We start from the raw sequence: 57,100 nt of genomic DNA, 5'->3' as shown, positions 1-57,100 counted from the left end.
ATCGCGCCGGCGTCGATGTCCAACTCCACGCCGGGAGTCCCCACATGAGAACCGTCCGGCGGCTGCTGTACCGCGACATCCTGAGCTCCTTCACCCTGGTCATGGCCGGGTTCCTGGCGCTGTTCTTCTTCCTGGACTTCATCGACGACCTGGACCGCTTCCAGCGCCTGGGCCTGGGCATCGGCCTCGCGGTCTGGTCCAGCGTGCTGAAGCTGCCGGGCCGCTTCTACGAGCTGATGCCCATCGCGGTGCTGATCGGCACGATCTTCAGCATGGCGCGGCTGGCGCAGTCCAGCGAGTTCACCATCCTGCGCACCGGCGGCCTCGGTCCGCAGCGCGCGCTGGGCCTGCTGAGCGTGATGGCGCTGGCCTTCGCCGTGCTGGCCTTCGTCGTGGGCGACTTCGTCAACCCCTGGGCGGACCGCCAGGCGCAGCTGCTCAAGTCCAGCGCCAGCGGCGGCGTCACCAATGCCCAGGGCGCGTGGATGAAGGACCGCATCGGCGACTACAGCTACGCCGTGCACGTCGGGCGGGCCCGCGCCAACGGCCAGATGGAGGACGTGCTGGTCTTCGAGTTCGACAGCAAGGGCGCGATGGCCACCCGGCTGACCGCGAAGGACGCGACCGTCGACCCGACCGGCCGCTGGCTGATGAACGACGTGCGGCTGATGCAGTGGACGCGCACGCCGACGCCGCTGAACCAGCCCGCCCTGTCCACGCCCGAGCACGCGGACCCGGCGGCGCCGCAGGACAAGCTCGCCGAGAACCCGGCGGTGCGCGAGATCCTGCTGCCGAAGTACGAATGGCAGAGCCAGCTGCCTTCGGGCGTGGTGGCCGCGGCCGTCCAGCCGACCTGGAACATGTCCACGCTGGAGCTCTACCGCTACACGCGCCACCTGTCCTCGCAGGAGCAGTCGTCGGCGCAGCCGGAGATCCAGTTCTGGCGCAAGGCCTTCTATCCGTTCGCCTGCATGGTGATGGTGGCGCTGGCGCTGCCGTTCGCCTACCTGCACTTCCGCTCGGGCGGGATCAGCGTGAAGGTCTTCGGCGGCATCATGCTGGGCATCAGCTTCGTGGTGCTGAACGCGATCACCGGCCACCTCGGCCTGCTGCGCGACTGGACCCCGTGGCTCGTGGCGTCGGCGCCTAGCCTGCTGTACCTGGGCATCTCGATGGGCGCCTTCTACTGGCTGGTGCGCTATCGATGAGGGGTGGGATCGCCGCCTGCCCGCGCTCCAGGAAGTTCAGGGAGGTCTGCTGATGGACGGTCTGCTGCTCTTCGCCCACGGGGCCCGCGATCCGGCCTGGGCCGGCCCGTTCCAGGCCATCGCCGCGGAACTGCAGACGCGGCGTCCGGACCTGCCGATCGCCCTCGCCTACCTGGAGCTGATGGCGCCGGACCTGGCCACCGCCGCCGGCGCGCTGGCCGCGGTCGGCTGCACGCGCATCCAGATCGTGCCGATGTTCCTCGGCGCCAGCGGCCATGTGCGCCGCGACGTGCCGCCGCTGGTGGAGTCGCTGCGCGCGGCGCATCCAGGCCGGCAGTTCGTGCTGCATGACGCCATCGGTGAGCAGCCCTCGGTGATCCGCGCGATGGCGGGCGCGACGCTGGACCTGATCTCCTCCGTCACGCTCCCCGCCGATCCCCTCGACCCCGCCAGGCCGACCGTGCTTCCCGAGACCTGACTCCACGACGATCCTGCGATGAACCCGCCATGAACCTGCACCAGTTCCGCTTCGTCCAAGAGGCCGCGCGCCGCAACCTCAACCTGACCGAGACGGCCAAGGCGCTGTACACCTCGCAGCCGGGCGTCTCCAAGGCGATCCTGGAACTCGAGGAAGAGCTCGGCGTCGACATCTTCTCGCGCCACGGCAAGCGGCTGCGCAGCATCACCGAGCCCGGACGCCAGGTGCTGAAGTCCATCGAGATCATCATGCGCGAGGTCGGCAACCTCAAGCGCATCGGCGAGGAGTACTCCAAGCAGGACGTCGGCACGCTCTCGATCGCCACCACGCACACGCAGGCGCGCTACGTCCTGCCGGGCCCGGTCACGCAGTTGCGCAAGCAGTTCCCGCAGGTCAACATCGGCCTGCACCAGGGCAGCCCGGACCAGGTCGCGAAGATGCTGATCGACGAGACCGCCGACGTCGGCCTGGCGACCGAATCGCTGTCGCAGTTCGAGGAGCTCGTCACCCTGCCCGCCTACGAATGGCAGCACGTGCTGGTGATGCGCGCGGAGCATCCGCTCGCGCAGCTCGAGCGCATCGACCTCGAGCACCTGGCCGCCCAGCCGCTGGTCTCCTACCACCCCAGCTTCACCGGCCGCACCCGCATCGACCGCGCCTTCGCGCAGCGCCAGCTCAAGCCCAACATCGTGCTGGAGGCGATCGACTCCGACGTCATCAAGACCTACGTCCGGCTGGGCCTGGGCGTGGGCATCGTCGCCGAGATGGCGGTGCGCGAGGACCCGCCCGGCGGCGAACTCGTCTCGCGCCCGCTCGGTCACCTGCTGGGCCAGAACGTCGCCCGCATCGCCTTCAAGCGCGGCGCCTACCTGCGCAACTACGTCTACAGCTTCGCCGAACTGCTCTCCGACCGCCTCAACCGCACGCTGCTGCAGCGCGCGATGAGCGGCGAGGCCAGCGACTACGATCTGTGACCGCCCCCTGATCACTCACGGCAGCGTCCGGCGCCTCCCCCGCTCACGACCCGCCCCTTCATCGATCTCCATCGATCCTCATCGATCCAGACCATGCGTGTTCACACTCCCGTTCCCGCGAGCCGCCTGCCCCAACTGGGCGTGACGGTCTTCAGCGTCATGTCGGCGCTGGCGCAGCAGCACCAGGCGGTCAACCTGGGCCAGGGCTTCCCGGACTTCGAAGGCGACCCGGCGCTGCTGGACGCCGTCGACGCCGCGATGCGCGCCGGCCACAACCAGTACCCGCCGATGCCCGGCGTGCCCGTGCTGCGCCAGGCGATCGCCGCGAAGATCGAGGCGCTGTACGGCCACGCCTACAACCCCGACACCGAGATCACGGTCACCGCCGGCGCGACGCAGGCCATCCTGACGGCGCTGCTCGCCATCGTGCATCCGGGCGACGAGGTCGTCGTGCTGGAGCCCGCCTACGACAGCTACGCGCCCAATATCGCGCTGGCCGGCGGCGTGATGGTGCCGGTGCCGCTGGATCCGGCCAGCTTCCGTCCCGACTTCGACCGCATCCGCGCCGCGCTGACGCCGCGTACCCGCGCGATCATGATCAACAGCCCGCACAACCCCAGCGGCGCCGTCTGGAGCGCGGACGAGCTGCGTCAGTTCGCCGAACTGCTCGATGGCACCGAGGTGCTGGTGATCAGCGACGAGGTCTACGAGCACATGGTCTACGACGGCCAGACCCACCAGAGCGTCTCGCGCCTGCCGGAACTGGCGGCACGCAGCTTCGTCGTGTCGAGCTTCGGCAAGACGTATCACGTGACCGGCTGGAAGGTCGGCTACGTCACCGCGCCGGCGCCACTGATGGCCGAGTTCCGCAAGGTCCACCAGTACAACGTGTTCACCGTGAACTCGGCGATGCAGCACGGCATCGCGGCCTACATGCGCGACCCGGCGCCCTACCTGGGCCTGAGCGACTTCTACCAGCGCAAGCGCGACCGCTTCCGTGCAGGACTCGAAGGCTCAGCTTTCGTGCTGCGCCCCTGCCCGGGCAGCTACTTCCAGTGCGTCGACTACAGCGCCCTGCCCGCGGCGCAGGCCGCGATGGGCGACATGGAGATCAGCCAATGGCTCACGCGCGAAATCGGCGTCGCGGCCATTCCGCTGTCGGCGTTCTACAGTGCCGGCAGCGATGCGAAGGTCATCCGTTTCTGCTTCGCAAAGAAGGATGAGACGCTCGACCTCGCGCTGGAGCGCTTGAAGAAGATCTGAGTCAACCGCACTCCCCAGGCCCGTTCACAGCGAGTGCCACTGGGGCCGGAATGATGCTGGGGGTTCGCGGACGCGATGCCCCCTGCATCGTGGAGTGCCCGCGCCCGGCCACACGCACAACGTGTTCGGCCACCCGCACGACGCCCCGTCGAAGCGAAAGACGATCAGCGCCCTTTGGGCTCCCGCGGCGTCTCGTCCTCAACGAGCGACAGATCCAGGTCCACCGACTGCGTGAGCGGCGTCCGCGACGGCGCCGCTGTCGGCGTCTGCCAGACCATCGTGGCCATCTGGTCCGCCGGCGCGGTCGCGTCCAGCGGCAGCACGACGTCGATCGAATTGCCATCGATCTCATGCTCGGCGCGGTCGCGCGCCACCGCGTACAGCAGCAGCAGGTCGCGGTAGGCCGGCAGGCCCAGGTCGCCGTTGTATTCCTGGTGGTTGGACAGCAGGTCCTGCAGCAGGCTCATGCTGCCTTCGGGATCGGACCAGGCGGCCTCGAGCCGCTCGATCAGTTCCCCGTGGGCCTCCAGCGCCTCGCCCAGGTTCAGGTCATCGCTCCACGACGGCGCGCGCGCATGGAACTGCTCCGCGAAGCGGACGCCGACGCGATCGAAGGCCTCGCGGTCGCCGCGGCGCTGATAGAGCTCCATCAGCTTCAGGAACGGCAGGCCGCTGGCGGCGTCGCGGTGATTGAGGCGCGAGGACAGCAACTCGATCGCCGCATCGTCCTGGCCCAGCACCATGAAGAAGTCGACCTGCTGCTCGAGGTCGATCAGTTCCTCGACGGTCACGGTGACGCCACCACCGCCCAGGTCGGCCGACAGCGGCGCGGGCCGAGTATCGCCGCGCTCGAACTGCAGGCTCAGCGGCTCCAGCGCATCGAGCGCCGCCAGGGCGTCGAGCGCGTCGTCCGCGGCCGTCGTCGGCGCGCGGGCCGGCTGGCGCGGCGCGGGCGACGGAGAAGTCATCAACGGCGCGGGACGCGTCGGCACCTCGTCGAGGCTCAGCGGCATCGGGATCGTCGACGGCGCCTGCGACGCCACCGGTCCGTCGCTCGACAGGTGCGACATCAGCGGCGCCGGCGAACTGTGCGGATCGGTCGGCGTGAACGGGGACGGCCCCGTCGGCACGGGCGGCAACACCGTCTCGGCCCCCTGCCCATCGTGGCGGGAATCGCCCAGCCAGTGCTGGCCCGCCTCGCGCTTCTGCACACGGTTGCTGCGCCACAGCAGCAGGCTGCTCGCGGCCAGCGCCAGGCTCAGCAGGCTCAGGCCCAGCACCCAGACGGACGATGCGTTGCCGCCGCTCGCGGCGTGCTCGCGCGCGGCCTGCAGTTCCTGGCGCAGCGTGGTCATCGCGGCCAGCGTGCGCTTCTGTTCGGCCTGCAGGTCGGCGAGCTGCTTCTGCATCGTCTGCATCTGCTGGCGCGCCTCTTCGGCGGCGCTCGCGGCACTGGCGGCGGCCTCGGCGGCCAGCAACGCGGACGCGGGCGGCTGCAGCGCCTCCATGGGCTCGAGCGACAGTCGCGGTGTCGGCGCCCGCGTCACGCGGGCCGCGCGGGCCTCGCGCGCTTGTATCTGGGCACGGGTCCCGCCCGTCTCGCTGGCCGTCGAGCGGGCACCGTCGGTGCCAGGACTTGCCTCGGCCGTCCGGCGCTGCGGGCGCCGGGGGCGCTCGGCGGCGCTGGCCGTGGTGCCAGGCGTTGCGGCGGCGGCGATCGCCAGCTCATTGCCGGCGCGCGGCGTCGACGAGCGCGGGGGCGCTTCAGCCGGACGCGCCGGCTGGGTTTCCTGCAGCGCCTGCAGCGCGGGCGACACGGTCGCCGCAGGCGGCGGACCGGGATCGACCATCGGCTCGCCGTTCAGGCCCGGCGGATCGATGAACGCGGTGTACTGGCGCGTCAGCCGCGCCGGACAGCCCACGCTGAGCTGCACCGAGACGATCGGTTCGTCGATGCGCTGCGCGCTGCGCAGCCGCACGCCGGTGACGCGCGTGCCGTCGCCCTCGACCTGCCAGTGCAGGCCCGACGTGGCCAGCGCGTTCTCGCCGGCGGTGACTTCCGCGCGCACGCACTCGGGCGTCACGGTCTCGCCGGGGCTGAGCTGGACGGGGAACAACAGGTTGAGCGGCTGGCCGAGTGACGATGCCGCCTGGGGGCGGCCGACACCAAGGCTCCAGGCCGGCGCCGACATCACGAGGATGGCAAGCACGAGAACGCTGTGCGGCGGCAGTGCGCCGCGCGGGTCGTGAAGATCTCGATCCATTCCCGCTGTTGTTGCTGTTGGTGTGCGTTTCACTCTAGCACGGGGCTTACAGGGACAAACCCGGAAAAGCGCCGTTCCTTCCCCCCGGATGCGCATCGCCCACGCATCATGCGAGCATGGTCGTGGTGGCCGCGGGCTCGCCGCGGGTCCCGCACAATAAGCCGGAAGAAGCCGCGACGCACGCGGTCCATCCGCACATTTCAGGAGACCGCTGGCTTGTCACGCCAGCGACAAAGCATGAACAGCTCGGTTCTTACAATTTCCGAACGCAACAACATCGAGACGGGGCCGTGGTTTTCCAAGCTGTCACTGCCGCTGCGCAGCGACATTCTGGCGCGTGCCACGGTGAGACGTCTGTCCGACGGCGCGCTGATGTCGGTGCGCGGCGAACCGGCCGAGGAATGGATCGGCGTGGCCAAGGGCGCGGTGCGGGTGAGTTCGGTCTCGCTGTCGGGCAAGCAGGTCACGCTGACCTACGTCGAGCCCGGCATCTGGTTCGGCGACATCGCCCTCTTCGACGGCCTGCCGCGCACGCACGATGCCAGCGCGCATGGCGAGACCACGCTGCTGGTGATCCGCAAGCCCGACTTCCGGGACCTGCTCCAACGCCACACCGAACTCTACGAGGCGCTGCTTCGGCTGAACTGCCGTCGCCTGCGGCTGATGTTCGACCAGGTCGAGGACCTCAACACCCGGCCCCTCGCCTCGCGCCTGGCCAAGCAGATCCTGCTGCTGGCGCGCAGCTACGGCGTGGCGCAGGGCGAGGAGGTCCGCATCGGCCTGCAGCTGGCGCAGGAGGACTTGGCGCAGCTGCTGGGCGCGTCGCGGCAGCGCGTGAACCAGGAGCTCAAGGGCTTCGAGCGCGAAGGCGCGGTGCGCGTCGAGCCGACCCGGCTGGTGGTGTTGAGCAAGGAAAAGCTGCTGGCCATCGCCAACCGCTGAGCGTCCCGGGATCGTCGCCACCTGCGCAGGGTGGCGGGCTCCGGGGGCGCGTCGATCACGAATCACGACAACTCCAGGAGACCTTGTGGACGACGCTTTCACCGGCACCCGTGCCCCTTCGCAATCGATGGATGCCGAGGCGCTCGCCGCCTGGCTGGCGCGCGAGATCGACGGCTTCGCCGGCCCGCTGACGATCGAGCAGTTCAAGGGCGGCCAGTCCAACCCCACCTACAAGCTGATCACGCCGGGCGCCACCTACGTGATGCGCGCCAAGCCGGCGCCGGTGGCCAAGCTGCTGCCGTCCGCGCATGCGATCGAGCGCGAGTTCACGGTGATGCGCGCGCTCGCCGGCACCGATGTCCCGGTGCCGCGCATGCTGGCGCTGTGCGAGGACGAATCCATCGTCGGCCGCGCGTTCTACGTCATGGAATTCATCCAGGGCCGGGTCTTGTGGGACCAGACGCTGCCCGGCGCTTCCAACGCGGAACGCACCGCGATCTACGAGGAGATGAACCGCGTCATCGCCGCGCTGCACCGCGTGGACTTCCGCGCGCTGGGGCTGGAGCACTACGGCAAGCCCGGCAACTACTTCGAGCGCCAGATCGGTCGCTGGAGCAAGCAGTACCAGGCGACGATCACCGGCCCCAACGAGGCGATGGACCGCCTGATCGAATGGCTGCCGGCGCACATCCCCGACTCGGCGCGCGACGAGCGCGAGGTCGCCATCGTCCACGGCGACTACCGGCTGGACAACCTCGTCTTCCATCCCACCGAGCCGCGCGTGCTCGCGGTGCTGGACTGGGAGCTGTCGACGCTGGGCCATCCGCTGGCGGACTTCAGCTACCACTGCATGTCGTGGCACATCCGCAAGAGCGGCGCCGCGCGCGGCCTGGGCGGCGTGGACCTGGCGCCGCTGGGCATCCCGAACGAGCTGGACTACGTGCGCCGCTACTGCGAGCGCACCGGCCGCGGCGACGCGGCGACGGTGATGAAGGACTGGAACTTCTACCTCGCCTACAACCTGTTCCGCATCTGCGCGATCCTGCAGGGCATCGCCAAACGCGTCGAGGACGGCACGGCCTCGAGCCAGCAGGCCCGCGAGGCCGGCGCCGGCGCGAAGCCGATGGCGGAGCTGGGCTGGTCGTTCGCGCAGAAGCTGTCGAACTGAGTTCTCGCCCCCTCCAAAGAACGTTCTGCATCGTTCTTCAGAGGGAGGCGATTTTCCAGGCTAGAATGCGAGGCTCAGTCGGGGCGTAGCGCAGCCTGGTAGCGCATCTGCTTTGGGAGCAGAGGGTCGCGAGTTCGAATCCCGCCGCCCCGACCAACTAACACGTGAAGCCGCAAGGAGTTCTGCTCCTTGCGGCTTTTCTATTTGCGGCAGTCTCTTTGCTGCTGCGATGAAGGCCCGGCCTCACTCGGACCGGACATCCACGCGCCCTGCTTCAGCGCCTCGCCACGTCCAGCGGCACCGCCGCGGTCTCGACGAAGATCGACGGGCGGAAGCCCTCGGCATGGCCGCTCGCGGCCTTGCCCGAGTCCGAGGCCAGCACCTCGATCGCGAAGGCCGACATCGGCTTCGCGAACAGGTAGCCCTGCAACTCGTCGCAGCCCATCGCGACGAGCTGGTCGCGTTGCGCCGGTGTCTCCACGCCTTCGGCCACGACCTTCAGGTGGAGGACGCGCGCCATCTCGATGACGGCGCGGGCGATCGCCTGCGCCTCCACGCTGGTCGCCACGTCGGCGACGAAGCTGCTGTCGATCTTGAGCTCCTGCGCCGGCAGCTGGCGCAGCGAGGCCAGGCTCGAGTAGCCTGTGCCGAAGTCGTCGATCGAGATGTGCACGCCCAGCGCGCCCAGCCGCTTGAACGCGCGTCCGGTGACGGTGGCGTGTTCCATCGCGACGGACTCGGTGATCTCGCAGGTGAAGCGCTCGGGCCGCAGGCGATGCTTCTTGAGGCCCTTCTCGAGCCGGACGATGAAGTCGTCCGACCGCATCTGGTAGCCCGACACGTTGATGGCCACGCGCATCCGCAGGCCCATCTCGCGCCAGCGCGCGGCCTGGGCCAGCGCGGTGTCGGCCACCCAGTCGCCGATCGCGTCGATCACGCCGTAGCGCTCGGCGATCGGGATGAAGCGCGACGGGCTGACCATGCCCAGCGTCGGATGCCGCCAGCGCAGCAGCGCCTCCACGGCGGTGACCTGCATGGTCTTCGCGTCCATCTTCGGCTGGTAGACCAGCTCGAGTTCCTTGTTCTTGATCGACTCGCGCAGCTCGCGCGCCAGCGTCAGTTCCTCGCGCAGCTCTTCCTCCTGCACCGCGTCGAAGAACGCATGCCCGTTGCCGCCGAGGCGCTTCACCGAGCGCATCGCCGTCTGCGCGCGCCGGATCAGCCGGATCGAGCTGCCGTGCTCGGGCGACATGGCCACGCCCACCGACAGGCCAACACGCAGCGCAGTCGTTCCGATCACCACCGGTTCGGTCAGGCTGTCCAGCACCTGGCGCACGAGCGCGTCGGTCTGCGACGGCGGCATCTCGCTCCAGAGGGCAAACTCATCCCCCGCGAGCCGGCCGACAAGGGCCTTCTTGCCGCCGATCTGCCGCAGCCGCTCCGCGGTGCGGACCAGCAGGTGATCGCCGGACGCCTTGCCGTGTTCGTCGTTGACGAGGCGGAAGCCGTCCAGGCCGATGTACAGCAGACTGCCCTGCCCCTCGCGGCGCTGGAGGCCCTCCAGCGTGGCGGCGAACTCATCCTCGAAACGCCGCGCCAGCAGCAGCCCCGTGAGCCGGTCGCGCTGGCGCCGTCGACCGACGCGACCGAACCGGCCCTGCGCCGCCATCAGCAGGGCCAGAGTCAGCGCGACGCCCAGCAGGACGCCCAGGAGAACCCACATCAGCGTCAACAACGGCTCCGGAATCGACAGGGGAGAAGTTCGCATGCTAGGCGCTGAACGCGCTTCCGTGCGCTGTCAGCACCGGAATGCGGGGGCAGGTCTGACCCCCTGTTACTCGGAGCCGTGAAGAACTCGGCGCGGCCCGGGCGTTCAGCGCCGGGATGGCCCGCGCGGCGCGGCGTGCGCGCGACACCCCACCCTTAGGGGCGATAGGCAAGCGCAGATAGGTGGAAACCCCATGCGCACGACCATGTCAGCACGATGTCAGGCAGAGACAATGCGCGCTGTTTTTTTGTTTCAAAACAGCGCCTTTTTCTGGTCACGAGCCGGGAGCCGGGCGCGACAACGGACGAACCCGGAAAGATCGAGCACAGCATGGCGCTACAGCATTTGACCGACGAGCAGGTGCAGACCTGGTCGCGCGCGCAGAAGGACGAGTGGTGGTTCAAGAACGTCTTTCGCGGCGACATGGCGCAGCTCTCGCTGCGCTCCGGCTTCACCGGCTTCATGCTGGGCGGCATCCTGGCGGCGACCTCGCTGTACATCGGCGGCAAGACCGGCATCAGCGTCGGCGTGGGCCTGACCTCGGTGATCCTGGCCTTCGCGATGTTCCGCATCTTCGCGACGCTGGGCTGGGCCTCGGACTACACGATCCTGGAGAACAACTGCACCCAGTCGATCGCGACGGCCGCGGGCTACGTGGTGTCGCCGCTGTTCTCGTCGCTGGCGGCCTACATGCTGGTCGTGGACCGCATCGTGCCGTGGTGGCAGATGATCATCTGGATGGTCGTGATCGCCGTCCTGGGCGTGCTGGTGGCCTTCCCGATGAAGCGGCGCTTCATCAACGAGGACCAGCTCCCCTTCCCTGAAGGCCGCGCCTGCGGCGTGGTGCTGGACTCGCTGTACACCGGCGAGGGCGGCGAAGGCATCTACAAGGCCAAGCTGCTGGCCAAGGTGGCCGGCGGCGCCGCGCTGTACCAGGCCATCGTGAGCGACGGCTGGATGAAGCTGCTGCAGTTCAAGATCCTGCGCATGGACCAGTGGGCCGGCATGACCGAGCCCTGGACCTTCCACGAGCGGCTGGACCAGTACTACTACGGCCTGGCCGCCAAGGCCGAGATCTGGATCCCCAAGATCCTGGGCACCGACATCCGCGCGCTGGGCCTGCGCCTGACGCTGGACGCGGCGATGCTGGGCGTGGGCGGCCTGATGGGCATCGCGGTGGCGACGAGCTGCCTGCTGGGTGCCTTCGTCAACTTCGTGGTGCTGGCGCCGATCATGATCCAGGCCGGCGACATCGTGCAGCGCGTGGGCCCGACGGGCGCGCTGATCCCGATCTCGCGCGTGGAGATCGTCAACCAGTGGTCGATGTGGTGGGGCGTGGCGATGATGGTCGCGGGCTCGCTGACGACGCTGCTGGCCAAGCCCGACCTGTTCCTGGCGGTGTTCAAGACCTTCCGCAAGAAGGAGCCGGGCAAGAGCGACGGCAGCGACCTGCTGAACCACATCGAGGTGCCGCTGTGGATCTCCTACGTGGGCGTGCCGGTCTTCGGCGTGCTGGCGGCGTGGACCTCGCACGCGTTCTTCGGCGTGCCCTTCCTGATGGCGCTGATCTCGCTGCCGCTGATCTTCGTGCTGACGGTGATCTGCACGAACTCGATGGCGCTGACCTCGTGGACGCCCACGGGCGCGCTGTCCAAGATCACGCAGTTCACGATGGGCGCGATCGACCGCTCCAACCCGGCCTCGAACCTGGTGCCGGCGGGGATGACGGCCGAGATCGCCTCGAACGCGGCCAACCTGCTGAGCGACATCAAGCCGGGCTACATGCTGGGCGGCAAGCCGCGCCACCAGGCGATCGGCCACATCATCGGCGTGGTGGCGGGCGTGCTGTTCTGCGTGCCGCTGTTCTTCCTGCTGTTCGTGCCGAAGAACGCCGAGGGTGTGCGTTCGACCGCAACGATCATCTCGGACCAGTTCTCGATGCCAGCCGCGGTGCAATGGCGCGGCGTGGCGGAGATCATCGCCAACGGCCTGCACAGCCTGCCGGCATCGGCGCTGATCACGATGGCGATCGCGGCGATCTGCGCGGTGGTGATCGAGGTGATCAAGATGGCGACGAAGGGCAAGTTCCCGCTGTCGTCCGTGGCGATCGGCCTGGGCGTGGTGCTGCCGCCGGAGTCGACCTTCGCGATGTGGGTCGGCGCCATGATGTTCTTCGTCATGGGCAAGATCTACAAGACGCCGGGCACCCAGGGCTGGAAGCGCTGGGTGGACGGCTGCGAGCCGATCTGTGCGGGCCTGATCTCGGGCGCGGCGCTGATGGGCATCGGCAACGCGATCGTCAACGTGCTGATCTGAGCTTGAGCTGAATTTGAGCTAATCGACAGTCGATCGGAGACCGATCAAACCAGGATCGACTTCGAACCTTTCCACGCCCGGCGTTGACGGCGGAACGCGTGGCACAATTCGGGCCCTTCGGCAGGCGTGGGAACGCCTTCCAAGGGTCCGAAGTCATTTCTGCACTCCGGGCGGTCGTTGACTGATTTCAGTCTGCCCGTAGCTCAACTGGATAGAGCAGCTGCCTTCTAAGCAGCAGGTCGGGGGTTCGAGTCCCTCCGGGCAGGCCACGCGTGGATCGCCGCGCCCGCCTCAGGTTGCAGGAAGGCCCCCAGCTTCAGCGCCATCGCGCTGGTCAGCGTGGCGGCGGGACCCCGGTTCTGCACATGGCTGACTGCGAAGCGTCTCACTCCCTCCAGGTCGTGCGACTGCGGGGACTTCTCCATCAGCCGGACGATGAGCACCCGGAGCGCCGTGCCATCGCACAGGGTGAGGACCCCGTGATGACCAGGGTCCACGCTCGCGGAAGGATCGCGGATCTCCAGGACGGAACCCGACAGCGAGATCTCCCGCAGCGTCACCGGCGTCTGGTGCCCGTTGTGCGTCAAGGTCGCCTGCATGCGCTCATCCGGCACGACACAACGCTGCAGGCCGACGCGCCGATCCCGGCCGTACCCGCGCACCACCAAGGGCAGGAAGAAGCCGATCACGAGACCGATCGTGGCCGTCAATGCCAGGACCAGCCGGAGGACGGGGCTCTGCAGATTGGTCAGGAGATCCGGCTCACCGCCGTCTCGCGTCGGTGTATGGACGGCCATGATCAGCAACGAGATCGCCGTGTTTCCTGCCGCCTGCAACATCCCCGACCGCAGACAGGAGCGCGTCGTGACCGGCACGTCGGCGGATCCCTCCAGGTGCAGATAGGTCGAGAAGGCGGTCGCGGATCCCAGGAAGGCCCATGGCCACGAACGCTGCAATGCGAGCAGCGCGACGTCGAGCACGGAAGGCCCCTCCTCGCCGGCCGGCACCGGCAGGGCATGCAGCAGCAGGTTGCTGAAGGTCACCCCGAAAGTGGGAAGGGTCGCCAGGACAAACGCCAGCACCACGCAAGCCAGCAGCAGCTTGCGACTGACCGGTTCGACCAGGATGTTCTCCCGTGTCGGCACCGCGCGCCGATGGCGCGAGAACACCAGCCATCCGACCAGGAGCCCCGCGCCATGCGTGAGGCAGGCGCTGATCGTCCAGTACAGCGGCTGCACCGTGGTGTTGGGAAAGACGACCGTGAAGGCCACGCAGATCACGAGCACCACGATGGTCATCACCATCAACGCATCCAGCATCGGATTGAACGGCGGGCGCGGACATTGGGCCCGCTCCACATGCAGGCCATATTGCAGCTCGAACTGCCTGACCACCTGGTCGTCGGTCCTGGACGTCGCGAACGCCAGGCAGCACATCAGCAGGTAGAGCCGCCCCTGCAACGCATCGATGCGCGACAGCAGCTCGCTGCTTCCGTTGTCGTACTGCGCGCGCAGGAGTTCCGGCGAGTCCTTGGCGAAGGTCATGACCTCGCGCTCGAGCGCCTTGAAGTCGTTGTCGACCTGGAACACGTAGGGCGAATTGAGCTTGGCGGCGAGACGGCCGACTTTCACGGCCGGCTGGAATCGATGGAAGAGGTACATCAGGCGGCACCACTTCTCGGCGACCGTCGTCGGACCGTCCTTGACGAAGTCCGCGCGATGGAAGTACCCGCTCGACAACAGTTTCCGACCAAGATCACCCTTGAAAAGCTGATCGTCGAAATGGATCTGCGCCGTCGGCAGTGCCAGTTCGAGTGCCATCTCCTGTGCCTTGCGTGGAATGAAGGCCCAGTCATGCAGCACTTCGCGCAGCGTGCGCTCGATCCTGGCGATCACGGGCAGCATCGGACTCAGGCCGGTCACCACGAAGAGCGCCACCAGCCAGGCGTTCTCTTTCGTCACCACGCCGTCCAGGGACAGGAAGCTCAGCACGCTGGCGGGCGCGGAACTCAGCAGCGCCATGAGCACGACGTAGAACACCACGAGCGCGAGGCAATAGAAGCTCGCTGCAGCCACGAACTTCCACAGCATCGTCGTGAACGATCGAGGCGGAGCAAAGCTGAAGGTCTCCGTGCCTTCGATCTCCCCACTGACTTCGGCCGGCGTCCATGTATTGAACTGCCGATAACCGAAGAGCACGATGACCGTGATCGAGAAAACGAACTGCAGCCATTGATTGGCATCTGTGGGCATGATCCCTCCCCGCTCGCGCCGATTCAACGGCGCCTTGGGGTCAATCTAGTATTCCCGCGTCGGCGGCGCATCCCTAGCTTGCTGGAATCCGGCAACATCATCATCAGTCGTGCTGACGCGCCGTCGGCGCCTTCCGCGCGATGAAGGAGTTCACTTGATACCGATTCGATGCCTGACGCTCGCAGCCCTGCTGGGCGTTTCCCTTGCCTCCCATGCCGAACCCGAGATCCAGGTCGGCTTCTCGCCGGAAGGCTCGGCGCGGCAGCTCGTGCTGGAGACCCTCGGCGGTGCGAAGGAACGCATCCAGATCCTCGCCTATGCCTTCCAGGCGCCGGACATCATGCAGGCGCTCGTCGACGCGAGACAGCGCGGCGTGCAGGTGCAGGTGGTCGTGGACAAGAAGCGCAACCAGAACAAGCCCAGCAAGAAGGCGATGGACTTCGTGACCGGCCACGGCGTCGAGCTGCGCACCAATGATCATTTCCACATCCACCACGACAAGACCATCATCGTGGACGGCCACACGGTCGAGACGGGCTCGTTCAACTTCGCGCCCTCGGCGGAGACGCTCAACTCCGAGAACGTGGTCGTGATCCGAAACGCCCCCGAGGTCGTCAGGCAATACCTGGCACATTGGCAATCGCGCTGGGATCTCGGCAAGCCGTATGACGCCAAGTCCTTTTCCGGCAAAACGCCCTCGCCCCCCGTACCTTGATCACTGTCGTCCGGAGCCCCGCTGACGCGGGCACGCGTGATCGGCGCGGGACTCCTGTGCGCCCAGACCGACGGGCGGATCCATCGATACTGCGACCCAACCCGTTAGATCCACGACGTCCCCGACGCCTCTCGATGCTGCTGTCCGCGCTCCGCAAGTTCTTCAAGTTCCTGCTCTGCCTGCTGCTCGCCCTCGCCTTGCTGGCGGTCTGGGGCCTGCTGATCGAGCCACGCTGGGTCGCCCGGCGCGACATTCCCGTCGAGGTGCCCGGCTGGCGCGGGCCGCCGGGATTGAAGGTCGTGGTCGCCTCGGACTGGCACATCGCGCACGAGTTCAAGCGCGTCATGACCATCGCCCGCGCCAACGCCATCGTCGACGAGATCAACGCCGCCAAGCCCGATGTCGTGCTGCTGCCCGGCGACTTCATCTCCGGCCGCGGCGAGGACGGCACCACGCCGGCGGATGTAGCGGCCGTGCTGGGCCGACTGCGGGCCACGCGCGGCGTGTACGCGGTGCTGGGCAACCACGACTGGTGGACCGACGGCCCCGGGTTCAATGCGGCGCTGGGCGCGGCCGGCATCAAGGTGTTGCTCAACGAAGCCGTGCCGCTGCCCGGCACCGACGTGTGGGTGCTGGGCATCGGCGACAGGACGTCCATGCGCAGCGACCCGGTCCGTGCCGCGCTCCAGCTGCCCGCCGGCGCCCAGGCGCTCACGCTCATGCATGACCCGGCCAGCGCGCGCAACCTTCCGCCGGTGCCAGGTCTTGCCGTGGCCGCGCACACGCACGGCGGGCAGGTCTGGATCCCCTTCTACGGCTCCGCCGTCGCCCCGCACGGCTGGCCCAAGGACGAGACCCACGGCTGGGTCGACGTCGGCGGCCGGCCGGTCTACATCACCAGCGGCCTGGGCGTCAGCATCTATCCGATCCGCATCAACATGCGGCCGGAGTGGGTGATGTTCAGCGTGGGCGATCGCCGCCAGCAATGAGGCGTGCGATCGGGCCCGCGTTTGAGGGTCGCGCCCGCCGCCGCCCCGGCGCTAGCATCGCCCCATGTGCTACAGCGCCCGCATCCGCCAGGAGTGGAAGACCTTCTGCGTCCGCCTGGGCGTGAAGATCTCGCTGGCCGACTACATCGAGCTCTTCTGGGAACGCGCCGACGGCCGCAGGCTGCCCCTCCCCAAGACGATGGAGGCCATGTTCGCGGACCCGCGCACGGAGGAAGAGCACCGCGCCTGGGAGCCCATCGTCCGCTACCGCGCGACGCGGACCTCGGAGATCGAGCAGGAGCTCTTCGACCTTCGCCGACGTGTCGCCGATGCCGAACGCAAGCTCGCCGCCAGGCCCACCCAGTCCGCCGAGGACGGCCGGCGCATCGCCCTGAACAAGATCGACCAGCGCCTGCGATGGCTCGGCGACCTGCGCCGCGACCTGCCCACCGAGGAACAGGACTCGCGCATCTACCCCGGCTGGTACGTGCCCGTCCTCGTCATGGAGAACGGCCAGCGCGTGCTCAAGCCGATGCGCTACCAATGCCGCCCCGCCACCAAGCCGGCATTCTTCGACACCAAGTACCCGGGCACCTACAACGCACGGCGTGACGCGCTCTCCGGCTTCTGGAAGGGCCAGTTCGGCGTGAGCCACGGCGTGATGGTCGCGGACGCGTTCTTCGAAATCGTCGAGCGCGACGGCGGCAAGGTGGTGCTGGAGTTCCGTCCGCAAAGCCATGGCGACATGCTGGTGGCCTGCCTGTGGTCGCGCTGGGAATCGTCGGAATCGCCCGGGGAGCCGCCCCTGCTCTCCTTCGCCGCGATCACCGACGACCCGCCGCCCGAGATCGCGGCCACGGGACACGACCGCTGCGTCATTCCGATCAAGGAATCCAATCTCGACGCGTGGCTGAATCCGCAAGGCGACGTGGAGGCCATGCAACGCCTGCTCGACGACCGCGAGCGCCCGTTCTACGAGCACCGGCTCGCGGCCTGATCAGGTCATCGCCGCCACAGCCCCAGCAACTTCTGCAGCGCCAGCGCGCCGAGCGCCGCGGCGACCAGGGCCGTCAGCCACAACAGCGTCGCGCCCGAGGCGCCCGACGCCAGGGCCGAATCCGTCGCGGCCGCACCCGCCGCGTCCGATGCCGCCTCGCCGGAATTGCCCAGCACGAAGCCGATGGTGTTGAACGCCGCGTGCAACGCGATGCACGGCATCAGCGAGCGCCCCCGCTCGTACAGCAGACCGAGCAGCAGTCCGAGCAGGAAAGCGAGGCAGAACTGGTAGATGTTCAGATGCGCGACGCCGAAGTACAGCGCGGAATAACCGATCGCCAGGCCGCGCGGATAACGCTGCAGGAAGCCGCGCAGCAGCACGCCCCGGAAGAGCAGCTCTTCCACGACCGGCGCCACCACGCAGACCATGAGCGCCATAGAGAGCGTGGGCTCATGGAGCTCGGTGAACGCCCGGGCCTCGTAGTCCGAGAGCGGCAGCACGGCCTGCAGGCCGGTGAAGAGCACCGAGTTCAGCAGCAGGAGCAGCGGCGTCAGCAGCAGCACCGCCGGCACGACCAGCACCAGCGTCGGCAGCAGGGACGACCGGTCGGGATGGATCACGTCCCGATAACCGACGCCCTGCATCTGCATCGCCACGGCGATGACGATGCCGTCGGCCAGCACCGTGATGAGCACGGTCATCTGCTCGAGGGTCAGCCCCAGGGTCTCGCGGACGTCGTAGAGCGCCGCGCCGACGAGCTGCTGCAGCACCAGCGCGGCCAGCAGGAGCAGGCCGGCCTGCAGGGCGGAAGGAAAAGGCGGCTTGTTGGGCGGCTTGTTGTCTGGCATGGGCTGGCGGCATGGACCTCGCGGCCTGAACGGGGACGCACGATCCCGCCGTCAAGCCAAGGGCGGACTGTAGAGGCCGTTTGTTGCTGATCGGTATCGGGATCGGACCGGATTTCCCCCAGTGGAGGGTGTCGCGCCTGTGGCGCTCCGCCACGCATAGACTGCATCGCGACGGATCGACAACAGGGAGAGAACCGATGGATCGACGCACCCTTCTCCGCCGGGCCGCGGCCCTCACCGTGGCGGCGGCGAACTCGCGACCGCTGCTGGCCGCCACGGAAGCGCCGAACCCCGCCACACTGCCGCCGCCGCTCAACCGGCTGGTGCCTCCCCGTCTGGGCAGCGAGGTCGAGTTGCGCCAGTTGGATCTCCGCGGCGACGGACCGGCCTGGCGGGAACTCCAGATTCCGCCCGTGTCCGCCAGCGGCGCGGTGCGCACCGAGCGCGTCTCGATCCGCGCCGGTGTGCGGGCGATGTATGCCTTGACCAGCGGCCAGGTCTTCGCGAACGTGAAGGTGGAGCTCTCCGATCCGGCCCAGTTCGACCGCGACCGCGCGCTGTGCGCGGAAGCGCTGCGCAACATGCATGAACGCAAGGCCAGCGCGCTGCCGGCCTGGCTGAAGACGCAGCCGGAGGATGTCCGGAAGAAATTCGAGGCCGCCCTGGAACCGGGTCGCCCGATGGTCGAGCTGTCGGACAAGCCGGTGCACGGCGTGGACACGCTGTTGGCAGCCGAGAACCTCTTCGCCGCCAGTGCCGTGCCGGCGCAGTTCCACTTCTTCCTGCCCCGGCAGGCGGCCATCGTCACCGCCTATCTGCTGAACCAGAAGGAGACGGTGTTCACCTCCGCTGCGGACTTCCGGCGCCAGCGCGAGGCCTTCATCGACGCCTATGCGCACGCGCTGGCCGAGGCGGCGCGTCAAGGCTGAAACCGCCCTCGCGCGCGTGATAGCCTCGCGCCCCATGTCCCAAGAGCCCACCGTCGACGACGCCCCCGCGCGCGCCTCGCTGCCCGAGGTGCTGCTGCTCGCCAGCGTCTTCGTCATCGCCGCCTGCGGGCTGGTCTACGAGCTGGCCGCCGGCGCGCTCGCGAGCTACTTGCTCGGCGACTCCGTCCTGCAGTTCTCGACCATCATCGGCGCCTACCTCTTCGCGATGGGCGTGGGCTCCTGGCTGTCGCGCTACATCGACCGGCAACTGGTCGCGCACTTCCTGCGCCTTGAGCTGCTCGTCGGCGTCATCGGCGGCCTGATGCCCGCCGCGCTCTTCACCGCGCACAGCCTGCTGCCGCCGTCGCAGGTCGCCGCCTTCCGCGTGCTGCTGTACGGACTGGTGCTGCTGGTCGGCACGCTGGTGGGCCTGGAGATCCCGCTGGTGATGCGCATCCTCAAGCGCCACTTCCGCCAGCGCTACGCGCTCAAGGAACTGGTGTCGCAGGTGCTGACCTTCGACTACCTCGGCGCGCTGCTGGTCGCCGTCGCCTTCCCGCTGCTGCTGGTGCCCAACCTCGGGCTGGTGCGCACCGGCCTGTTCTTCGGCCTGCTGAACGTCGCCGTCGCGGTGTGGGCGCTGTGGCTGTTCCGCGCGGAGCTGCGCGGCTGGCGGTCGCACGCGCTGACCTGCGCGGTCTCGATCGGGCTGCTGGCCGCGGCGATGGCCGGCGCCGACCGGCTCAGCACCTGGGCCGAGGACCGCTTCTACGGCGAGCAGATCGTCTTCAAGGAAAGCAGCAACTACCAGCGCATCGTCGTCACGCAGGGCGCGGCGGGCACGCGGCTGTTCCTCAACGGCAACCTGCAGTTCCACTCGCGCGACGAGTACCGCTATCACGAGGCCCTGGTGCATCCCGCGATGGCCGCGCAGGGCGCGCCGCGCAAGGTGCTGGTGCTGGGCGGCGGCGACGGCATGGCGGTGCGCGAGATCCTGCGCTATCCGTCAGTCGAGCAGATCACGCTGGTCGAGCTCGACCCGCACATGACGACGCTGTTCTCGACGATGCCGCTGCTCAAGCAGCTGAACCGGGACGCGCTGCTGAGCCCGAAGCTGCACATCGTCAACACCGACGCCTTCGGCTGGCTGGAGACGACGGACGAGATCTTCGACGTCATCGTCATCGACTTCCCCGACCCGAGCAATTTCGCGCTCGGCAAGCTGTACACGGCCAGCCTCTACAAGATGGTCGACCAGCACCTGAGCGCGTCGGGGTATGCGGTGATCCAGTCGACCTCGCCGCTGGTGGCGCCGCGCGCGTTCTGGACCGTGGTGAACACGGTGGAGTCGGTCGGCCTCACCGCGACGCCGTACCACGCGCACGTGCCGAGCTTCGGCGAATGGGGCTTCGTGCTGGCGAGCCGGCGGCCGTGGTCGATGCCGAGGAAGCTGCCCGACGGTCTGCGCTTCCTGAGCCTCGACGGCATTCCGGCGCTGATGAGCTTCCCTCCGGACATGGCGCGGCCGGAGCACCTCGAAGTGAACCGGCTGTCCAACCAGGTGCTGGTCCACGAGTTCGAGCGCGAATGGGGCAAGCTGCATTGAAGCGCCGCGACCTGCTGACGCGCACGCTGGCGGCTTCCCTGCTGCCGATGCTGTCGGCCTGCGGACGCGAAGCGCGGCCGCTCGCCGACCGGCTGGCGGAACGCATCGCGGAACTGCCCGGCGGATGGACCGGCGCGAACTGGGAGCGCGGTCATCGGCTGCGCGGCGCCCTGCCCGTCTGGTCGGCGGCCACCGGCGCGGCCAAGCGCGCGCAGGTGCTGGTGCTCGGCGCGGGGATCGCGGGACTCGCCTGCGCGCGTCGGCTGCGGCTGCAAGGCGTCGATGTCGCGCTGCTGGACCTGGAGGACCGCCCCGGCGGCAACAGCCGCGGCCATCGCATCGGCGCGGGTCCGGCGCTCGGCGAGGGGCTGCGTTGCCCGCTCGGCGCTCATTACCTGCCCACGCCGGGACCGGAGGCCGTCGAGGTGCGCGCGTTGTTGGAGGACCTCGGCCTCGCACGCCAGGAACAGGGCCGCACCGTCTACGAGGAACGCTGGCTCTGCCACAGCCCGCAGGAGCGGCTCTGGTGGCACGACCAGTGGGTCGACGGGTTGCTGCCGCCGGCCGAATCGCCGGAGGTGCAGGCGCAGTACCGCCGCTTCGGCGAGCTGGTCGACCAGGCGCGGCACGAAGTCGGCTTCGCGATGCCGAGCACGCATCACGCGTGGACGCCGGCGCATCAGGCGCTCGACGCGAAGACCTTCGCCGCGTGGCTCGATGAGCACGCGCTGACCGCGGCCCCGCTGCGCTGGTACCTGGACTACTGCTGCCGCGACGACTACGGCGCCGATGCGACGCAGGTCTCCGCCTGGGCGGGGCTGCACTACTTCGGCAGCCGTCACGGCTTCATGAGCGGCGAGGAACGCGAAGCCGTGCTGACCTGGCCGCAAGGCAACGGCTGGTTGTCGGAGCGCCTGGCCGCGCCGCTGGCGGACGCCTTCCACGGCGGTCGCACGGCGCTGCGCGTGCGCGAGGAACGCCATGGGGTGCAGGTGCTCGTCTGGAACGACAAGGACCAGATGGCGGAGCGGTGGGAAGCCGATCAGGTCGTGATGGCGATGCCGCTGTTCATCGCGGCGAGGCTGCCGGAGCAGCCGCCGTCCGCGTTGAAAGAGGCCGCGGGCATCATGCGCTACGCGCCGTGGCTCGTCGCGAACCTGCTGCTGGACGCGCCACCGCTGGAGCGGCTCGGCGTGCCGATGTCCTGGGACAACGTCGCCTACGGCGGCGAGGCGCTGGGCTACGTCAACGCGAACCAGCAGGACCTCGACCCGAGCCGCGGTCCGATGGTGCTGACGGCCTACCGCTCATTGCGCGAGTCGCAGCGCAAGGACCTGCTGCAGGACGACTGGCGCGCCTGGAGCGCCCGCGTGTTCGCGGATATGGCGCCCCTGCATCCGGACCTGCCGGAGCGGCTGCAGCGCATCGAGCTCATGCGCTACGGACACGCGATGAGCATTCCGCATCCGGGGCTGCGCGGGTCGCAGGCGCTGGCCGCGCTGCGCGAGCGCGCGCAAGGTCGGCTCCACTTCGCGCATGCGGACCTGGCGGGATACTCGGTGTTCGAAGAGGCGTTCACGCAAGGTGAAGTCGTCGCAGGGCGCGTTCTGCGCATGTCTTGATCAGGCGAGATTCGCTTGATAGACGCGAACTCGCGCCTCCAGCGTCGGCATCAGGTCGCGAGTCGCAACACGAATGTCGTACTCGGCCTGCAGGTTCAGCCAGAACCGCGGATCCATGCTGAAAAACAGTCCGAGCCGCATCGCCGTGTCGACGGTAATTGGCCGCTGGCCGTTCACCAGATCGCTCACGCGGCTCGGAGGGACGTCGATGTCCGCCGCAAGTTGACGAGCGGTCAGCCTCATCGGCTTCATGAATTCCTCGAGGAGAATTTCCCCGGGATAAATCTCTTCAAGCAACTCGTTCATGGCATCTCCATCCGAAGTCTCATGATGGCAAATGGACGTCTCGTGCCAATCACTCATCCCGGTTGAAATCATCGACACGCCGACTTGAAGACGTTGCGCCGCAGCTCATGCATAGCCATCGGGTCCTTGAGGTGACAGCCCGCTCCTGCACGATTGAGCAGAATCGACTCAACCATGCACATCTCGGAGTGCCAATGCCCCACGACCTCGACCAGGCCATCCTCCTCGCCCCCGCCGGCGGACACCGCTTCGCCGGCGCGACGAATCCGGCGTACGCCAACATGGTCGGACCGTTCGGCGGCACGACCGGGGCTGCGATGCTCAATGCGGCGCTGCTGCATTCCGAGCGCATCGGCGAGCCGATCGCGCTGACGATCAACTTCTGCAGCCCGCTCGCCGACGGCGCCTTCGAGGTCGAGGCGCGACCCGCCCGCACGAACCGGTCGACGCAGCATTGGGTGCTGGAGCTCACGCAGAACGGCGAGGTCGCCGCCACCGGCAGCGCCGTCTTCGCGCAGCGTCGCGAGACGTGGTCCGCGAAGGAAGCCGAGCTCCCGGCGGACATCCCGCCAGCCTCGGAACTGAAGCCGCTACCGAAGGTCGGCTTCCTGCCCGCCTGGGTCTCGCGCTACGACATGCGTTTCCTACCCGGCTTCGGACCAGGGCCGTTCGACGGCCAGGAGCAGCCGCACTCGATCAGCCGCTACTGGGTCCGCGACGAACCCGCGCGACCGATGGACTTCCCGTCCCTGGCCGCGATCTGCGACAGCTTCTTCCCGCGCATCTTCGTGCGCCGCCGCAAGCCCGGCGCGATCGGCACCGTGACGCTGACGACCTACTTCCATGCGGACTCGGCCATGCTCGCGCAGCAGGGCGACCGCCACGTGCTCGCGATGGCGAAGGCGCTCAACTTCCGCAACGGCTACTTCGACCAGACCGCCGAAGTCTGGAGCGACGACGGCCACATGCTGGCCAGCACGCACCAGATGGTCTATTTCAAGGAGTGAGGAGCGACAGCGACGCAGTCGAGCGCGTCGCGTGCTTCAGCATCGGCGTCGGCGGTGGCCCCGCCGCCGGACTCAGCCGCCCGTGACCGGCGGGAAGAACGCCACTTCCGCGCCATCCTCGACCGGCGTGTCCTCCGGCAGGATCTGCTGGTTCAGCGCGCAACGGATCGCGCGGCCGCGCGCCAGCGCTTCCGCGTGTGCCGCGTCGCTGGCGATCAGCGCGTCGCGGATCGAGCCCAGCGTCGCGCCGGCATGGTGCGGGAAGCGCTCGTCGGTCCCCAGGGCCTCGCGCAGCGAGGCGAAGTAGCGCACGGTGATCGTCATCTCGGGTCTATTCGTCAGAACAGGGGTCAGAACAGCTCGTTGAACGGAATGAAGCGCAAGACCTGACCCGGTGCTACCGTGCTGCCCGGCGGCAGGTCGATCAGGCCGTCGGCCCAGGCCGCCGAGCTCATCACGCCGGAACTCTGGTTGCCGAACAGCTGCAGCCCGCCCGCGTCGCTCAGCTTCGCACGCAGGAACTCGCGGCGCTTGTCGGCCTTCGTCCACGTGAACTCGGCCGGCAGCGGCAAGGCTCGCGGCGTCAGTTGCGTCGCGCCCTGCATGCGCAGCAGCACCGGCCGCACGAACAGCAGGAAGGTCACGAAGCTCGACACCGGATTGCCCGGCAGCCCGATGAACCATGTCCGCCCGCCGGTACTCGTGACTTCGCCGAACGCCAGCGGCTTGCCCGGCTTGATCGCGATCTGCCACAGGTCCAGCCGGCCCTCGTGTTCGAGCGCGGGCTTCAGGTGGTCTTCCTCGCCGACGGACACGCCGCCCGAACTGAGGATCAGGTCCGCGTCCTTGGCCGCCTCGCGCAGCGCCGCGCGGGTCGCCTCGAGCGAGTCGGGCACGATGCCGAGGTCGCGCACGTCGCAGCCCATCGCGAGCAGCAGCGCGTGCAGCGTCGTGCGGTTGGAGTTGTAGATCTGGCCGGGACCCAGCGGCTGGCCGGGCAGCACCAGCTCGTCGCCGGTCGAGAACAGCGCGACGCGAGGACGCGCCGCCACCGTCAGCGCCGCCGCGCCGGCCGTCGCGGCCAGGCCCAGCGAGGCCGCGTTCAGACGCATGCCGGTGCTCAGCACCGGCTGCCCGACGCGCAGGTCCTCGCCGCGTCGACGAATGTGGAGACCCACGGTCAGCGGCCCATTGATGCGCACCTGGCCGAGGCTGCCTGCCGCGCCCGCGGCATCGGCGATCGCCTCGCATTGCTCCTGCATCAGCACCGAGTCGGCGCCTTCGGGCACCGTCGCGCCGGTGAAGATCCGCGCGGCCGTGCCGGGCTGCAGCGGTTGCGGCACCGAGCCCGCCGGCACACGCTGCGACACCGGCAGCACCGCACCCTCACCGCCCAGTGCCGCGACATCGGCCGCGCGCATCGCGTAGCCGTCCATCGCGCTGTTGTCGTAGGGCGGCACGTCCAGCGGCGAGACCAGGTCCTGCGCCAGCACACGGCCGCGCGCCAGCGGCGTCGTCACCGATTCGGTCCGGCCGAGCGGCGTGACCTGCGAAAGCAGGCGCTCCAACGCCTCCTCCATCGGCATCATCGGCGCGCGCGGTGCGCCCGCGTTGGCAGCAGCGGAAGCGACAGGCGTGGCCGCCGCAACACCCGTGGCGTTCTTCGGATCAGACATGGTCGACGATGAACTGCTTGACCTGCTCCACCGAGACCGGCATCACGCTGACGCGCTTCGGGCGCGTTTCGAGGTCGGCCAGCGCAGCTGGACGCGGCGGCACGATGCCGAGCGCTTCCTCGATGGTGACGGCGAACTTGGCCGGCAGCGCGGTTTCCAGCACGAGCATCGTCACGCCCGGTTCGCGCTTGGCGAGCGCGACCTTCAGGCCGTCCGCCGTGTGCGTGTCGATGACGACGCCGTACTGCTGGTGGCACAGGCGGATGGTCGCGACGCGGTCTTCATGCGTGCTGCGGCCCGAGACGAAACCGTAACGCTCGCTGATGCGCGCGCGTTCCTCGGCGGTGATCTCGAAGAAGCCCTTCGAGCTCAACTCCTCGCCGAACAGCCGCTTCACGCGGCCGCCGTCGCGGTCCAGCAGGTCGAAGACGAATCGCTCGAAGTTGCTCGCCTTGGAAATGTCCATCGACGGGCTGGAGGTCTCCAGCGTGTGCTCGGCGCCGCGCGGGCGGTAGAGGCCGGTGCGGAAGAACTCGTCGAGCACGTCGTTCTCGTTGGTCGCCACGACGAGGCGCTCGATCGGCAGGCCCATCATGCGCGCCACGTGGCCCGCGCAGACGTTGCCGAAGTTGCCCGACGGCACCGTGAAGCTCACGCGCTCGCCGTCGGTCTTCGTCGCCTGGAAATACGCGGCGAAGTAGTAGACGACCTGCGCCAGCAGCCGCGCCCAGTTGATCGAGTTGACCGTGCCGATGCGGTGACCGCGCTTGAACTCGAGGTCGTTGGACACCGCCTTGACGATGTCCTGGCAGTCGTCGAAGACGCCCTGCACGGCGATGTTGTGGATGTTGGGGTCCTGCAGGCTGAACATCTGCGCCTGCTGGAACGGGCTCATGCGGCCGTGCGGACTGAGCATGAAGACCTGGATGCCGGCCTTGCCGCGCATCGCGTACTCGGCAGCGCTGCCGGTGTCGCCGGAGGTCGCGCCCAGGATGTTCAGCGTCTCGCCGCGGCGCTTCAGTTCGTACTCGAACAGCTGGCCGAGCAGCTGCATCGCCATGTCCTTGAACGCCAGCGTCGGGCCGTTGGACAGGGCCACCAGCGCAAGACCTGGCTCCAGCGGCTTCAGCGGCGTGATCTGCGGCGTGCCGAAGACGGCTTCGGTGTAGGTCCGGTGGGCGATCGCCTTCAGGTCCGCGGCGGGGATGTCGTCGATGTAGAGCGACAGGATCTCGAAGGCCAGGTCGGCGTACGACAGGCCGCGCCAGCGCGCCAGCGTGGCCGTGTCGATCTGCGGATATGAGACCGGCAGGTACAGCCCGCCATCGGGCGCCAGGCCTTCCAGCAGGATGTCGCAGAAGTGGCGCTCGGCGCGGTCGCCGCGGGTGCTGAGGTATTTCACGGGGATGGCAGGATGGTTCGATGGATAAAGTCGTGAAGTTCTAAAGCACGCGAATTCGCCTCTAGATTCACTGTCTGGTTTGGGAATGCTTCAACAAGACGTTGACGCAACAAGAGCGCTTCTGAGATGTGTCGTTTGGCCGTAGTCTGACGAATGGTGAGATCACCCGACGAGCATTCGATCTCCGCAATGGCGAGGCTTTCCAATGTTCCAGCAACCTCGGCAAGCACGCGGGGGCTATCTCCTTCAATCGCGCGCAATGCCCGATAGTGTCCAAGAGCCTCCTCCAAAACAGGTAGCGCCCCCCCGCTCTGCTCCGCATTGAGAAGAGCGTCGCCCAGCCGCTCAAGCGTCATGGCAAGATCGCGACGCGTCTCGATTGGCGAAGCACCAGGAAGACTCACCAGGCGTCGCCCAATCTGCAGACTACGCTCATAGCACTTGATTGCCACGTCGTGGTTCTCAAGTTGCATATGCACCGAGCCAAGCCCTTCCAGAATCACCGTAAGGCCTCGTAGATCCTCTGCGTTATCTGGAAGTCGGCGGAGAAGTTCTTCGCAGAGGCTGAGAGCCTCTTCCAAAGTCAACAAGGCTGCGGCTTTTTCATCCTGAAGAAGTTGTGATTGAGCGAGCCGAGAAAGGGAGTTGTTGAGCAATCGCAAAGAACGTGGGGTATCTCCTTCCCGCTCCCTGAATTCTCGTGCCAAGGAGGCAGACTCCGCGTAGAGGTCCGCGACATCGTTGGTTCGACCCTGCCTATCGGCGATGTCACCAAGGATTGCCATGTCGCACGTCAGATCGTGCAGAGTTTCCAGATCGTCGGGCCGACTTAGGTAGCTCTGCCGCAAAAGTGAGACACCCTCCTCGAGCGATCGTTGTGCCGCATCAATTTGATTGATGTACAGCTGCGCTTGCCCAAGTTTCGTTAGCGCGACGGCCAATATGGTTTTCGAGTAAACAGGATCGCTGGCCCCCTGTTGTAGCACCTGATGGATTTCTACCGCGCGCCGGAAGTAGTCGACTGACAGATCCGCACGACCATCACCAATCAGTTGCTCACCCTCTCTTTGAAGAAGCACAGCATTCAACGATTGAAACGGCGGCAACTCACGGACTTCGGTAGGAAGAAGGTCAAGCATCTTCCGAGCCCCCGTGAAGGCTGCTCGCGCTTCTTCACTACGACCATCACCTTGAGAGGCTTCACCAATCTTCGAAAGCAGCGTTGCCGCTCGAAGAACACGAGCTATCGGCATGTCCCGCATTTTCAAGAACACCTGATACGCGGCCACCGCCCCCTGGTATGCTGTTCTGGCTTCGGAAAACTGACCCAGCGTTAACAGCGTGTCGCCCAATCGCTCATAGGCACCTGCCCGCTCCACGGCAAATGAATGCGCTTCTGTGTTGCCGAGTCCAATCCAGAGCGACACCGACTCCTTCAACACAGCAACGGCATCTTGAGCTCGGTCTTGCAAAGACAGCAATTGACCAAGTCGAGATAGTTGCGAGGCGAGATTGAACCGAGCGGACTCGCTCCCCCCGTCTGCCTGCGCACGCGCCTGCTCAACCGCTACCCGCTGTTCCTCGAGCTTGCGCGCAATCGACTCCCGATCATCGACTGAATGCTCGTCGGATCCCCTTCCCCTGACTCGCAGAGACGAAGTCGACACCTGCGCCGGTGCTCTTCCCTGTTTAATGACCTTTAGTACAGCAGACATTGTCCGCACGTGCCACAAGTCCGGAGCGACTGAGGGAAGCTCAGCTCGCCAAGCCAGAGGCAACGCAATGATCAGCGGTCGTCTAAATTCTTGCTGCAGCCAACTTCGCCACTCATTCAAGCGGTAGAGAACTTGATGCCTTGCCGAGTCCCATCCACCTTCGCGCTCAACGTCTAGTGTGGTGAGCTGCACCCAAACAGGTGCTCGAAGCCCGGGGCGCCTCTGCACTTCATCCTGGAGACTGGTCAGCACGATCTCCGTGACGTCACGGGAGTTCGCCGGTTCGATGAGCCTCAATGGTGCCGTTCGCCAAGCCCACACGTCATCAATCCGGCCACGCACTTCAAGGAGTGGCCGTACATCTGCCGTATACAGAAACACAAGACATAGCCCTTTGGACCGCGTCAAGTGAAGATTCATTTCCGCCCACACCGCATCAGGCGTCGCTGCTCCAGCTTGAGACAACTCGGCGGCAGTCTCGGACATCACTGTTCCGGCGGCTGATACGCATCAACCTCGCCGCGCAGCAGCCAATGGACATCACACCAATCCTCGCTGTTGCGATAGCCGAGGATGAGGCCGCTGTCGAACAGTCTCGCGAGACTGGAGAGGTTCTCGATCTTGTCCAGACCGGTGCCATTGCTGCCCCGCACCTTCTTCAGCCAATGGATGTCCGCCTCGGCGAGCGGCATCTCATTGCGAAGCTCCTGCTCCGCAGCCTGAGCCCAGCGCTCATTGAGCATCGGCACTTTCTCTCCGGACAGGATCGATTTCGTGCAAAGCGTGCGCATGAGGCGAAAGAACTCACGCGGACTGCCGCTCGAGGCCTGAATCAGGCGTTCGGTCAGACCGGGATCGACCGTCTGATCCAGCAGCGGATAACGCTTGCTCAAACACTCTTTCATCAGCCGGACGCCTTCAGCAAATGGCTGAGCCGGCTCTCCAGCCGCCTTCGGTCGCTGGAAGACCTTCACGTGCGGCAACGTGCACACGTTGACGCCGAAGTACGACCCCAGCTTCGGCACCAGATGCGGCAGGTACGGCGGAATGCTGTAGACCACGTTCAGCGACTTGAACTTGAGATGCTCCGCGTAGGTATCGAACGTCCGTTGAATAGCCTCGTAGCGCTTGTCAGCACCGACGCCACCGAAACGCAGCCTCTCCAGCGAATCCAGGATCAGGACGACCTTGCGATTGGGGTTGTCCTTCTTCAGGTAGCCGACCATCTCGTCGGCGAAGGCCTCGACATCGTCCGAGAACGTCCCCAGCGATTCCCGGACCGCACCGACGACCTTCTCGCGGAGCGTCGGGTTGTTCTTCAACACGGCTTTCGCGCTGAGCTTGCCTCCCGCGGCATCGACGCCCGCGGTCAGCTCGGGGATGTCGACCTGGGTTCGGGTGAAATAGTCCCTCAAGCGCGTGAAGTAGCCTCGGACGAGCGGATCGCCACCGCTCAATCGTTCGACTTCCTCCGACAGCGCCGCCATCATCGTGAGCAGCAGCAACTCGATGCTGATCTCTTCGGCGAGGTTCAGGTACTCGCCCATGTCCGCAACCACGGCGACATGCCCCGCCTGCCGGAGTTCATGGGCGACGCGACGCAGCTCCGTCGACTTGCCGACTCCGCGATGACCGGTGAAGTACCAGGCCCCGGGCGTCTTGTTGCGCTTGACCTGGAAGATCAGTTCTTCGACGGGACTGGGGCCTTCCGTCTTGTGAAGGTCCGCCACATAGAGCGCCCGATCCCCCGCGTCGTCGATGTCCAACGGCGCCTCGTTGTCCAAGGCGTCGTACAGGTCTTCCAACGAGGGGGCGGCGTTCGGCATGAGGGGAAATCTCGATCAGGGCGGCGTCAGGCGGCCATTGTCACGCCAACTCTTCCTTGCGCAGCTTCACGATCGGCGCCAACACCGTCGTCAGCGCCTGCATCTTCGCCAGCGCCTCGCTCATGCGGCCTTCCTGCGTGTCGTGCGTCAGGATGATCAGGTCGGTCTGGCTCTCGCCTTCGGCCGACTCGCGCTGCAGCACCGCGTCGATGCTGATCTCGTGCTCGGCCAGGATGGTGGTGATGCTCGACAGCACGCCCGCCTGATCCGCCACCCGCAGGCGCAGGTAGAACGCCGTCTGCACCTGCGCCATCGGCAGGATGGGCGTGTCGTTCATCGCGTCCGGCTGGAAGGCCAGGTGCGGCACGCGGTGGTCCGGATCGGCCGTCGCCAGGCGCGTGATGTCGACCAGGTCGGCGATCACCGCCGAGGCCGTCGGCTCCGCGCCGGCACCCTTGCCGTAGTACAGCGTCGTGCCGACGGCGTCGGCCTGCACCAGCACCGCGTTCATCGCGCCTTCGACGTTGGCGATCAGGCGGCCCGCCGGGATCAGCGTCGGATGCACGCGCAGCTCGATGCCGTTCTCTCTTCTGCGGGCGATGCCCAGCAGCTTGATGCGGTAGCCCAGTTGCTCGGCGTACTTGATGTCGGTCGCCTGCAGCGCGGTGATGCCCTCGACATGCGCCTGCTCGAACTGCACCGGGATCCCGAAGGCGATCGCGCACATGATCGTCGCCTTGTGCGCGGCGTCCACACCCTCGATGTCGAAGGTCGGATCGGCCTCGGCGTAGCCCAGCCGCTGCGCCTCCTTCAGCACCGTCGCGAAGTCCAGCCCCTTGGAGCGCATCTCCGACAGGATGAAGTTGGTCGTGCCGTTGATGATCCCGGCGATCCACTCGATGCGGTTGGCCGTCAGGCCTTCGCGCAGCGCCTTGATGATGGGGATGCCGCCGGCCACCGCGGCCTCGAAGGCGACCATCACGCCCTTCTCGCGTGCGGCGGCGAAGATCTCGCTGCCATGCACCGCCAGCAGCGCCTTGTTGGCCGTCACCACGTGCTTGCCGGCCTTGATCGCGTCCAGCACCAGCGTGCGCGCGATGCCGTAGCCGCCGATCAGCTCGACGACGATGTCGATCTCAGGGTTCGCAATCACGTCGCGCGCGTCGGCCACCACCGGGCAGGCGTCGCCGACGATGCTGCGGGCGCGTTCGACGTCCAGGTCGGCCACCATCGCGATCTCGATGCCGCGGCCGGCACGGCCGCGGATCTCCGCCTGGTTGCGGCGCAACACCTGGAAGGTGCCGCTGCCCACGGTGCCAATGCCCAGCAGGCCAACTTTGATCGGGTTCATCGTCTTGTCTTTCAGAAGGTCGGGAGGTCAGCGTGCGTGGCGTTTGCGGTATTGCGCCAGGAATCGCTCGATGCGGCCGATGGCTTCACGGAGATCGTCCGTGTTGGGCAGGAACACGAGCCGGAAATGATCGGGGGCTTTCCAGTTGAAGCCCGTCCCCTGGACGATCAGCACCTTCTCTTCGGCCAGCAGCTCGTAGGCGAACTGCTGGTCGTCCTCGATCGGATAGATCTTGGGGTCGAGGCGGGGGAACATGTACAGCGCGGCCTTGGGCTTGACGACGCTCACGCCCGGGATCTGCGTCAGCAGCTCGTACGCGAGGTCGCGCTGGTGGCACAGCCGGCCGGTCGGCGCGACCAGGTCCTTGATGCTCTGGTAGCCGCCCAGCGCCGTCTGGATCGCGAGCTGGCCCGGCGTGTTGGCGCACAGGCGCAGCGAGGCCAGCATGTTCAAGCCCTCGATGTAGTCGCGCGCATGGCGCTTCTCGCCCGACACCACCATCCAGCCGGCGCGGTAGCCGCAGCTGCGGTAGTTCTTCGACAGGCCGTTGAAGGTCACGAACAGCACGTCGTCGGCCAGGCTGGCCATGCTGGTGTGGGTGTTGCCGTCGTAGAGCGTCTTGTCGTAGATCTCGTCGGCGAAGACGATCAGCTCGTGGCGCCGCGCGATCTCGATGATGCCCAGCAGCACGTCGTCCGGATACAGCGCGCCGGTCGGGTTGTTGGGGTTGCAGACCATGATGCCGCGGGTGCGCGGCGTAATCTTGGCCTCGATGTCCTGCAGGTCCGGCAGCCAGCCGGTGCCCTCGTCGCACAGGTAGTGCACCGGGCGGCCGCCCGACAGGCCGACCACCGCCGTGTACAGCGGGAAGTCGGGCGACGGGATCAGGATCTCGTCGCCGTCGTTGACCAGCGCGTTGATCGCCATCTGGATCAGCTCGGACGCGCCGTTGCCGAGGTAGACGTCGTCCACCGTCACGCCGCGGATGCCCTTCTCCTGCGTGTAGTGCACGACCGCCTTGCGCGGCGCGAACAGCCCCTTGCTGTCGGTGTAGCCGCCGGCGTCGGCCAGGTTGCGGATCATGTCCTGCACGATCTCGTCCGGCGGCGTCAGCCCGAACACCGCCGTGTTGCCGATGTTGAGCTTGATGATCTTCTGGCCCTCTTCCTCCATCTGCCGCGCCTTGTCCAGCACGGGCCCGCGGATGTCGTAACTGACGCTGGAAAGCTTGCTGGACTTGGCGACGGTTCTCAAGATGACTCCGGGCGAGGTTTCAAGGGTTCCACACGGGGAACGCACAGGGGAAAAGCAGGGCCATCGATTTAAACACAGGGTAATCGCGGGTAATCCCACGCCCGCGGGGAGACACCCTCCGTCGCTGCCAGAATCACCCTCAATGAAATTTCAACCCGACCAGCCGCTCGGCGGCAACATGATTTCGGCCCACGACCTGAACCACGTGTGGGTCAACGGCGTCGAGCAGGCCCACAGCGTGCTGGTGCCCTGGCAAGGGCAGCCGGAGAACTGGGACGTCACCCGCTTCGAGGACCTCACCGAGGCCCACTTCGAACGCATCCTGGCACTCAAGCCGGAGCTCGTGATCTTCGGCAGCGGCTCGAAGCTGCGCTTCGTCCGGCCCGCGCTGTACCGGGGACTGATCCAGGCCCGCATCGGCATGGAGACGATGGACATCGGCGCCGCCTGCCGCACGTACAACGTGCTCGCGAGCGAAGGCCGCGCGGTGCTGGCGGCACTGCTCATCGAGGCGTGACCAGGCGGGATGGGACGGTGATCCTGGCCTGAACCAGGCTTGAACCAGGCCTGAAGGCGCAGCTTCAGGTCACCGCAACCCCTGCTGCTCCGGCGGCTTCCCTCCCTCTCTCTGGGAGGCTGCTGACTCGTCCATGTCAGAGGGGGCGAGGAACAACCCATTCAACGTATAATCGATGGCTATGCCCACCCGGGCACATCTCTCTGAAGAACGCCACATGACGCCAGCGCTCAACAAACCCCTCCCGGACATTGAAGCTCTTGCCACGGGAGGCGTGAAGTTCACTCCCAAGGAATTCCTGGGTCGGGTCGTGGTGCTGTACTTCTATCCGAAGGACAACACCCCGGGCTGCACGACCGAAGCGATGCAGTTCCGTGATCACCACAAGGAATTCGTCAAGGCCGGCGCCGTCGTGCTGGGAGTCTCCCGCGACAACATGGCCTCGCACGACAAATTCAAGCAGAACCTGGAACTGCCGTTCGAACTGATCGCCGACACGGAAGAGAAACTCTGCCACATGTTCGGCGTGGTGAAGAACAAGATCATGTACGGCAAGAAGGTCAAGGGCATCGAGCGCTCGACCTTCCTGATCGACGCCCAGGGCATCCTGCGCGAAGAGTGGCGCGGCCTGAAGGTCGCCGGCCACGTCGAGGAAGTGCTGAAGGCCGTCAAGGCCCTCAAGAAGGAAGCGGCCTGATCCGGGCCTGAACTTCTTGCGCCCGTCACGGGCGCGGGCCGGGAGTTGTGCATAATCAGTCGCATGCCCCTGTGCCTGATCGCAGCGAATGACTTCCCGAAGACGAGCCGCACCGGCCCCGGTGCGGCTTTTTGCCTTCTGGGGTCCGCGTGCGAGTTCGAGGCCCCCGATGCCGCCGATACCTCCGGCATCGCCACCGCCCGTCAGGCCCGGGGCATGACCCCTGGTCCGCATCGACCCAGGCTCATCACGCAAGCCCGTCACCCCCGCACATGCCACTGCCCAAGCCTCCGACCAAGCGCGCCAGCCGCCTAGATACCGACGCCTTCGCGACCGATCTGTCGCCCAGCAAACGCCTCCCCCAGAACGAGGCCAGAGCGTCCGCCCCCATCGCCGCCCCGATCCCCGCGAGCAGGGCCGCCCACAGAGCCGAACCCGAGGCCAGCCGTCCCGTCGCCGCCCCCGCGTTGCCGCCAGCGGTCAACGCCCGCTCGCGCGCCGAGCCGGTGGAAGCGCGCGGCGGCAATTCGCCGTCGCTGGCGCTGGTGTCGCCCGCCCCGGACAAGACCCCCGCGAAGAAGGCCGCCCCGACCCGCGCCAAGGCGCGCAAGCCGGCCGGCGATCCCAAGCTGTTCGTGCTCGACACCAATGTGCTGATGCATGACCCGATGTCGCTGTTCCGCTTCGAGGAGCATGACATCTATCTGCCGATGATCACGCTCGAGGAACTGGACGGCCACAAGAAGGGCATGACCGAGGTCGCCCGCAACGTGCGCCAGGTCAGCCGCGACCTGGACGCGCTGGCCACCAGCCTCAAGTCGAGCACGATCGAGGAGATGTCCAAGGGCCTGCCGCTGGACCAGACCGGCCACCGCGAAGCCGGCGGCAAGCTGTTCTTCCAGACCACGCTGTTCGAGACACCGCTGCCGCAGGGCCTGCCGCAGGGCAAGGCCGACAACCAGATCCTGGGTGTCGTCCAGGCGCTGAAGCAGCAGCAGCCCGGCCGCGAGGTGGTGCTGGTGTCCAAGGACATCAACATGCGCATCAAGGCCCGCGCGCTGGGCCTGCCGGCGGAGGACTACCGCAACGACAAGACGCTGGAAGACTCCGACCTGCTCTACACCGGCGTCCAGGCGCTGCCGGCGGACTTCTGGGAGCGCCACGGCAAGACGATGGAGAGCTGGCAGCAAGGCGGCACCACGTTCTACCGGATCAGCGGTCCGCTGGTGCCGACGCTGCTGGTGAACCAGCTCATCTACCTGGAAGCGCCGGGCGCCGCGCCGCTCTATGCCAAGGTGCAGGAGATCACCGGCAAGACCGCCGTGCTGCGCACGCTGAAAGACTTCGGCCACCAGAAGCACTCGGTCTGGGGCGTGACCGCGCGCAATCGCGAACAGAACTTCGCGCTGAACCTGCTGATGGATCCGGACTGCGACTTCGTCACCCTGACCGGCTCGGCCGGCACCGGCAAGACCCTGATGACGCTGGCCGCGGGCCTGTCGCAGGTGCTGGACGAGCGCCGCTACACCGAGATCATCGTCACCCGCGTGACGGTCCCGGTGGGCGAGGACATCGGTTTCCTGCCCGGCACGGAAGAAGAAAAGATGGGCCCGTGGATGGGCGCCCTCGACGACAACCTGGAAGTGCTGGGACGCGGCGACAGCGGCGCCGGGGAATGGGGCCGCGCGGCCACCAACGACCTGGTGCGCAGCAAGATCAAGATCAAGAGCCTGAACTTCATGCGCGGGCGCACCTTCCTGAACAAGTACGTGATCATCGACGAGGCGCAGAACCTGACGCCCAAGCAGATGAAGACGCTGATCACGCGCGCGGGTCCGGGCACGAAGATCGTCTGCCTGGGCAACCTGGCGCAGATCGACACGCCCTACCTGACCGAGGGCAGCTCCGGCCTGACCTTCGCGGTCGACAAGTTCAAGGGCTGGGCCCACAGCGGGCACGTCACGCTGGCACGCGGCGAGCGCTCGCGACTCGCGGACTTCGCTTCCGAAGTGCTGTGACCGTGCGCTGAGCGCCGGGCCTCAAGACCCTCCCGGCCCTCTCGCTCCCTCAAAGCCACCCTTCGGGGTGGCTTTTTCATTGCTGCTCCTACTCTTCGGGGGTCAGCTTCGACTGGACGGTTTCCTCCGCCGCGCCCTCGTCGCGGCGCAGCTGGTAGAAGATGAACGCCGCGAGCGCGGCCATGGCGCCGAGGGCGAGGTAGGTGCCGTGGAAGGCGGGCACGATCGCGGCACCCTCGGTGCGCGGCAGCCCGTGCGAGAACAGCAGCAGGAAGGCGCTCGACGTCGCCACGCCCAGGCTCATCGACAGCTGCATCACCACGGCCAGCAGGCTGTTGCCGGGACTGGCGGTGCGCTCGTCGAGGTCGCCGAGCGTCAGCGTGTTCATCGCGGTGAACTGCATGCTGTTGACCATCCCGAACAGGCCCAGGTGGATGGCGAGCCAGACGTGCCCGACGCCGCGCGGGATCAGCGCGAAGCTCGCGATCAGCACGCCCAGCAGCAGCGTGTTGACGATCAGCACCCGGCGGTAGCCGGCGCGCTTGATCAGGCGGATCGCCAGCGTCTTGGTGAACATCGCGCCCAGCACCGACGGGATCATGGACAGGCCCGCCTCGCTCGGCGAGAACCCCAGCCCCACCTGCAGGAACAGCGGCGTCAGGAACGGCGTCGCGCCGCTGCCCAGCCGCGCGAAGACGTTGCCCAGCAGCCCGATGCGGAAGGTCGGCACGGCGAAGAGCGCGGGCGTGAAGAGCGGCTCCTCCGTGCGCGTCGCATGCAGCCAGTAGGCCATCATGCAGGCGACGCCCGCGACCAGCATCACGAAGCACACGGCGACGCTGACCATGTGCTCGCCGAAACCCTGCAGCGCCAGCGACATCAGCATCAGCCCGATGCTGAACAGCCCGTAGCCGCCCCAGTCGAAGCGCTTGCCGATGGGCCCCTTGATCTCCGGCATGAAGCGCCGGCAGGCGAAGGCGCCAGCCAGGCCGACTGGAAGGTTGATCAGGAAGATCCAATGCCAGCTGACGAACTCCACCAGCACGCCGCCCAGCGTCGGACCGAGCAAGGGGCCGACCAGTCCCGGCAGGCTGATGAAGGTCATCACCGCGAGGAACTCCGCCTTCGGAAAGGCCCGCAGCACGACCAGGCGCCCCACCGGCACCAGCAACGCGCCACCGACGCCCTGCACCACCCGCGACGCGACCAGCACATGCAGGCTGGGCGACACCGCGCAGGCCAGCGAGCCCAGGCTGAACAGCCCGATCGCCCACAGGAAGACGGTCCTCGTCCCGAAGCGGTCCGCCAGCCACCCAGACGCGGGGATCAGCAAGGCCACCGTGAGCAGGTAGGCGACGACGGCGGACTGCATCCGCAGCGGGTCCTCGCCGAGGTCGCGCGCCATGCCCGGCAGCGCCGTGTTGAGGATGGTCGTGTCCAGCGTCTGCATGAAGAACGCCAGCGCGACGACCCACGGGAGCCAGCGGCGGGTGGCGTCGTCGAGGACCGGGCGGCCGAGCACGTCGAGCGGCGTCGTCGAGGAGGAAGGCATGGGCGGCATCCGGCAAGTATCGGACCCCGGCGGCGTAGGATGTGCGCCTGTCGCGGCGCGCGCACGCGCCCCGGACCTCGCTGCCCAGGACCCATGCGCTTCTACGTTTCCGATCTCGACGGGACCCTGCTCGACCCGCAGGCCCGCCTCTCCGACGCCACCCGCGCCGGCCTCACCGAACTGCTGACCGAAGGCCTGGCCTTCACCGTCGCCAGCGCGCGGCACGTGGTGTCGATCGCCCGCATCCTCGACGGGCTGCCCATCTCATTGCCGGTGGTCTCGTCCAACGGCGCCTACATCAGTGATCTGCGCACCGGCCGGCATGAACTGGTCAACGCGATGGACCCGGCGCTGGGCCAGGCCATCTTCGCGCTCGTGCGCCGGCACGGGCTGATGCCCTTCATCGCGACGCACGGCGCCAAGGGCGACCAGCTCTTCTGGCAGGAGGTGCAGAACGAAGGCCAGCAGCGCTTCGTCACCGAGCGCCAGCGCAACGCCGATCCGCGGCTGCGCCACGTCGACCGCTTGCAGGACCAGTTGGACGATCCGCTGGTCACGCTGCTGGTCGTCGGCCGCGCGGAGCCGCTGGAAGCGCTGCAGGCCGAGATCCTCGCAACCTGCGGCGACCTCGTCACGACGCACCTGGCCGAGGACCTCTACATGCCGGGTTGGCCCTGGCTCAACGTGCACGACCGCCGGGCCAGCAAGGACCAGGCGATCGCGACGCTGGCGCAGCGCTACGCCTTGCATGAGCGCGAGCTCGTCGTCTTCGGCGACCAGGTCAACGACCTGACGATGCTGAAGTCCGCGCATCACGCCATCGCGATGGCCAATGCCAGCGACGACGTGAAACAGGCCGCGCACCGCATCATCGGCTTCCACCATGAGGACGCCGTGATGCAGTTCATCCGCGACGACTGGCGGACCTACTTGCGCAAATGGTCGTAGAACGCGTTGGCGTTGGAATCGCGGCCGAGGAAGTCGCGCACCAGCTCCGGCGCCGGCTTCTCCGCGCCGCGCGACAACACCGCGTCGCGATAACGGCGGCCGACGGCGGCATCGAGCTTGTCGGCCGCGAAGGGCGTGCGCAGGTCCATCGCGACGACCAGGCTCCACAGGTAGCCGTAGTAGCCCGCGCCGTAACTGCCCGCGATGTGCGCGAAGCGCGACGGGAACATCGTGCCCGGCACGTGGCCCAGCGGCGTGTCGCCTTCCATCTTCGACCACAGCGCCAGCGGATCCTGGATCTGGGCGCCGTGCAGCGCGAGGTCATAACTCGCGTACAGATGCTGGCGGCCGAACTTCGTGCCCTTGGCGAAGTCGCGCGCCTCGCGGGCCTTGCCGACGAGGTCGTCGGGCACCGGTTTGCAGGCCGGGCAGACCTCGGCCATCAGCTTGAGCACGCGCGGGTCGTAGACCCAATCCTCGAGCATCTGCGACGGCGCCTCGACGAAGTCGTGCATCACCGCCCATTGGCCCAGCGACACGTCGCGCGTGTTGGAGAGGTTGTTGTGGACTGCGTGCCCGAGCTCGTGCAGCAGCGTCTCCAGCTCGTCGAGCGAGAGTCCGCTGCGATCGAGGTTGACGACCAGCGCCGCCGCCGGATGGCGTCCCAGGCGCGTGCTGCTCGAGCGCAGCGGCCAGACCGCCGCGTGGTTGTACTTGCCGTCGCGCGGGAACGGGTCGACGTAGAGCGTGCCGAGCGCCTGGCCGGTGGCCGTGTCGCTGACCACGTAGGCCTTGACGTCGGGATGCCACAGGCCCGGCAGCGTCACCGCGGTGTGCGTCACGCCGAACAGCCGGTCGACGACACGCAGCGTGAAGGCGAGGCTCTCCGCGGGTGGGAAGTACGGACGGAAGGCTTCCTGGTCGACGGTGAAGCGTTGCTTGCGGATGCGCTCGGCGTAATAGACGCCGTCCCATTGCGTCACGGTCGTGGCTTCGACCGCGGTGCCCAGGTGGCTCGCCTTCGCGCGGCGGAGCTCCTCCAGATCGGCGCGTTCGCCCTGCTGGACGGTGCCTTTGACCTCACCGAGGAAACGCGTCGCCGTCGCCGCATCCTTGGCCATCTGGCGGCGCAGGTTGAAGTCGACGTAGTTGTCGTAGCCGAACAGGCCGGCGTACTCCTTGCGCAGCGTGATGATCTCGGTGAGCAGCTTGAGGTTGCCTTCGCCGCCCTCGTTGGTCTTGGCCCGCCAGATGCGCTCGCGCGCGGCGCCGCTCTCGGCGGTCTGCATCAGCGCGGTGTAGGTCGGGTTGTCGACGCCGAGCAGATAACGCCCCTGGTCGTCGCGCGGCTTGTCCTTCCAGACGCTGTCGGGCACGCCGCGCAGTTCCTCGGCGGTGAAAGCGACGCGGATGTTGGCGTCCCGGATCGCCTTCGAGAACTGCTGGTCGAGCGCCGAGAGCCGGTCCAGGATGTGCTTGGCGCGCGAGCGCTTGTCCTTGGACAGGCCGACGCCGCTGTCCTCGAACAGTCCCAGCGCGTTGCGCTTGAGCTCACGGTCGATCGCGTCCGCCGCAGGGGCGGTCTTCAGGCCGCGATAGATCTTCTCGTTCTGCGTCAGCGCGGTCTGGAAGTCGGTCCAGCGCAGCGCGCAATCCTGGGCGGCATCGCGCACGGCCTTGTCGGCATGCACGTTCTGGACGAAGTCGATCGGGAAACGAGCGTCCTCATGGTGTGCGATCACCAGGTCGTAGGCGGCGAGCCAGCCCTTGTCCACCTTGCGCTTCGCCAGCTGCGAGACCTCGCGATTCAGGGCCTTCAGGCCGGCATCACAGGCCCGGTCCACGGCCTTGCCGTCGGCGAAGCTGGGGAAGGCCGGCGTCGGCAGCGCGGGCGCTCGCGCCTCGGATTGGGCGAACGCCGGCGCGCACAGGATCGCGCAGGCCGCCAGGATCAACGCATGCGTCGAGGCCATCGGAAACTCTCCAGGAATTGGCATGGCGGGGATTCTCGTCCCCGCCCTCCCCCATCCCGAAAGTCGTGCCCGCATCCCGGGGCAGAGGAAACCCGACCCTGCGTCCGGACCCTCAGGTCCCTCAGGTCATCAAGTCCCGGATCTGCTGCAGCGCGGCCGGATCGTCGAGCGTGATCAGATCGCCGGGGTCGCGATGCTCGCAGACGGCCTGGATCGCGCGCCGCAGCAGCTTGCCCGAACGCGTCTTCGGCAGCAGCGCGACGAAGCGCACCCGCGACGGCCGCGCCACCGCCCCCAGGTGCTGGTCGACACGCTTCAGGATCTCGCCTTCGAGCGCCAGCGCGTCCTGCGGCGTCGCGGCGCGCGCCGGATCCTTCAGCACCGCGAAAGCCATCGCGACCTGACCCTTGAGTTGATCGGCGACGCCGACCACGGCCACTTCCGCCACCGCGGGATGGCCGGCGATGCACTCCTCGATCTCGCGCGTGCCGAGCCGGTGACCGGCCACGTTGATGACGTCGTCGCTGCGGCCGAGGATGAAGTAGTAGCCGTCCTCATCCCGCAGGGCCCAGTCGAAGGTCGAGTACACCTGCCGGCCCGGCACGCTCTCCCAGTAGGTGCGGATGAAGCGGTCATCGTCGCGCCAGACGGTCTGCATGCAGCCCGGCGGCAGCGGGTACGCGATCGTGAGCAGTCCCTTCTGGTTCGGTGCTTCAAGCACTTCGCCCGTCCGCTCGTCCAGCAACTGGACGCGATAACCGAACATGGCCACGCCCGGTGATCCGAACTTCGGCTCGGCGGGTTCGACGCCGCGCGCCAGCGTCAGGATCGGCCATCCGGTCTCGGTCTGCCAGTAGTTGTCGACGATGGGTTTGCCGATGGCATCGGCGATCCAGCGTGCCGTCGGTTCGTCGAGCGGCTCGCCGGCGAGGAACAGCGTGCGCAACGACGACAGGTCGTGCCGCGTCAGGCAGGCGGGGTCCTGCTTCTTCAGCACCCGGACCGCAGTCGGGGCGCTGAACATCAGCGTCACGCGGTGGCGCTCGACCAGTTGCCACCAGATCGCCGCGTCGGGGCTGACCGGCGTGCCCTCGTACATCAGCGTGGCCATGCCCGCGATCAGCGGGCCGTAGACGATGTAGCTGTGGCCGACGACCCAGCCGATGTCGCTCGTGGAGAAGAAGGTCTCGCCCGGATGCCCGTCGTAGATGTGCTTCATGCTCGCGGCCAGCGCGACGGCATAGCCGCCGACGTCGCGCTGCACGCCCTTGGGCCTGCCCGTCGTGCCGCTGGTGTAGAGCGTGTAGCTGATGGCATCGGACGGCAGCCACTCGCAGGGCACGCGGGTGCCGAGCAGACGCCCGCGTTGCTCCGCGTAGTCGAGGTCGCGGCCGTCGACGCGCTCGAACGCACTGAGTCCGCGATCGACCATCAGCACCTTCGCCGGCTTGTGCGCGGCCAGCCGGATCGCCTCGTCGAGCAGCGGCTTGTAGGGCACGACCTTGCCGTTGCGGCTGCCCGCGTCGGCGCTGACGATCAGCACCGGTTCGGCATCGTCGATGCGATTGGCCAGCGCGTGGCTCGCGAAACCGCCGAACACCACCGAGTGGATCGCGCCGATCCGCGCGCAGGCCAGCATCGCGAAGGTGGCCTCGGGAATCATCGGCAGGTAGATCAGCACGCGGTCGCCGACGCCCACGCCCTGCTCACGCAGCATCGCGGCCATGGCCTCGATCTCGTCCTTCAGCGCGGCGAAGCTGTACACGCGCTCCTGGCCGACCTCGCTCGACACCCAGATCAGCGCCGCGTCGTCCGGTCGCGCGGCGGCGTGGCGGTCGACCGCGTTGTGGCACAGGTTGGTCCGCCCGCCGACGAACCATCGCGCGAACGGCGGCCGGCTCGTGTCGCAGACCTGATCGAATGGCCGTTCCCAGTCGATCAGCGCCGCCTGTTCGGTCCAGAAGCTTTCTGGATCGTCGATCGAACGCCGGTACATCGCCGCGTAGCTGTCGGTCATCAGGGTCTCCTTGGATCTTGGAATTGAATGCGCGAAATCCGCACGGATCCTCGCATCGGGAGCTTTTCTGAAACTTTCGTTCACAGCGTTCCGTCATGGTGCTGTGGTCCAATCCGGGTTTTCCTGGGAAGAGCCTCGTGGCCACGCCCGGACTTTCCCTAGCCAGGCGCGCACCTGCGGGCATTCGCGCTTGACCGGTACGGAGATGGTGCCTAGTCTCCGCGCCCAACACCGATGAGTACTGTTCGTCCTTCCCGCTCCGCTCCCCGACACCAGAAGCTCCAGCGCGCCATGGCCGCACTGGGGCTGATCTGCGTCGTCGCCAGCGGTAGTTGCTGGGCGCAACAGTCGACCTCGTCCACCAACGGGTCGCACGACAAGCCCAAGGCGCAGGCCAAGGCAGCGCCGGCTAAGGCCGCCGCCAAGCCGGCTGCGAAGAAGACCGCCGAGGTCAAGCCGGCCACGAAGGCCTCGAAGGACGGCAAGTCCTCGAAGCAGGCCTCGGCCAAGGACGCCGGCAAGGACAAGAAGGCCAAGGCCGACGAGGACAAGTCCCCGGCGACTGAGGTTGCCGCCGAGAAGGCTGCTGCGGACAAGACGACTTCCGACAAGACCGCTTCGGACAAGGTCGTTGCCGACAAGCTCGCCTCGAGCAAGCCGGAAGCGAAGGCCGCGGACAAGCCCACGCCGGTGAAGGCCGACGCGAAGGTCGCGGACGCCAAGCCCGAAGTCGCACCGCCTGCCGGCACGATGATGGGCGCCTACGGGCAGAGCCTGATGCGCTCGCCCGCCGGCGCCGCGGCGGTCGCGACGACCGTCGCCGCCGCGGGCACCGCCGCCGCGCTGATCGCGCCGCCCTCGCCTGCCGCGACCCCGAATACCTCGCTGCCGCCGACCGCCCTGATGGGTGCCGCCGCCGGCAACGCGAACGCCAGCGACTCCGTCGCCCGCTTCCTGCAGCAGCGCGGCATCGTCGCGCAGGCGCAGTCGACCTCCGCCTCGCCAAGCGCCGACGCCCCCGCGCCGGGCCTGCTGAACCGGGTGCGCGACAACGCCTCGGACCTGGTGCTGTCGGCGATGAACTTCCTGGGCGTGCCGTACAAGCGCGGCGGCAACTCGGTCAACAACGGCTTCGACTGCAGCGGCTTCACGCGCCACATCTTCGAGATGAGCGTGGGCCTGGTCCTGCCGCGCCGCGCCGACGAGCAGGCCAAGCTCTCCAGCCTGGTGCCGATCAAGAAGGAAGACCTCAAGCCCGGCGACCTGGTCTTCTTCAACACGATGCGCGCGACCTTCTCGCACGTCGGCATCTACGTCGGTGAAGGCAAGTTCATCCACTCGCCGCGTGTCGGCGGCGCCGTGCGCGTCGAGGACATGCGCGAAGCCTATTGGGCCAAGCGTTTCACCGGCGCCCGGCGCGCCGATCTGAACCAGGCAAATCCTGGCACCTGAGCCGGACCTGGCGCGGCGGTCTCCGAGCCCGCCGAGGACACCCGCAGCGGGCCCCTGGCCCGCCACGCCAACGCGGCGCATTCCTGAAGACAAGCCCTGACACGGCACGCCACCGATCCCGGCTATGCTGCGCCCCAGCGCCGTCCGCCGCGATCCTCCGCGATCCACCTTGTCCGCCGTCCTCGATCCCGCCCAGACACCGCTGCACCGAGCCCCCGACCAGATGGGGCAGGCCTTGCTGCTGGCCGTACTGCTGCACGTGCTGCTGCTCGTGGCCATCGGCAACGCGCCCGGAGGGGCGGCGAGACCCGGCGAAGGCGCGTGGGGCCCACTCAACGTGAGACTGCAGGGTGATCGCTACGAGCCCGGCTCGGGGGAGCCCGCCGTCGTGCTGCCCGAGCGCGGACCGGTCGGCGAGGCGAAGCAGCCGCGCTCCGGCGGCGCGGTGCGGGAACGTCCGCCCACACCGGAAGAACAGAAGACTCCTGGCGCCGCGCGCCAGGGGCAATGGAAGCGGCAGCCCGGTGACGAGCTGACCGGCGACGCGCCCGCGGACCGCAGCGCACCGCCGGCAGCGACGGCGCCCACGCCGGCTCCCACACCGACACCGGCTCCACCGGCGCCGACACCCACGCCCGCACCGACGCCTGCGCCGACACCGGCGCCCCCCACGCCGGCGCCTTCTCCAGCGCCCTCGCCTGCGCCAGCCGCCGAACCCGCGCCGGCCCCTGCGATCACGACGCTGACGACGCCCGGTGAAGCCACGGTGACCGCGCCCACGCGCATCGCTCCCGCACGCGACACGGCGCCTGCCCGCTCGACGGTGCCGGCCGATGCGCTGCAGGCCCCTTCGCCGACGCTGCAATTGCCGGAGCGGCCCGCGCCCATCCTCAGCGAGACACCGACGACCGTGCGGCGCATCGACCGCACGCCGATCGAGCGGACACCAACACCGCCCGTGCCGCCGGAACTGAAGGCGCCCGCCGAGCTGCCGCCGTTGACGCCGGCACCAGCCGCCGCGCCGCAACCGGCGCCGACGCCCACACCGGCGCCTCCAACACCTGCGCCGCAGGTCGCACCGCCCGCTCCTGCGCCGTCGCCCACGGCGGCGCCGACGCCGCCCGCGGCAGCAACTCCCACGCCGAGCCCTTCGCCGACGCCTCAACCGCGCACGTCGACCACGCCGTCCCCGGCGCCGACGCCGACGCCGGCCAATCGAATTTCGCTCGACGGCTCGACGAATCCCACCACGACCCAGCCCAGCGTCGGCGCCCCCGATGCGGGCGCGCGCACCGGCCACGACGTGGCGACCCCGGCCTCGACCCCGCCGAACGCCCCGAAGCTGAACCTCGACCTGAACGCGGCGCGCGGTCCGATGCGTCCGCGCGGAACGCCCTCGGGCGTGATCTCCGCCGTGCCCAAGCCGCCTGAGGACAAGGACGCGCTGGCCGAGAAGATCCGGGAGGCCGGCCAGCAGGAATGCCGCAAGGCCTACGCCGACAAGGGCCTGCTGGCGGTGGTGCCGCTGGTGCGGGATGCCGCGCGAGACAAGGGCTGCCGCTGGTGAGTTCCACCGGCCTCGAGTCGCGCTGGCGCGCGCCTCGCGTTGTGCGAACTTCGGTCCAGTTCCCGACGTCTGGGCGGCGATCGTGAAATCTCTGCTATAGTCGATGTCTTCGTTGGGGGGGTAGCTCAGCTGGGAGAGCGTCGCGTTCGCAATGCGAAGGTCGGGAGTTCGATCCTCCTCCTCTCCACCAACAGATCCGGAAGGGGTCGCACCGAAAGGCGCGACCCCTTTCTCTTTGGCGCTCCGGTTTTGAATTCGGTCACCCCGCTCGCGAACAGTCCGCATGCACTGGACGCGTCGTGGACAGTCGCCGCAGACCGGCTGACGGTCCAGAGGACAGCGATGCTCTTGCGAATCACGCAACCGAGCCAAGCAGCTCATCACCTTCGCGGCTTCGCTAGCGCCCCGGCCTCTGGACTTGCAGATAGCTACTCCTTAAGCCGCATGATGGACACCGCGCACCAAGAGCTTTGGGCCGCACGGCTCCCAACAAGAGTCAACGACACACAGCATCGCGGCCATGGTCACGCGCCTTCTTGAAGCTTGACGCGCAATTTGTTAGCGGCACAGGCACAACGCCTCTGCAATCTAGGCCAAGGATCTCAAGAGGTGCGCGCTCCACCTAGATTTCTGTTCGGAAGCCTCCATCTACTACTTCAGCAGGCTGCGGCGCTGCGCCGAAATACACTTCTTCCATTGAGGAGGATGAAAGATGAGGCGAGCCCGTCCGAAGCAGCGGATGCACCAACGTTGGAAGAGCGACTACGTGATGAGGCGACGCCGACGAGCCGGTCGGTCGCGTACGACGCGGCTCTACCGGAGAATGGTCCGCTGTCCGACTGATGTTCTGATTGCCCCGACTCACTTTGCACTCCTCTCACCCAAGGGTCATCAAAATGGGAGCGACGTTTGCTCTTACTTCGAATTCATAGGCAAGTTGCGGAACTTTAGGGGTGGAAGGCTCACTATTGATCTATCTGGAGTGCGCCGAATGGTTGCAGATGCAGCGCTCCTTTTCAAAGCGGAGTTGAGTACTCTGATTCAGACGAGATCGGTGGCAGTTTCGGCTATTGCGCCATTGAGTAATCGGACGCTTCAAGTAATCAAGCAAACTGGCCTAGCCGAACTTCTTGGAATTAGTTGCGATGTGCTTGCAGTACGAGAAGATGTCGTGCACTGGAGGGTGGCAGACGGACCCAGCAACCATGTTGACCCGGAACTCCTTGAACCAATCATGGCCGACATCGAGGAAGTAACTGGCCTAGCATCCCACCCGGTATACCAGGGGGTAATAGAATCCATGGGAAACTGCGTGGAGCATGCATATAAGACCCATCCGGAGATAACACGCCAACTTCCGAAGACTCCAGGCTGGTGGGTATTTCAGCAGGTTCGCAACGGCCACCTGTTCATCAATGTATGCGATCTGGGAATCGGCGTACGACGTGCGCTGCCTCTTTCCTTCTCTGAAGAGGAAGGAATCCTGAAGAAATTTCTTCACATCGTTCGTAGAGTTAAGGGCGCAGACTGTCGGGCGCTGATGGCAGCGATGGAGTATGGTCGCTCTGGGACTGGGAAAGACGAACGAGGACGTGGCATGAGAAACGCGCATGCCGTGGTCGATCAAACAGGCAGCGGATTCTTCTATGCTATCAGCGACCAGGGCTTCTACTCCTATGAAAAAGCACACCCAGAAGCCAGTGCTCGGATCAGCACCAAGAAACTAAGATATTCCATCAACGGCACGATTATGGGTTGGCGCCTCCCCCTCAATCCAGAGACTGCCAGGAGCTCCACATGAATGAACGAGAAATCGTGCGGATCAACATCGCTACGCAGTTCACCAAACTTCCAGGAGGTCGTTATATCCGCCTTGGCCCCAATAGCGGCGAAGACTTTAGGAAGAAATTTCTAATAGGTCCCTTGAGCGAAGGAAAATCCGTACTCGTAGAACTCGATGGCGTTCGCGGATATGGCAGCAGCTTCTTGGAAGAGGCCTTTGGCGGAACCGTTCGAGAATTAAATCTTGCGCTGGAAGATGCACTCAGCCGTATACAGATCGCCACAAACACACCTAGTTGGAGGCTGGACGTGGACGAATACATTCGAACGGCCGCGAACAATATCTCCAACAATAGAAACTAGTTGCCAGCGTTATGCAACACAGCATGGAAATTTCTGTGCAGAGCTTCATTCAGCCTCACGGGGTTACCGACTCGTATTTCCGAAGCACTCAGGCTTCGCAGAATATAGTAGTCGTTGCAATCCCTCAGCCTTCAGAAAAACAAAGTTTGGCGGACAAATTTTCTCCGACTTTCTTTTCCGGCGTACTAGTCGTCCTTGGATGGATCGTAGTAAACAAATTACAGTCAAATAGAGAGAGAAGAAAGCAGGCTCGCGAGAGAATCTCAGAACTCAAGAAAACTCTTAGTGATCTTGAAACGGACATCGTCACGTACCACACAAGTCCGCGAGACCGCGGTGCCGAGAGCAAAATAGTCGGCCAATTAACACGCTTCGAAAAGGCGTGCGCCGGACTCACAGACTATGTCGCGCAGAAGTTCACCTTCCCTGCGCTAGATGAAAGTCGGTTCATCGTGCCTCCAAAGGTGATTCAACAGATGCGACGAGCCATGACGCTGGCTCACTTTCAGGACGAGCACGATGCGGCCCTTGAGCATGAGGACGCCCTCATCCAGGCAATCCAAGTGGCGGTCGACGAAGTTCATGAAGCCTTTGAACGTTGTAGAACTAGTGCGCTCGACTGACGCGGCCCGGAATCGCAATTCCCAGAAGGCGGTCCCGCGCCATCCCGGGAAACCAGGAAAGCCTTGAAGCCTGCGCGCTTCGAGGCCTTTTCTTTGCACGCGGACCAACGCGTCACCGCCCACCGGTTCGCGGTAAAGCCCCAATCGCCATCCGCCGCCTCGCTCAAGACAATCCACGCCTCCCTGCACCCGGCGGCGTCCTTGAGTCACACAACATTACAGTGGTCGTACAAAACGCAAGGTGGGCGCCCTTGGGCAACCCGCAAGATGCGACGCATGGTGGCGTTGGCGGTCTTGCCCTGGAGTTGCGCGGTCGTGGCGGCCGGGCCGACGGCGTCCGCCCCCTCGGTGGAGGGCGCGGGTGAGCTGAACGTCCTTCATTGGTGGACCTCCGCCAGCGAGCGCGCCGCGGCCAACCATGTCGCCGCGCGCATGGCCGAGAACGGCTTGAAATGGGTCGACGGCGCGGTCGCCGGCGGCGGCGGTGGCCCGGCCATCAAGGTGCTGAACGAACGCATCCTGCGCCGCATGGCGCCCAAGGTGGCCCAGCTCAACGGCGCGTCCATGAACGAGTGGGCCGACATGGGCCTGCTGCTGGAACTCGACGGCGTGGCCGCCCGGCGCAACTGGGCCTCGGTCATGTTCCCGCAGGTCATGGCCCAGGTCACCGTGCGCGGCCACATCGTCGCCGCGCCGCTGGGGATCCAGCGCATCAACAACCTCTACCTGAACAAGGCGCTGCTCAAGCGCCACGGCATCGAGCCGCCCAACGACTGGGACGGCCTGGAGCGTGCCGCCATCAAGTTGCGCGCGGCCGGCGTCACGCCGGTGGCCTTCAGCGACGAGCCCTGGCAGGTGGCCACCGTCTTCGAGGCGCTGCTGCTCAGCGAAGCCGGCCCGGCGCTGTACCGCCGCATGCTGGAACAGCGAGACCTCAGCGCCTTCGAGGATCCCGCGCTGGAGCGCGCGCTGAAGCGCCTGCGCAACTGGCGCAACCTCGCGCTGCCCGCCAGCGGCGCGGCGCCCGGCGAGCGGCCCTGGACCGACGTCGTCGCCGACTTCGCCAACGAGCGCAGCGCCATGATGATCATGGGCGACTGGGCCCGCGGCGAGCTGGGCACGATGGGGCTGGAAGGCGAGCGCGACTTCACCTGCAAGGCCGTGCCGGGCACCGCCCAGGCCCATCTCTACAGCATCGACACGCTGGCCATGCTGGCCGGCAACGGCGCCAGCCAGGCCGACCAGGAGAAGATGGCCGAGCTGCTCGGCAGCGCCACGCTGCAGCTGGGCTACAACCGCATCAAGGGCTCCATCCCCGTGCGCCGCGACGTGCCGGTGGACGAACTGGACCCCTGCGCGCAGGCCTCCTTCCACCTCTTCGCCAACCCCGCCACGCCGCGCGTGCCCAGCCTCGTGCACCGCATGGCCTTCGGCGAGATCGGCAAGAACGCCATCATCGAAACCGTCCACCGCTTCGCGCTGGACCCCAGCCAGACCCCCGCCGCCGCCCAGCGCAAGCTGCAGGGCCTGCTGCGCGCGCTGAGCCCAAGGAAAGCCGCCCCATGACCCCGCGAAAAATCCTGATCGTCGACGACGACCAGAAGATCCGCAGCCTCCTCAAGACCTACCTCGAGAAGAACCAGTACGAGGTGCTGCTGGCCCATGACGGCGCCAGCTTCATGGCCGAGTTCGAGCGCCACCGCGACGAGATCAGCCTGTGCATCCTCGATGTGATGCTGCCCGACACCGAGGGCTTCACGCTCTGCCAGTCGGTGCGCCGCCGCTCCGAGGTGGCGGTCATCATGCTGACGGCGAGCGCGGACGAGACCGACCGCATCGTCGGCCTGGAGCTGGGCGCCGACGACTACCTCGGCAAGCCCTTCAACCCGCGCGAGCTGCTGGCGCGCATCAAGGCCATCACGCGCCGCACCGGCCAGGAGAAGACCCGGGAGCCGCGCTATTACGCCTTCAACGGCTTCACGCTGGACCTGCTGGAGCGCCGCCTCGTCGACCCCGACGGCACCAGCACGGCGCTGTCGGGCATGGACTTCCAGTTGCTCAAGCTGCTCGTCGAACACCCCGGCGAGGTGCTGGATCGCAGCCGGCTGGCCGAAGTCACGCGCGGCCGCGACCTGGGACCGCTGGACCGCTCGCTGGACGTGCAGGTGAGCCGCCTGCGCCAACGCCTGCAGGACGACGGCAAGCAACCCGCGCTGATCAAGACCGTGCGCGGGTCGGGCTATGTGTTCTCGACGACCGTGACGCCGCGGCATGCGCCGTGAATCCGCCTGGCAGCGCGCCCGCAAATTCCTCTTCGACAGCCTGCAGGGCCGCTTCGTGCTGGCCATGTTGGGCGGCCTGGCCCTGGTGCAACTCACGGTCAACCTCGTCTGGTACAGCCAGATCGAGCAGCGCGTGCGGCGCCAGACCGAGCTGGCCGCCCACCATGTGACCAGCGGCGCCATGGGGGCCGTGCGCGCCCTGCGCGAACTGCCCGCCGCCTACCGGCCGCTGCTCATCGAGCAACTGCGCACCATGGGCGGCACGCGCTTCCAGGTCTTCTTCAACAACGCCGCGGTGACGGTGACGCCCCTGCCCGGCCAACCCATCGCGCGCATGCTGGAGCAGCGGGTCGCCCAGGAGCTGACGGCCCAGCTTCCGCCGGGCACGCCGGTCCGCGTCGTGCTGGCCTCGCCCATCGGCCTGGCGGTGGCGCCCAGCGGCGCGCTGCTCAGCGATCTGCCGGAAAGCTGGGTGGAGCCCTCGCTGATCGCCGCCGAGCGGCCGGCGCCCTTCCTCGTCATCCAGGCCGAGACCGAGCCGGGCGTGTGGCTCTACCTCAGCAGCACCCTGCCCGACCCCTACTACCTGGAACAGCTGGAGTTCTTCACCTGGCAACGCCTGACCCCGCAGTTGATCGCGCTGGGTCTGGCCGTACTGCTGACGCTGATCGCCGTGCGCGCGATCACGCGGCCGCTGGCGGGCCTGAGCCAGGCCGCCGCGCACGTGGGGCGGCGCGTGGCGCCCAAGCCGCTGCCGGTCAGCGGCACGCAGGAGGTGCGCCAGGCCATCGAGGCCTTCAACGACATGCAGGAGCGCATCCGCCGCTACATCGGCGATCGCGAGCGCCTGTTCGCGTCCATCTCGCATGACCTGCGCACGCCCATCACGCGCCTGAGGCTGCGCAGCGAGCTGCTGGACGACACCGCCGTGCAGGACGAGTTCCATGAGGACCTCGACGAGCTGGACATGATGGTGAAGACCGCCCTGCAGATCGTGAAGGACACCGACATCCACGAGAACCGCGTCCCATTGCGCATCGACCTGGTGCTGCAGAAGATGGTGCGGGACGCGCGCATGGGCGGGCACACGATCGAGTTGCAGAACGAGCCGCTGACCGTCTTCGGCAAGCCGCTGGCGCTCAAGCGCGCCATCGGCAACCTGCTGGACAACGCGATGTTCTACGGCGATGCCGGGCAGGCGGTGGAAGTCAGCGTGGGCAGCGACGAGTCGGGACTCGTGCTCCTCACCGTGCGCGACCACGGGCCCGGCGTGCCGGACAGTGCGCTTGCCCGACTGGGTCAGCCCTACACGCGGCTGGAGCACGGCGCCAGCCTGCGCAAGGAAGGCCTCGGCCTGGGCCTCTCGATCGTGCGCGAGATCGTGGCCGACCATGGCGGCACGGTGCGCTTCCGCAATCATCCGGCGGGCGGATTCGAAGTGCGCGTCGCCCTCCCCGCCGGCTGAGGCCTCACCACCGCCGGAGGCGGCTGCCGAACAGGGCATAGAACAGGATGAGTCCGTACCAGGGCAGCATGACCCAGTAGCCGCGCTGCGGGCTGCTCACATCGGCCAGATGGCCGTAGAGCATGGGGAGCAGCGCCCCGCCGGCAATGCCCATGATGAGCAGCGCCGAGCCGGCGGCCGTGTACTTGCCCAGGCCCTCCAGCGCCAGCGGCCAGATGGACGGCCACACCAGCGCGTTGGACAGGCCCAGCATCGCCAGGAAGAACACCGTGTCGGGCACCGGCGGCACGCCCGCCCAGCCCAGCAGCGCGTGCGAGACGCCGGATCCCGTCGGCGACGACAGCGCCACGCCGAGCACGAACAAGAGGCCGCTCGCCCCCGACAGGATGAGCGCCGTGCGTTGCGACATCCAGCGCGGGATCAGCGCGACGCCCAGCAGATAACCCAGCACCATGAAGCCCATGGTGTAGGACGTCAGCACCCCGTAGTGCTCCACCCCGAGCTCACGGCCATAGAGCCCGATGGTGTCGCCCGCGATCACCTCCACGCCGACATACCCGAACAGCGCGATGGCGCCGAGCACGACCTGCGGATGCTGGAAGACGCCCCAGCGCTTCACGCCGTCCGAACGCGCACCCGACGATGCATCTTCCTCGTCCAGATCGGGCTCGCGCAGCGATGAGAAATGGATCAGGGCCATGAAGACCAGCAGACCTGCGGCCATCACCGCGTAGGGCAGGACCAGGCGCTGCGACAGCTCGTTGCGCAGCGCCTCGCGGCCGACGGCATCCAGGGCCGCGAGGGCCGGCTCGGAGAAGCGCTCCATGCCCGACAGGATCAGCGCCGAGAACACCAGCGGCACGACGATGCCCGCGCCCTTGTTGAACAGGCCCATGATCGAGATGCGCATGGCCGCGCTCTCCCGCGCGCCGATGCAGACGATGTAGGGGTTGATGGCCGTCTGCATCAGCGTCATGCCGCTGGCCAGCGTGAACAGCGCGGCGAGGAAGATCGCGTACTGGCCCGAGCGCGCGGCCGGGATGAAGGCCAGCGCGCCGACGGCCATGACGCCCAGGGCGACCGTCATGCCCTTCTTGTAGCCGATGCGGGCCAGGACGGCCGCCGACGGCAGCGCCATCACCGTGTAGGCAATGTAGAAGGCGAAGGCGACCCACAAGGCCTGGAAGTTGTTGAGCTCGCAGACGATCTTCAGGAAGGGGATCAGCGAGCCGTTCAGCCAGGTGACGAAGCCGAGGATGAAGAACATCAGCCCGATGAAGAGCATGGGCAGCAGCACGCTCTGGCGTGCCGGGGATGTGAGGGTGGTGGTGTGCATGGAGGAGGTCGACCCTTAGAACTTGGCCCGGACACCGACGCTGTAGCGCGCGCCGTTCTCGTACACGCCGATGGGGATGCCGTCCACGGTGTTGGACTTGATGACCTCGTTGTTGATGTTGACCGCGCTGGCATAGATCGCGATGTGGCGCGTCACGTCCCAGCTGGCCGACGCGTCCCACTGCCCATAGGCGGCGTTGACGACCTGACCGCCCATCTCCACGTTGCCGTAGCTCTTGGAGCGGTAGTTGTAGGACACGCGCAGCGTGAGCGGTCCCCGCTCGTAATAGCCGCTGACGTTGAACTGGTCGCGCGAGTTGCCCAGCACCTTCAGGCGCGGCTGGCCCGCCACGGCGCCGGCCTTGGCGTCGGTGAAGGTGTAGTTCACGACGGTGCCGAATCCGGTGTTGCCGAAGGGCTGCTGCCACTGCAGCTCGAAGCCCTTGATGTCGGCGCCGTTGTCGGCGTTGTAGGGGCGCTCCACCGTCAGCGTCTCGCTGCCCACCTGCTCGGACTTGGACGCCTTGTAGGTGAAGGTGTCCAGCTTCTTGATGAAGAAGGTGCCCGAGACCAGCGCGGCATCGGCGTAGTACCACTCGGCGCCGATCTCGGCCTGGTTGGCGTGCACGGGCTTGAGCAGCGGGTTGCCCGCATAGCCCTTGGACAGCACGGTGCCGTCGCGGCGCAGGCCGGGGCTGAGCAGGTCGAAGGTCTGGCGCGCCATGGCGCGCGAGACCGCGCCGCGCAGGACCACTTCCTTGCTGAGGTCGTAGACGACGTTCAGGCTGGGCAGTGCGTCGGTGTAGTTGTGGTCGACGCTGGTGGGCGAGAAACCGCCGCTGGCATTGCCCAGATAACCGTCCGAGGTCTGCTGCGTGCGCACGACGCGCAGGCCGACGTCGCCGCGGAATTTGGCCACCGAGAAGTCGGCCTTGGCATACACGGCGCTGATGCGCTCGTGGATCTTGTAGTTCTCGTTGAGCACGTCCTTGTAGGTCATCGCCTTGTCGAACATCGGGATGCCCTTGCCGGCAACGAGACTGTCGTCGAACCAGGCGTACTGCCTCAGCGCGTCGGGCGTGCCCGCGGCCTGGCTCAACTGCGGCGAGGGGCCGGTGGACAGGTCGGCCAGCGAGAACGACTGCCAGCCGGTCGAGCCCGGCCCGGCCGTGCCCTGGATGCGGGTGTTCCTCAGCGTGTTGTCGCGCAGCTTGACGCCCACCTTCACGGCCTTGACGACGCTGCCGTCGATGTCGAAGGTCAGGTCGCCCTGGGCGTACTTCTCCCGGGCGTCCATGCGGCGGATGCGGTCGTCGCCGGACTTGAGCGTCAGCGCGTTGGGGTCCAGCGGGTTGATGTCGAGGTACTTCACGCCGTAGTGGTCCGGCCCGAGCGAGATCGTGGTGCGCGTGTCGCCTTCCATCCAGAAATGGCGGTCATGCTTGCTGCCGCCGGAACTGCTCGTGGTGCCGGCCTGGCCGTGCACTTGCCAGTTGCCGCCCTGATAGGTGCCGTCGAGATCCGCCACGCGCGACTTGATGTAGCTCTCGCGATAGATGGGCTCGAAGGACACGCCGGTCTTGGGCCCGAAGGTGCCGCCGACCAGCGCCTTGCTGCCGTCGGCCACGGTGATGAACTTCGGGTCGACGGCGCTGATGACGCCGCCCACCGCCAGGCCGCCGGCCTGCCAGAGGTAGTTCTGGTTGTTGTTGTTCATCTTCATGTCCGAATCCATCAGGTTCAGCACGAGATCGGTGGCCGGGTTGGGCTGGAACTGCAGCGCGAGGTTGGCGGTCGTGCGCTCGCGCTCCTGGCGGAATATGGCCGAGCCGCCACCCCAGGAGGCATAGGCGTTGGTGACGGCGCCGTTCTGGTCCTTCACGTCGTACTTGCCGTCGGAGAACTGCTCCAGGCCGTCGCGGCGCATGTGGCGCTTCTGGCTGCTGATGGCCAGCAGCACGCCGAAGGTCTTGGCGTCGTTCTTCCAGTTCAACAGGCCCGACAGCTGCGGGTCGGTCTTGCTTGGCAGCTTGCTGTACATGGCCTCGGCGGCGACCTGCACCGTCAGCGGGTCCTTGAAGGCCAGCGGCCGGCGCGTCTTGACGATGACGAGGCCGCCGATCGAGCCTTCATCCAGATCGGCCGACGGGCTCTTGTAGACGTCCAGGCTGCCGACGATCTCCGAGGGCAGCACGTCGTAGTTGAAGCTGCGCGTCTGCGGCTCGTTCAGCCACCACTCCGACGACGCCACGGCCTGGCCGTTGAGCTGCGTCATGTTGAGGTTCTTGTCGGTGCCGCGGACGAAGATGGCCTTGCCCTCGCCCCAGATGCGGTCCACCGAGATGCCGGGCACGCGCTGCAGCGAGTCGGCCACGTTCTTGTCGGGGAACTTGCCCACGTCTTCGGCGCTGATGCTGTCGACGATGTTCTGCGCCTCGCGCTTCTCGGCCAGGTTCTTCTTCAGCGTCGCCCGCACGCCGCGGACCTCGACGGTGTCGAGCTGCTGGCTGGCCTCCTGCGCATGGGCGGACGCGAATGCCGCCGCGCCCAGCGCCAGCCCGATGAGCCGGGGCAACAGGAGCGGCTTGGGCGCCTGTTTGGATTGAGGCTTGAATTGAGCCTGGGAAAGATTGGGGAGAGGCTTGGCCACGTAGATGCTCCTGGGCAACGAGTGCCCGCAATCTAGTGGCGATGCCTGCGCCCGGAGCGCCGCGTTGCGCTTTGCAGGACTTCATTGCACCGACGTTACGTAGGCGCAAGACGGGGTCAGGTCGCGCCCCCTTTTGCAACCCTTCCGCCATTCGGCCCGTCGGCCCGCTTGCCGTGCATGTACGGCACGCCGCCCCGCGTGGGGCCCGTTCCGAGCACGCCCGGAAAGATTGCGCAACCCGGGCTCCGAATCCCCCGAACGGGCGGTGGGACTCCGTCCGACGCGATTGCGGCGTGGCGTCCGACAGGTCTAGTATTGATCGCTCCCACCCGGCATCCGGGGCCATGCGCTCCAGGGGCCGGGAACCCGCCGCCATGCGGCACTGCCAAACCGGCACCGCCACCAGGAGCACCCCATGCTTGAACTGATCGGCGCGATTCTCGTGGGCGCGTTCGCGCTCACCTTCGGGGTCCTGTGCGTGGGCCCCATGATGCTGAAGTCCGACGACCTCTGAGGCCATGACGGGCGCATGACGGGCACAGGGCTTGCCGTTCAGGCAAGTCATGAAATTCACCGTCCTCACCGTCAATCTCCACAAGGGTTTCGGCTTCTTCAACCGCCGCTTCATCCTGCACGAGCTGCGGGAAGCGGTGCGAGCGGTCTCCGCCGACGTCGTCTTCCTGCAGGAAGTGCTCGGCGAGCATGAACTGCACGCCGCCCGCATCGCCGACTGGCCGCAGGCGCCCCACTACGAGTTCCTCGCGGACAGCCTGTGGAGCGACTTCGCGTACGGCCGCAACGCGGTCTATCCGCAGGGTCACCACGGCAACGCCCTGCTGTCCAAGTTCGCGATCGCGCGGCACACCAACCACGACGTCTCCGTCGAGGGTCCCGAGCGCCGCGGCCTGCTGCACAGCGTGCTGAAGCTCTCCGACGGGCGTGAGCTGCACGCGATCTGCGTTCATCTGGGCCTGCGCGAATCG

The 57,100-nt window shown here is 67.2% G+C and carries 45 protein-coding genes and 3 tRNA genes (2 of these 48 only partly in view); 32 read left to right on the top strand and 16 right to left on the bottom strand.

All coding sequences use genetic code 11. From position 1 onward, the window contains the following. The 5 genes from lptF to AC07OZ_RS00455 form a co-directional block, all read left to right on the top strand. Positions 1-48 carry the final stretch of an LPS export ABC transporter permease LptF gene (gene lptF / locus AC07OZ_RS00475; protein ID WP_495465227.1) on the top strand. It extends 1,152 nt beyond the left edge of the window, so the window shows 48 of its 1,200 coding nt (coding positions 1,153-1,200); its start codon lies off the left edge, out of view; the stop codon is at positions 46-48. Continuing rightward, the gene (gene lptG / locus AC07OZ_RS00470; RefSeq protein WP_495465226.1) at positions 45-1,208 is read left to right on the top strand and encodes an LPS export ABC transporter permease LptG; all 1,164 of its coding nucleotides are present in this window, start codon (positions 45-47) and stop codon (positions 1,206-1,208) included. The genes lptF and lptG overlap by 4 nt, the downstream gene beginning before the upstream one ends. Before the next feature lie 52 nt (positions 1,209-1,260). Beyond that, positions 1,261-1,686, top strand: a complete 426-nt coding sequence (locus tag AC07OZ_RS00465; protein ID WP_495465225.1) for a sirohydrochlorin chelatase — start codon at positions 1,261-1,263, stop codon at positions 1,684-1,686. Between the two features lie 29 nt (positions 1,687-1,715). Next, positions 1,716-2,660, top strand: coding sequence for a CysB family HTH-type transcriptional regulator (locus AC07OZ_RS00460; RefSeq protein ID WP_088408215.1), 945 nt, complete (start codon positions 1,716-1,718; stop codon positions 2,658-2,660). A gap of 93 nt (positions 2,661-2,753) precedes the next feature. Beyond that, positions 2,754-3,923 (top strand): pyridoxal phosphate-dependent aminotransferase, encoded by a 1,170-nt coding sequence (locus AC07OZ_RS00455; protein WP_495465224.1) that lies wholly within the window; start codon positions 2,754-2,756, stop codon positions 3,921-3,923. Between the two features lie 164 nt (positions 3,924-4,087). Here the strand turns inward: AC07OZ_RS00455 and AC07OZ_RS00450 are convergent, their stop codons facing one another. After that, entirely contained in the window at positions 4,088-6,187 is a 2,100-nt protein-coding gene (locus AC07OZ_RS00450) for a type IV pilus assembly protein FimV (protein WP_495465223.1), read from the bottom strand. A gap of 237 nt (positions 6,188-6,424) precedes the next feature. Here AC07OZ_RS00450 and AC07OZ_RS00445 point away from each other — a divergent pair, with 237 nt between their 5' ends. From AC07OZ_RS00445 to AC07OZ_RS00435, 3 genes are all read left to right on the top strand, one after another. Then, the gene (locus AC07OZ_RS00445) at positions 6,425-7,129 is read left to right on the top strand and encodes a Crp/Fnr family transcriptional regulator (protein ID WP_495465222.1); all 705 of its coding nucleotides are present in this window, start codon (positions 6,425-6,427) and stop codon (positions 7,127-7,129) included. Positions 7,130-7,256: 127 nt separating this feature from the next. After that, positions 7,257-8,297 (top strand): phosphotransferase, encoded by a 1,041-nt coding sequence (locus tag AC07OZ_RS00440; protein WP_495466464.1) that lies wholly within the window; start codon positions 7,257-7,259, stop codon positions 8,295-8,297. A 79-nt stretch (positions 8,298-8,376) separates the two neighbouring features. Further along, a tRNA-Pro gene (locus AC07OZ_RS00435) sits at positions 8,377-8,453 on the top strand. 118 nt (positions 8,454-8,571) lie between these two features. On the opposite strand, the gene AC07OZ_RS00430 is transcribed toward AC07OZ_RS00435, so the two are convergent. Next, positions 8,572-10,065: a putative bifunctional diguanylate cyclase/phosphodiesterase gene (locus tag AC07OZ_RS00430; protein WP_495465221.1), complete on the bottom strand. Its 1,494-nt coding sequence runs from the start codon at positions 10,063-10,065 to the stop codon at positions 8,572-8,574. Positions 10,066-10,395: 330 nt separating this feature from the next. Between AC07OZ_RS00430 and AC07OZ_RS00425 the strand changes: the two genes are divergently transcribed. The 6 genes from AC07OZ_RS00425 (at position 10,396) to AC07OZ_RS00400 (ending at position 17,334) form a co-directional block, all read left to right on the top strand. Beyond that, positions 10,396-12,381: an OPT family oligopeptide transporter gene (locus tag AC07OZ_RS00425; protein ID WP_495465220.1), complete on the top strand. Its 1,986-nt coding sequence runs from the start codon at positions 10,396-10,398 to the stop codon at positions 12,379-12,381. Positions 12,382-12,573: 192 nt separating this feature from the next. Beyond that, positions 12,574-12,650, top strand: a tRNA-Arg gene (locus AC07OZ_RS00420). 213 nt (positions 12,651-12,863) lie between these two features. Next, entirely contained in the window at positions 12,864-14,777 is a 1,914-nt protein-coding gene (locus AC07OZ_RS00415) for a hypothetical protein (RefSeq protein WP_495465219.1), read from the top strand. After that, entirely contained in the window at positions 14,743-15,348 is a 606-nt protein-coding gene (locus AC07OZ_RS00410; RefSeq protein ID WP_495465218.1) for a phospholipase D family nuclease, read from the top strand. The genes AC07OZ_RS00415 and AC07OZ_RS00410 overlap by 35 nt, the downstream gene beginning before the upstream one ends. Positions 15,349-15,482: 134 nt before the next feature. Then, positions 15,483-16,337 carry a metallophosphoesterase gene (locus AC07OZ_RS00405; protein ID WP_495465217.1) on the top strand — a complete coding sequence of 285 codons (855 nt, stop codon included), beginning with the start codon at positions 15,483-15,485 and terminating at the stop codon, positions 16,335-16,337. A 64-nt stretch (positions 16,338-16,401) separates the two neighbouring features. Next, entirely contained in the window at positions 16,402-17,334 is a 933-nt protein-coding gene (locus AC07OZ_RS00400) for an SOS response-associated peptidase family protein (protein WP_495465216.1), read from the top strand. A gap of 5 nt (positions 17,335-17,339) precedes the next feature. On the opposite strand, the gene AC07OZ_RS00395 is transcribed toward AC07OZ_RS00400, so the two are convergent. Next, positions 17,340-18,182, bottom strand: coding sequence for a CPBP family intramembrane glutamic endopeptidase (locus AC07OZ_RS00395; RefSeq protein ID WP_495465215.1), 843 nt, complete (start codon positions 18,180-18,182; stop codon positions 17,340-17,342). Positions 18,183-18,379: 197 nt separating this feature from the next. Here AC07OZ_RS00395 and AC07OZ_RS00390 point away from each other — a divergent pair, with 197 nt between their 5' ends. Genes AC07OZ_RS00390 through AC07OZ_RS00380 form a run of 3 tightly spaced genes read left to right on the top strand, consistent with a single transcriptional unit; the run spans position 18,380 to position 22,339 of the window. Next, the gene (locus AC07OZ_RS00390) at positions 18,380-19,111 is read left to right on the top strand and encodes a hypothetical protein (RefSeq protein ID WP_495465214.1); all 732 of its coding nucleotides are present in this window, start codon (positions 18,380-18,382) and stop codon (positions 19,109-19,111) included. A gap of 34 nt (positions 19,112-19,145) precedes the next feature. Then, positions 19,146-20,717, top strand: a complete 1,572-nt coding sequence (locus tag AC07OZ_RS00385) for a polyamine aminopropyltransferase (protein ID WP_495465213.1) — start codon at positions 19,146-19,148, stop codon at positions 20,715-20,717. After that, positions 20,699-22,339, top strand: a complete 1,641-nt coding sequence (locus AC07OZ_RS00380; RefSeq protein ID WP_495465212.1) for a flavin monoamine oxidase family protein — start codon at positions 20,699-20,701, stop codon at positions 22,337-22,339. Before AC07OZ_RS00385 ends, AC07OZ_RS00380 begins: the two co-directional genes overlap by 19 nt. Here AC07OZ_RS00380 and AC07OZ_RS00375 read toward each other — a convergent pair whose 3' ends face one another. Further along, on the bottom strand, positions 22,340-22,645 hold the full coding sequence (locus AC07OZ_RS00375) for a HigA family addiction module antitoxin (RefSeq protein WP_495465211.1): 306 nt from the start codon (positions 22,643-22,645) through the stop codon (positions 22,340-22,342). A gap of 194 nt (positions 22,646-22,839) precedes the next feature. Here AC07OZ_RS00375 and AC07OZ_RS00370 point away from each other — a divergent pair, with 194 nt between their 5' ends. Continuing rightward, on the top strand, positions 22,840-23,652 hold the full coding sequence (locus AC07OZ_RS00370; RefSeq protein WP_495465210.1) for a thioesterase family protein: 813 nt from the start codon (positions 22,840-22,842) through the stop codon (positions 23,650-23,652). 72 nt (positions 23,653-23,724) lie between these two features. On the opposite strand, the gene AC07OZ_RS00365 is transcribed toward AC07OZ_RS00370, so the two are convergent. The 7 genes from AC07OZ_RS00365 to AC07OZ_RS00335 form a co-directional block, all read right to left on the bottom strand. Continuing rightward, complete coding sequence (locus AC07OZ_RS00365; RefSeq protein WP_088408244.1) at positions 23,725-23,976, bottom strand: MoaD/ThiS family protein; 252 nt, start codon at positions 23,974-23,976, stop codon at positions 23,725-23,727. Between the two features lie 26 nt (positions 23,977-24,002). After that, a complete protein-coding gene (locus AC07OZ_RS00360; protein ID WP_495466463.1) occupies positions 24,003-25,241 on the bottom strand; it encodes a molybdopterin molybdotransferase MoeA in 1,239 nt (412 codons plus the stop codon). Between the two features lie 79 nt (positions 25,242-25,320). Then, on the bottom strand, positions 25,321-26,730 hold the full coding sequence (gene thrC / locus AC07OZ_RS00355; protein WP_495465209.1) for a threonine synthase: 1,410 nt from the start codon (positions 26,728-26,730) through the stop codon (positions 25,321-25,323). Next, positions 26,727-28,931, bottom strand: coding sequence for a hypothetical protein (locus tag AC07OZ_RS00350; protein WP_495465208.1), 2,205 nt, complete (start codon positions 28,929-28,931; stop codon positions 26,727-26,729). Before AC07OZ_RS00350 ends, thrC begins: the two co-directional genes overlap by 4 nt. Further along, on the bottom strand, positions 28,931-30,271 hold the full coding sequence (locus AC07OZ_RS00345; protein WP_495465207.1) for a hypothetical protein: 1,341 nt from the start codon (positions 30,269-30,271) through the stop codon (positions 28,931-28,933). The genes AC07OZ_RS00350 and AC07OZ_RS00345 overlap by 1 nt, the downstream gene beginning before the upstream one ends. 40 nt (positions 30,272-30,311) lie before the next feature. Further along, positions 30,312-31,622 carry a homoserine dehydrogenase gene (locus AC07OZ_RS00340; protein WP_495465206.1) on the bottom strand — a complete coding sequence of 437 codons (1,311 nt, stop codon included), beginning with the start codon at positions 31,620-31,622 and terminating at the stop codon, positions 30,312-30,314. Positions 31,623-31,649: 27 nt separating this feature from the next. Beyond that, on the bottom strand, positions 31,650-32,876 hold the full coding sequence (locus AC07OZ_RS00335) for a pyridoxal phosphate-dependent aminotransferase (protein WP_495465205.1): 1,227 nt from the start codon (positions 32,874-32,876) through the stop codon (positions 31,650-31,652). 142 nt (positions 32,877-33,018) lie between these two features. Here AC07OZ_RS00335 and AC07OZ_RS00330 point away from each other — a divergent pair, with 142 nt between their 5' ends. From AC07OZ_RS00330 to AC07OZ_RS00320, 3 genes are all read left to right on the top strand, one after another. After that, positions 33,019-33,393, top strand: coding sequence for an Mth938-like domain-containing protein (locus AC07OZ_RS00330; RefSeq protein ID WP_495465204.1), 375 nt, complete (start codon positions 33,019-33,021; stop codon positions 33,391-33,393). 217 nt (positions 33,394-33,610) lie between these two features. Next, positions 33,611-34,090, top strand: coding sequence for a peroxiredoxin (locus tag AC07OZ_RS00325; RefSeq protein WP_067270239.1), 480 nt, complete (start codon positions 33,611-33,613; stop codon positions 34,088-34,090). Between the two features lie 272 nt (positions 34,091-34,362). After that, positions 34,363-36,108 (top strand): PhoH family protein, encoded by a 1,746-nt coding sequence (locus AC07OZ_RS00320; protein WP_495465203.1) that lies wholly within the window; start codon positions 34,363-34,365, stop codon positions 36,106-36,108. A gap of 88 nt (positions 36,109-36,196) precedes the next feature. On the opposite strand, the gene mdtD is transcribed toward AC07OZ_RS00320, so the two are convergent. Beyond that, the gene (gene mdtD / locus AC07OZ_RS00315; protein WP_495465202.1) at positions 36,197-37,660 is read right to left on the bottom strand and encodes a multidrug transporter subunit MdtD; all 1,464 of its coding nucleotides are present in this window, start codon (positions 37,658-37,660) and stop codon (positions 36,197-36,199) included. A gap of 93 nt (positions 37,661-37,753) precedes the next feature. Here mdtD and AC07OZ_RS00310 point away from each other — a divergent pair, with 93 nt between their 5' ends. After that, the gene (locus AC07OZ_RS00310) at positions 37,754-38,608 is read left to right on the top strand and encodes an HAD family hydrolase (RefSeq protein ID WP_495465201.1); all 855 of its coding nucleotides are present in this window, start codon (positions 37,754-37,756) and stop codon (positions 38,606-38,608) included. On the opposite strand, the gene AC07OZ_RS00305 is transcribed toward AC07OZ_RS00310, so the two are convergent. Both AC07OZ_RS00305 and AC07OZ_RS00300 read right to left on the bottom strand, forming a co-directional pair. Continuing rightward, positions 38,587-40,581, bottom strand: coding sequence for a M3 family metallopeptidase (locus AC07OZ_RS00305; RefSeq protein ID WP_495465200.1), 1,995 nt, complete (start codon positions 40,579-40,581; stop codon positions 38,587-38,589). The two genes, AC07OZ_RS00310 and AC07OZ_RS00305, sit on opposite strands and share 22 nt — an antisense overlap. 121 nt (positions 40,582-40,702) lie before the next feature. Then, positions 40,703-42,598 (bottom strand): propionate--CoA ligase, encoded by a 1,896-nt coding sequence (locus AC07OZ_RS00300; RefSeq protein WP_495465199.1) that lies wholly within the window; start codon positions 42,596-42,598, stop codon positions 40,703-40,705. A 291-nt stretch (positions 42,599-42,889) separates the two neighbouring features. Between AC07OZ_RS00300 and AC07OZ_RS00295 the strand changes: the two genes are divergently transcribed. The 9 genes from AC07OZ_RS00295 (at position 42,890) to AC07OZ_RS00255 (ending at position 52,132) form a co-directional block, all read left to right on the top strand. Beyond that, positions 42,890-44,050: a C40 family peptidase gene (locus AC07OZ_RS00295; protein ID WP_495465198.1), complete on the top strand. Its 1,161-nt coding sequence runs from the start codon at positions 42,890-42,892 to the stop codon at positions 44,048-44,050. A 169-nt stretch (positions 44,051-44,219) separates the two neighbouring features. Further along, on the top strand, positions 44,220-45,617 hold the full coding sequence (locus AC07OZ_RS00290; RefSeq protein ID WP_495465197.1) for a hypothetical protein: 1,398 nt from the start codon (positions 44,220-44,222) through the stop codon (positions 45,615-45,617). Positions 45,618-45,731: 114 nt separating this feature from the next. Then, positions 45,732-45,807 (top strand) — tRNA-Ala (locus AC07OZ_RS00285). Between the two features lie 801 nt (positions 45,808-46,608). Further along, positions 46,609-47,418 carry a hypothetical protein gene (locus tag AC07OZ_RS00280; RefSeq protein WP_495465196.1) on the top strand — a complete coding sequence of 270 codons (810 nt, stop codon included), beginning with the start codon at positions 46,609-46,611 and terminating at the stop codon, positions 47,416-47,418. Continuing rightward, positions 47,415-47,762 carry an STAS-like domain-containing protein gene (locus AC07OZ_RS00275; RefSeq protein WP_495465195.1) on the top strand — a complete coding sequence of 116 codons (348 nt, stop codon included), beginning with the start codon at positions 47,415-47,417 and terminating at the stop codon, positions 47,760-47,762. The genes AC07OZ_RS00280 and AC07OZ_RS00275 overlap by 4 nt, the downstream gene beginning before the upstream one ends. Positions 47,763-47,785: 23 nt before the next feature. Then, positions 47,786-48,385, top strand: coding sequence for a hypothetical protein (locus tag AC07OZ_RS00270; RefSeq protein WP_495465194.1), 600 nt, complete (start codon positions 47,786-47,788; stop codon positions 48,383-48,385). A gap of 276 nt (positions 48,386-48,661) precedes the next feature. Further along, a complete protein-coding gene (locus tag AC07OZ_RS00265; RefSeq protein WP_495465193.1) occupies positions 48,662-49,951 on the top strand; it encodes an ABC transporter substrate-binding protein in 1,290 nt (429 codons plus the stop codon). Then, on the top strand, positions 49,948-50,667 hold the full coding sequence (locus AC07OZ_RS00260) for a response regulator (RefSeq protein ID WP_495465192.1): 720 nt from the start codon (positions 49,948-49,950) through the stop codon (positions 50,665-50,667). Before AC07OZ_RS00265 ends, AC07OZ_RS00260 begins: the two co-directional genes overlap by 4 nt. Further along, positions 50,657-52,132, top strand: a complete 1,476-nt coding sequence (locus tag AC07OZ_RS00255; protein WP_495465191.1) for an ATP-binding protein — start codon at positions 50,657-50,659, stop codon at positions 52,130-52,132. Before AC07OZ_RS00260 ends, AC07OZ_RS00255 begins: the two co-directional genes overlap by 11 nt. 4 nt (positions 52,133-52,136) lie before the next feature. Here AC07OZ_RS00255 and AC07OZ_RS00250 read toward each other — a convergent pair whose 3' ends face one another. Continuing rightward, on the bottom strand, positions 52,137-53,468 hold the full coding sequence (locus AC07OZ_RS00250; protein WP_495465190.1) for a sugar MFS transporter: 1,332 nt from the start codon (positions 53,466-53,468) through the stop codon (positions 52,137-52,139). 15 nt (positions 53,469-53,483) lie between these two features. After that, positions 53,484-56,117, bottom strand: a complete 2,634-nt coding sequence (locus AC07OZ_RS00245) for a TonB-dependent receptor (protein ID WP_495465189.1) — start codon at positions 56,115-56,117, stop codon at positions 53,484-53,486. Between the two features lie 563 nt (positions 56,118-56,680). Here AC07OZ_RS00245 and AC07OZ_RS00240 point away from each other — a divergent pair. After that, positions 56,681-57,100: the 5' portion of an endonuclease/exonuclease/phosphatase family protein gene (locus AC07OZ_RS00240; protein ID WP_495465188.1), read on the top strand. The gene runs 318 nt beyond the window's last position; the window shows 420 of its 738 coding nt (coding positions 1-420); its start codon is at positions 56,681-56,683; the stop codon falls past the right edge of the window.

The sequence above is a fragment of the Roseateles sp. GW821-FHT09G03 genome (genome assembly GCF_059416045.1).
The sequence above is the reverse complement of the archived record's forward strand: the minus strand, read 5'-3'. Positions and strand labels throughout refer to the sequence as shown.

What these genes read in the sequence shown, in the direction of transcription:
- lptG (WP_495465226.1), top strand. Translation starts at nt 45, where the DNA reads ATGAGAACCGTCCGGCGGCTGCTGTACCGCGACATCCTGAGCTCCTTC.
- AC07OZ_RS00465 (WP_495465225.1), top strand. Translation starts at nt 1,261, where the DNA reads ATGGACGGTCTGCTGCTCTTCGCCCACGGGGCCCGCGATCCGGCCTGG.
- AC07OZ_RS00460 (WP_088408215.1), top strand. Translation starts at nt 1,716, where the DNA reads ATGAACCTGCACCAGTTCCGCTTCGTCCAAGAGGCCGCGCGCCGCAAC.
- AC07OZ_RS00455 (WP_495465224.1), top strand. Translation starts at nt 2,754, where the DNA reads ATGCGTGTTCACACTCCCGTTCCCGCGAGCCGCCTGCCCCAACTGGGC.
- AC07OZ_RS00450 (WP_495465223.1), bottom strand. Translation starts at nt 6,187, where the DNA reads ATGGATCGAGATCTTCACGACCCGCGCGGCGCACTGCCGCCGCACAGC.
- AC07OZ_RS00445 (WP_495465222.1), top strand. Translation starts at nt 6,425, where the DNA reads ATGAACAGCTCGGTTCTTACAATTTCCGAACGCAACAACATCGAGACG.
- AC07OZ_RS00440 (WP_495466464.1), top strand. Translation starts at nt 7,257, where the DNA reads ATGGATGCCGAGGCGCTCGCCGCCTGGCTGGCGCGCGAGATCGACGGC.
- AC07OZ_RS00430 (WP_495465221.1), bottom strand. Translation starts at nt 10,065, where the DNA reads ATGCGAACTTCTCCCCTGTCGATTCCGGAGCCGTTGTTGACGCTGATG.
- AC07OZ_RS00425 (WP_495465220.1), top strand. Translation starts at nt 10,396, where the DNA reads ATGGCGCTACAGCATTTGACCGACGAGCAGGTGCAGACCTGGTCGCGC.
- AC07OZ_RS00415 (WP_495465219.1), top strand. Translation starts at nt 12,864, where the DNA reads ATGACCAGGGTCCACGCTCGCGGAAGGATCGCGGATCTCCAGGACGGA.
- AC07OZ_RS00405 (WP_495465217.1), top strand. Translation starts at nt 15,483, where the DNA reads ATGCTGCTGTCCGCGCTCCGCAAGTTCTTCAAGTTCCTGCTCTGCCTG.
- AC07OZ_RS00400 (WP_495465216.1), top strand. Translation starts at nt 16,402, where the DNA reads ATGTGCTACAGCGCCCGCATCCGCCAGGAGTGGAAGACCTTCTGCGTC.
- AC07OZ_RS00395 (WP_495465215.1), bottom strand. Translation starts at nt 18,182, where the DNA reads ATGCCAGACAACAAGCCGCCCAACAAGCCGCCTTTTCCTTCCGCCCTG.
- AC07OZ_RS00390 (WP_495465214.1), top strand. Translation starts at nt 18,380, where the DNA reads ATGGATCGACGCACCCTTCTCCGCCGGGCCGCGGCCCTCACCGTGGCG.
- AC07OZ_RS00385 (WP_495465213.1), top strand. Translation starts at nt 19,146, where the DNA reads ATGTCCCAAGAGCCCACCGTCGACGACGCCCCCGCGCGCGCCTCGCTG.
- AC07OZ_RS00380 (WP_495465212.1), top strand. Translation starts at nt 20,699, where the DNA reads ATGGGGCAAGCTGCATTGAAGCGCCGCGACCTGCTGACGCGCACGCTG.
- AC07OZ_RS00375 (WP_495465211.1), bottom strand. Translation starts at nt 22,645, where the DNA reads ATGAACGAGTTGCTTGAAGAGATTTATCCCGGGGAAATTCTCCTCGAG.
- AC07OZ_RS00370 (WP_495465210.1), top strand. Translation starts at nt 22,840, where the DNA reads ATGCCCCACGACCTCGACCAGGCCATCCTCCTCGCCCCCGCCGGCGGA.
- AC07OZ_RS00365 (WP_088408244.1), bottom strand. Translation starts at nt 23,976, where the DNA reads ATGACGATCACCGTGCGCTACTTCGCCTCGCTGCGCGAGGCCCTGGGG.
- AC07OZ_RS00360 (WP_495466463.1), bottom strand. Translation starts at nt 25,241, where the DNA reads ATGATGCCGATGGAGGAGGCGTTGGAGCGCCTGCTTTCGCAGGTCACG.
- AC07OZ_RS00350 (WP_495465208.1), bottom strand. Translation starts at nt 28,931, where the DNA reads ATGTCCGAGACTGCCGCCGAGTTGTCTCAAGCTGGAGCAGCGACGCCT.
- AC07OZ_RS00345 (WP_495465207.1), bottom strand. Translation starts at nt 30,271, where the DNA reads ATGCCGAACGCCGCCCCCTCGTTGGAAGACCTGTACGACGCCTTGGAC.
- AC07OZ_RS00340 (WP_495465206.1), bottom strand. Translation starts at nt 31,622, where the DNA reads ATGAACCCGATCAAAGTTGGCCTGCTGGGCATTGGCACCGTGGGCAGC.
- AC07OZ_RS00330 (WP_495465204.1), top strand. Translation starts at nt 33,019, where the DNA reads ATGAAATTTCAACCCGACCAGCCGCTCGGCGGCAACATGATTTCGGCC.
- AC07OZ_RS00325 (WP_067270239.1), top strand. Translation starts at nt 33,611, where the DNA reads ATGACGCCAGCGCTCAACAAACCCCTCCCGGACATTGAAGCTCTTGCC.
- AC07OZ_RS00320 (WP_495465203.1), top strand. Translation starts at nt 34,363, where the DNA reads ATGCCACTGCCCAAGCCTCCGACCAAGCGCGCCAGCCGCCTAGATACC.
- mdtD (WP_495465202.1), bottom strand. Translation starts at nt 37,660, where the DNA reads ATGCCTTCCTCCTCGACGACGCCGCTCGACGTGCTCGGCCGCCCGGTC.
- AC07OZ_RS00310 (WP_495465201.1), top strand. Translation starts at nt 37,754, where the DNA reads ATGCGCTTCTACGTTTCCGATCTCGACGGGACCCTGCTCGACCCGCAG.
- AC07OZ_RS00305 (WP_495465200.1), bottom strand. Translation starts at nt 40,581, where the DNA reads ATGGCCTCGACGCATGCGTTGATCCTGGCGGCCTGCGCGATCCTGTGC.
- AC07OZ_RS00300 (WP_495465199.1), bottom strand. Translation starts at nt 42,598, where the DNA reads ATGACCGACAGCTACGCGGCGATGTACCGGCGTTCGATCGACGATCCA.
- AC07OZ_RS00295 (WP_495465198.1), top strand. Translation starts at nt 42,890, where the DNA reads ATGGCCGCACTGGGGCTGATCTGCGTCGTCGCCAGCGGTAGTTGCTGG.
- AC07OZ_RS00280 (WP_495465196.1), top strand. Translation starts at nt 46,609, where the DNA reads ATGGTTGCAGATGCAGCGCTCCTTTTCAAAGCGGAGTTGAGTACTCTG.
- AC07OZ_RS00275 (WP_495465195.1), top strand. Translation starts at nt 47,415, where the DNA reads ATGAATGAACGAGAAATCGTGCGGATCAACATCGCTACGCAGTTCACC.
- AC07OZ_RS00270 (WP_495465194.1), top strand. Translation starts at nt 47,786, where the DNA reads ATGGAAATTTCTGTGCAGAGCTTCATTCAGCCTCACGGGGTTACCGAC.
- AC07OZ_RS00265 (WP_495465193.1), top strand. Translation starts at nt 48,662, where the DNA reads ATGGTGGCGTTGGCGGTCTTGCCCTGGAGTTGCGCGGTCGTGGCGGCC.
- AC07OZ_RS00260 (WP_495465192.1), top strand. Translation starts at nt 49,948, where the DNA reads ATGACCCCGCGAAAAATCCTGATCGTCGACGACGACCAGAAGATCCGC.
- AC07OZ_RS00255 (WP_495465191.1), top strand. Translation starts at nt 50,657, where the DNA reads ATGCGCCGTGAATCCGCCTGGCAGCGCGCCCGCAAATTCCTCTTCGAC.
- AC07OZ_RS00250 (WP_495465190.1), bottom strand. Translation starts at nt 53,468, where the DNA reads ATGCACACCACCACCCTCACATCCCCGGCACGCCAGAGCGTGCTGCTG.